Source organism: Streptomyces sp. NPDC107522 (assembly GCF_055657525.1).
Genome location: NZ_JBVKAU010000005.1, coordinates 621,289 through 664,555 on the forward strand (window position 1 = coordinate 621,289; position 43,267 = coordinate 664,555).

The 43,267-nt window shown below is 71.2% G+C and carries 36 protein-coding genes and 1 pseudogene; 16 read left to right on the plus strand and 21 right to left on the minus strand.

What is annotated here, in order from left to right; all coding sequences use genetic code 11:
* Positions 1–317: 317 nt before the first annotated feature.
* The gene (locus tag ACZ7L6_RS19995) at positions 318–1,118 is read left to right on the plus strand and encodes a peptidoglycan recognition protein family protein (RefSeq protein ID WP_471925589.1); all 801 of its coding nucleotides are present in this window, start codon (positions 318–320) and stop codon (positions 1,116–1,118) included.
* Between the two features lie 37 nt (positions 1,119–1,155).
* Here the strand turns inward: ACZ7L6_RS19995 and ACZ7L6_RS20000 are convergent, their stop codons facing one another.
* The gene (locus ACZ7L6_RS20000; protein ID WP_471925591.1) at positions 1,156–2,283 is read right to left on the minus strand and encodes a lipid II:glycine glycyltransferase FemX; all 1,128 of its coding nucleotides are present in this window, start codon (positions 2,281–2,283) and stop codon (positions 1,156–1,158) included.
* 203 nt (positions 2,284–2,486) lie between these two features.
* Here ACZ7L6_RS20000 and ACZ7L6_RS20005 point away from each other — a divergent pair, with 203 nt between their 5' ends.
* Entirely contained in the window at positions 2,487–2,717 is a 231-nt protein-coding gene (locus ACZ7L6_RS20005) for a hypothetical protein (protein WP_471925593.1), read from the plus strand.
* Positions 2,718–2,759: 42 nt separating this feature from the next.
* Here the strand turns inward: ACZ7L6_RS20005 and ACZ7L6_RS20010 are convergent, their stop codons facing one another.
* From ACZ7L6_RS20010 to ACZ7L6_RS20050, 9 genes are all read right to left on the minus strand, one after another.
* Positions 2,760–3,278, minus strand: a complete 519-nt coding sequence (locus ACZ7L6_RS20010; RefSeq protein WP_471925721.1) for a DUF4240 domain-containing protein — start codon at positions 3,276–3,278, stop codon at positions 2,760–2,762.
* Between the two features lie 145 nt (positions 3,279–3,423).
* Positions 3,424–4,398: a helix-turn-helix transcriptional regulator gene (locus tag ACZ7L6_RS20015; protein WP_471925595.1), complete on the minus strand. Its 975-nt coding sequence runs from the start codon at positions 4,396–4,398 to the stop codon at positions 3,424–3,426.
* Positions 4,399–4,487: 89 nt separating this feature from the next.
* Positions 4,488–7,190 (minus strand): pyruvate dehydrogenase (acetyl-transferring), homodimeric type, encoded by a 2,703-nt coding sequence (gene aceE / locus ACZ7L6_RS20020; RefSeq protein WP_471925597.1) that lies wholly within the window; start codon positions 7,188–7,190, stop codon positions 4,488–4,490.
* Positions 7,191–7,538: 348 nt separating this feature from the next.
* On the minus strand, positions 7,539–8,039 hold the full coding sequence (locus ACZ7L6_RS20025) for a hypothetical protein (protein ID WP_471925599.1): 501 nt from the start codon (positions 8,037–8,039) through the stop codon (positions 7,539–7,541).
* Between the two features lie 89 nt (positions 8,040–8,128).
* Positions 8,129–8,260: a hypothetical protein gene (locus tag ACZ7L6_RS20030; RefSeq protein WP_471925601.1), complete on the minus strand. Its 132-nt coding sequence runs from the start codon at positions 8,258–8,260 to the stop codon at positions 8,129–8,131.
* 129 nt (positions 8,261–8,389) lie between these two features.
* Positions 8,390–9,022, minus strand: coding sequence for a GntR family transcriptional regulator (locus ACZ7L6_RS20035; protein WP_471925603.1), 633 nt, complete (start codon positions 9,020–9,022; stop codon positions 8,390–8,392).
* A gap of 288 nt (positions 9,023–9,310) precedes the next feature.
* On the minus strand, positions 9,311–11,095 hold the full coding sequence (sucB, locus tag ACZ7L6_RS20040) for a 2-oxoglutarate dehydrogenase, E2 component, dihydrolipoamide succinyltransferase (RefSeq protein WP_471925605.1): 1,785 nt from the start codon (positions 11,093–11,095) through the stop codon (positions 9,311–9,313).
* 59 nt (positions 11,096–11,154) lie between these two features.
* Complete coding sequence (lpdA, locus tag ACZ7L6_RS20045) at positions 11,155–12,543, minus strand: dihydrolipoyl dehydrogenase (protein WP_471925607.1); 1,389 nt, start codon at positions 12,541–12,543, stop codon at positions 11,155–11,157.
* A 288-nt stretch (positions 12,544–12,831) separates the two neighbouring features.
* Positions 12,832–14,379, minus strand: a complete 1,548-nt coding sequence (locus ACZ7L6_RS20050) for a leucyl aminopeptidase (RefSeq protein WP_471925609.1) — start codon at positions 14,377–14,379, stop codon at positions 12,832–12,834.
* 313 nt (positions 14,380–14,692) lie between these two features.
* On the opposite strand from ACZ7L6_RS20050, the gene ACZ7L6_RS20055 reads away from it, so the two are divergent.
* Positions 14,693–16,423, plus strand: a complete 1,731-nt coding sequence (locus ACZ7L6_RS20055) for an endo alpha-1,4 polygalactosaminidase (protein WP_471925611.1) — start codon at positions 14,693–14,695, stop codon at positions 16,421–16,423.
* Positions 16,424–16,459: 36 nt separating this feature from the next.
* On the opposite strand, the gene ACZ7L6_RS20060 is transcribed toward ACZ7L6_RS20055, so the two are convergent.
* Positions 16,460–17,239, minus strand: coding sequence for an adenosylcobinamide-GDP ribazoletransferase (locus ACZ7L6_RS20060; protein ID WP_471925723.1), 780 nt, complete (start codon positions 17,237–17,239; stop codon positions 16,460–16,462).
* Between the two features lie 73 nt (positions 17,240–17,312).
* On the opposite strand from ACZ7L6_RS20060, the gene ACZ7L6_RS20065 reads away from it, so the two are divergent.
* Positions 17,313–18,098 carry a hypothetical protein gene (locus ACZ7L6_RS20065; protein ID WP_471925613.1) on the plus strand — a complete coding sequence of 262 codons (786 nt, stop codon included), beginning with the start codon at positions 17,313–17,315 and terminating at the stop codon, positions 18,096–18,098.
* Here the strand turns inward: ACZ7L6_RS20065 and ACZ7L6_RS20070 are convergent.
* Positions 18,020–18,748 (minus strand): annotated as a pseudogene (locus ACZ7L6_RS20070) (hypothetical protein); the annotation flags it as partial. The gene ACZ7L6_RS20065 and the pseudogene ACZ7L6_RS20070 sit on opposite strands and share 79 nt — an antisense overlap.
* Before the next feature lie 105 nt (positions 18,749–18,853).
* Positions 18,854–19,966, minus strand: a complete 1,113-nt coding sequence (gene cobT, locus ACZ7L6_RS20075; protein WP_471925615.1) for a nicotinate-nucleotide--dimethylbenzimidazole phosphoribosyltransferase — start codon at positions 19,964–19,966, stop codon at positions 18,854–18,856.
* Between the two features lie 403 nt (positions 19,967–20,369).
* Between cobT and ACZ7L6_RS20080 the strand changes: the two genes are divergently transcribed.
* Positions 20,370–21,188, plus strand: a complete 819-nt coding sequence (locus ACZ7L6_RS20080; protein ID WP_471925617.1) for a class I SAM-dependent methyltransferase — start codon at positions 20,370–20,372, stop codon at positions 21,186–21,188.
* A 127-nt stretch (positions 21,189–21,315) separates the two neighbouring features.
* Here the strand turns inward: ACZ7L6_RS20080 and ACZ7L6_RS20085 are convergent, their stop codons facing one another.
* On the minus strand, positions 21,316–22,518 hold the full coding sequence (locus ACZ7L6_RS20085) for a bifunctional adenosylcobinamide kinase/adenosylcobinamide-phosphate guanylyltransferase (protein ID WP_471925619.1): 1,203 nt from the start codon (positions 22,516–22,518) through the stop codon (positions 21,316–21,318).
* Positions 22,519–22,728: 210 nt separating this feature from the next.
* On the opposite strand from ACZ7L6_RS20085, the gene ACZ7L6_RS20090 reads away from it, so the two are divergent.
* Positions 22,729–22,941: a hypothetical protein gene (locus tag ACZ7L6_RS20090; protein WP_433039216.1), complete on the plus strand. Its 213-nt coding sequence runs from the start codon at positions 22,729–22,731 to the stop codon at positions 22,939–22,941.
* A 59-nt stretch (positions 22,942–23,000) separates the two neighbouring features.
* On the opposite strand, the gene ACZ7L6_RS20095 is transcribed toward ACZ7L6_RS20090, so the two are convergent.
* The 3 genes from ACZ7L6_RS20095 to ACZ7L6_RS20105 all read right to left on the minus strand — a co-directional run bounded on the left by ACZ7L6_RS20095 (position 23,001) and on the right by ACZ7L6_RS20105 (position 25,786).
* Positions 23,001–24,086, minus strand: coding sequence for a S1C family serine protease (locus ACZ7L6_RS20095; protein ID WP_471925621.1), 1,086 nt, complete (start codon positions 24,084–24,086; stop codon positions 23,001–23,003).
* A gap of 270 nt (positions 24,087–24,356) precedes the next feature.
* Positions 24,357–25,058, minus strand: a complete 702-nt coding sequence (locus ACZ7L6_RS20100) for a class I SAM-dependent methyltransferase (protein ID WP_471925623.1) — start codon at positions 25,056–25,058, stop codon at positions 24,357–24,359.
* An 83-nt stretch (positions 25,059–25,141) separates the two neighbouring features.
* Positions 25,142–25,786: a DUF3043 domain-containing protein gene (locus tag ACZ7L6_RS20105; protein ID WP_471925625.1), complete on the minus strand. Its 645-nt coding sequence runs from the start codon at positions 25,784–25,786 to the stop codon at positions 25,142–25,144.
* Positions 25,787–26,028: 242 nt separating this feature from the next.
* Between ACZ7L6_RS20105 and ACZ7L6_RS20110 the strand changes: the two genes are divergently transcribed.
* The 6 genes from ACZ7L6_RS20110 (at position 26,029) to ACZ7L6_RS20135 (ending at position 34,921) form a co-directional block, all read left to right on the plus strand.
* Entirely contained in the window at positions 26,029–26,796 is a 768-nt protein-coding gene (locus tag ACZ7L6_RS20110; protein WP_471925725.1) for a PspA/IM30 family protein, read from the plus strand.
* A gap of 50 nt (positions 26,797–26,846) precedes the next feature.
* Positions 26,847–27,125, plus strand: coding sequence for a PspA-associated protein PspAA (pspAA, locus tag ACZ7L6_RS20115; protein ID WP_302003820.1), 279 nt, complete (start codon positions 26,847–26,849; stop codon positions 27,123–27,125).
* Between the two features lie 123 nt (positions 27,126–27,248).
* Positions 27,249–28,493, plus strand: coding sequence for a sensor histidine kinase (locus ACZ7L6_RS20120; protein WP_471925627.1), 1,245 nt, complete (start codon positions 27,249–27,251; stop codon positions 28,491–28,493).
* 127 nt (positions 28,494–28,620) lie between these two features.
* Positions 28,621–29,304 carry a response regulator gene (locus ACZ7L6_RS20125; protein WP_471925629.1) on the plus strand — a complete coding sequence of 228 codons (684 nt, stop codon included), beginning with the start codon at positions 28,621–28,623 and terminating at the stop codon, positions 29,302–29,304.
* Positions 29,305–29,471: 167 nt separating this feature from the next.
* Positions 29,472–32,600 (plus strand): efflux RND transporter permease subunit, encoded by a 3,129-nt coding sequence (locus ACZ7L6_RS20130; RefSeq protein ID WP_471925631.1) that lies wholly within the window; start codon positions 29,472–29,474, stop codon positions 32,598–32,600.
* Between the two features lie 119 nt (positions 32,601–32,719).
* The gene (locus ACZ7L6_RS20135) at positions 32,720–34,921 is read left to right on the plus strand and encodes a protein kinase domain-containing protein (RefSeq protein WP_471925633.1); all 2,202 of its coding nucleotides are present in this window, start codon (positions 32,720–32,722) and stop codon (positions 34,919–34,921) included.
* A gap of 15 nt (positions 34,922–34,936) precedes the next feature.
* On the opposite strand, the gene nadA is transcribed toward ACZ7L6_RS20135, so the two are convergent.
* Complete coding sequence (nadA, locus tag ACZ7L6_RS20140) at positions 34,937–36,121, minus strand: quinolinate synthase NadA (protein ID WP_471925635.1); 1,185 nt, start codon at positions 36,119–36,121, stop codon at positions 34,937–34,939.
* Between the two features lie 328 nt (positions 36,122–36,449).
* Between nadA and ACZ7L6_RS20145 the strand changes: the two genes are divergently transcribed.
* Positions 36,450–36,806, plus strand: a complete 357-nt coding sequence (locus tag ACZ7L6_RS20145; RefSeq protein WP_451729813.1) for a HesB/IscA family protein — start codon at positions 36,450–36,452, stop codon at positions 36,804–36,806.
* A gap of 96 nt (positions 36,807–36,902) precedes the next feature.
* Here ACZ7L6_RS20145 and ACZ7L6_RS20150 read toward each other — a convergent pair whose 3' ends face one another.
* Positions 36,903–38,633, minus strand: a complete 1,731-nt coding sequence (locus tag ACZ7L6_RS20150; protein WP_471925637.1) for a hypothetical protein — start codon at positions 38,631–38,633, stop codon at positions 36,903–36,905.
* A 151-nt stretch (positions 38,634–38,784) separates the two neighbouring features.
* Positions 38,785–38,994 carry a hypothetical protein gene (locus tag ACZ7L6_RS20155; protein WP_471925639.1) on the minus strand — a complete coding sequence of 70 codons (210 nt, stop codon included), beginning with the start codon at positions 38,992–38,994 and terminating at the stop codon, positions 38,785–38,787.
* 131 nt (positions 38,995–39,125) lie between these two features.
* Here ACZ7L6_RS20155 and ACZ7L6_RS20160 point away from each other — a divergent pair, with 131 nt between their 5' ends.
* Positions 39,126–40,100: a carbohydrate kinase family protein gene (locus ACZ7L6_RS20160; protein ID WP_471925641.1), complete on the plus strand. Its 975-nt coding sequence runs from the start codon at positions 39,126–39,128 to the stop codon at positions 40,098–40,100.
* 123 nt (positions 40,101–40,223) lie between these two features.
* Here ACZ7L6_RS20160 and ACZ7L6_RS20165 read toward each other — a convergent pair whose 3' ends face one another.
* The gene (locus tag ACZ7L6_RS20165; protein WP_471925643.1) at positions 40,224–41,603 is read right to left on the minus strand and encodes an aminotransferase class V-fold PLP-dependent enzyme; all 1,380 of its coding nucleotides are present in this window, start codon (positions 41,601–41,603) and stop codon (positions 40,224–40,226) included.
* Between the two features lie 289 nt (positions 41,604–41,892).
* Here ACZ7L6_RS20165 and ctaC point away from each other — a divergent pair, with 289 nt between their 5' ends.
* Both ctaC and ACZ7L6_RS20175 read left to right on the plus strand, forming a co-directional pair.
* Positions 41,893–42,858, plus strand: coding sequence for an aa3-type cytochrome oxidase subunit II (ctaC, locus tag ACZ7L6_RS20170; RefSeq protein WP_471925645.1), 966 nt, complete (start codon positions 41,893–41,895; stop codon positions 42,856–42,858).
* Positions 42,855–43,267: cbb3-type cytochrome c oxidase subunit I (locus ACZ7L6_RS20175; protein ID WP_471925647.1), on the plus strand; the 413-nt coding region annotated here is incomplete at its 3' end. The genes ctaC and ACZ7L6_RS20175, both read left to right, overlap by 4 nt.

The window sequence follows — 43,267 nt, forward strand, 5'->3', positions numbered from 1 at the left end:
CGCCGCACAGCGCGTCGCAGTCCGGGGCGGGTGGCCCTTCCGGTTCCGGCGCGGAGCCCAGCGCCGCCTCGCTGTCAGGCACGGGTGGGCCATCCAACACACGTGCACAGCACAGCGCAGCGCAGCCCCGCACAGGTGGGCCCTTCGGCACCGGATCACAGTCCCGCACCGTTCGCGCGGTCCGTCTCCGCCCGCGGCTCCGAACTCGCCCCCAGCCCTCGACCGGACGCCCCATCCGACCTGCTGGGCACTTCATCCGGCCCGCCGGACGCCCAATCCGACCCGCCGGGCGCCTCATCCCGCCTGTCGGGCGCCTCATGCGGCCCGCCGGACGCGTCTTCCCGCCTGCCGGGCGCCCCGTCCCGCCCGCCGTTCTCCCCCTCCTCGCCTGTCTCCCCGGCCTCGCCGCAGTTCTCGCGTTGGTGCTGTGCGCGAGTGGTGTGGAGCGGGCGGGACCGGTCGAGGGGCGGGCTGTCGGGGCGCGGCCCGTTGCTGTGCATCAGGCGCCGCGGCCGTACATCGTGCCGAGGGCGGTCTGGCTGGACGGCGGCACGCGGCAGGGGCAGCCGCCCCCGCGGTACGACGACCGGGTCGTCGCCGTCTTCGTCCATCACACCGACTCGCCCAACGGGTACGACTGCGCGGACGTGCCCCGCATCATCCGCTACCTGCACGCGGGCCAGACCGGCTCCCGGGACTGGGACGACATCGGCTACAACTTCCTCGTCGACCGCTGCGGCACGATCTACGAGGGCCGCGCGGGCGGTGTCGACCGTGCCGTCACCGGCGCCCACACCCAGGGCTTCAACCACCGCACGACCGGCATCGCCGCCATCGGCACCTTCACGGCCGGCGCCGACGTGCCGAAGGCGATGAGCGAGGCGATCGCCGCGCTGGCCGCCTGGAAGCTCGGGCTCTCCGACACCGACCCGCGCGCGAAGGTCCGCCTGACCTCCAGCAACAGCCGCAGCCGCTACGCCTCCGGCACCACGGCCCTGCTCCCCGCCCTCGCCGGCCACAACGAGGCCTACATGACCAGCTGCCCCGGCGCCGCCCTCACCGCCCGACTGCCCGAGATCCGGCAGCTGGCGGCACGCCTGCAGGGCAGGGGCCCGTAGCAGAACGCCACAGCCGCCACAGCCGTCGCAGCCGGCGTCACCTGCGGCCGAGATAGACCCCCAACGCCCGCTGCAGCACCTTGCCCTGGGCGCCCACCGGCAGTTCCCACTCCCCGAGGTACTCCACGGCCCGGCCACCCGTCCCCGTCTTGAACCGGAGCCGTCCGAGCAGCCGGTCCCCGGTGAGGGAGGGGGTGATGGAGCGCAGGTCGTACGTCTCGGCGCCCGCCGCCCGCGCATCGCACAGCATGCGCCACAGCAGCGCACTGCTGGGCCGCAGCCCGCGCCCCCGGCGGCCGGACGCGGCGTACGAGTGCCAGACGCGGGAACCGACGTTGATCATGAGGGCCGCGGAGAGCACCTCGCCGTCGTACTCGGCGAGATAGAGGCGCAGCCGGTCGTCGTCCTCGGCGTTGAGGGCCTGCCACATGCGCCGGAAGTAGTCGAGTGGCCGGGCCTTGAAGCCGTCGTGGGCGGCGGTCGCGGTGTACAGGCGGTAGAACTCGGGCAGGTCGGCGGCCGAGCCCCAGGCGACACGGACGCCCGCGGCCTCGGCCGTGCGCAACGCCTGTTCCCAGTGCGGGGCGAGGGCACCGCGCAGCTCGTCCACCGAGCGCCCCGCCAACGGGATCTCACAGCCGTAGCGCGGCTGGCCGAGGCCGAAACCGCTCCCGTCGTCCTCCGCGCACGGCCGCCATCCGAGCCGCCGCAGCCGCTCCGCGACATCGAGGGCGTATCCGTCGATGCCGGACGGCGGTAGATCGTGCAGATGCCGTACGTCGGGGTCGGTGATGCCCGCTGCCACAGTGGCCGCGTCCCAGTGCCGTACGACGAGGGGCGGGCCGATCCGGACCGAGAACGCCCCGATCCGCTTCAGGTGGGCGACGAGCGGGTCCAGCCACCGCTCCAGGCGCGGCGTACGCCAGTCGATCGCGGGCCCGTCGGGGACGTAGGCGAGATAGCGCCGGGTCCCGGGTAGCGGCCGGTACAGGACCAGCGCCGTCGCGATCATCTCCTCGCCGTCGAACCAGCCGACGCTCTCCGGCAGCCAGTCGGGCTTCACATCGCCCCACTCGGGGATCTGGAGATGGCTCGCGTCGGGATTCCGCCGCAAGTGGGCGAGGTGTTCCGTGCGCGGTATCTCCCGCACGAACAGGCTGGTCATGGGCAGGGTGCTCCGGGTCGGGGGGCGCCACCGTAAGCCGGGGATCACCGGGCTGGTCAAGAGGTCACGGGCGAACGGTCGTCGACGGAGATCCGAACAGCTTGCGCGGAGGCTCACAGGGTTCTCGTAGCCGACTCACCGATCACCCCGAGACAGCCTTCCTACCGTCATGCCCACGCACTGACCGGAGGTGGGGATCGATCATGAGCAGCAACAACAGCGGCAGGAACAACAGCAGCCACAGCGGCGGCAAGGGCAGCAAGCGCGTCTGGACGGTCGTCTGCGCGGTCGCGACCGTCGTCCTGGGGCCGGCCGCCGTCACGGCGTCCGCGCTCGACCAGGCCAACAAGGCCCCGATGTACCACGCGGTGAAGGCCGACCACACGCAGGCGTACATCCCCTCGGAACCGAGCCGCAGGCGGGCCGTGGCCTGAGACCTACTCCTTGGACTCACTCCCTGGAGCCACTCCTCGGGCTCACTCCTTGAACCGCTCCCACAGCCTCGGCATCCGCTCCGCCAGCGCCCGTTCGTTCTCGAGGTCGACCGGTGTGCCCGCCGGTTCCGGGGGCGCGGCCGCGATGCCGAGATCGGGGGCGACGGTGCCGGTGAGCTGTTCGTAGGCCTCGTCGGCCGCGTAGCCGAGCTCCTCGCCGTCGCCGTCGAACTCCTCGTCGAAGTCGTCCAGCAGGTCGGCCAGCGAGTCGGGGTCGTGCACGCCGCCCTCGTACACCTCGCGGCCCTGGCCGATCAGCCAGCACCGGAAGAAGTCGAACGCGTCGTCGCTTGCCCCGTCCAGCAGGATCCAGGCCGCCGCCCACAGGTCCCAGCTGTACGCGCGGTTGTAGCGGGCCTCGAAGTGACGGGCGAAGTCCAGGACCATGTCCGGGTCCAGCGCCAGGAGCCGGTCCACCAGCAGGTCGGCCTGCTCCTCCGGGTCGCCCTCGGCAGCCTCCCGGGTTGCGTCGATCAGCTCCCAGAACTCCGTCTCGTCCATCACGGGTCAAGCATCGGCCCTGGAGGGGTGGGGCGCACGTGGAGTGGAGCGGATTGTTATAGGGGGCTCACGGCGTCGGACGGCGCAGTCGTACGGCGGATGAGCGACGGGACGACCCGACACGCTCATGACGCACGCGTACGTCTCACGAGCCGTACAACCCCGCCAGCCGTATCGCATCGCTCGCGAAACGGGCCCTCAGCGCTTCCGGCGCCAGCACCTCGACCTCCGGCCCGAGCGCCGCGAGCTGGCTGTGGGCGACCTCCTCGGACTCCACCGGCAGGGTCAGCGTCACCCACCCGTCCCCGTCCGGGGCGCCGGCCGCCTCCAGCGCCTCCCGCGCGGACTGCGGATCGACGGTGTACGGCAGCCGGCGCACCCCGTCCGGGGACACCCGCACCACGACCTCGGCCCGCAGGATGGACCGCGCGAACTGCTCCGCCCGCTCGTCCCAGAAGGCCGGCAGATCGAACTCCTCGTCCCGCTCGAACCGCTCGTCAGCGGGGTCCACTGCGGTGAACCGGTCGATCCGGTACACCCGGTACGACCCGTGCCCCGCCACGCGGGCGCACAGATACCAGACCCCCGCCTTCAGCACGAGCCCGTACGGCTCCAGCTCGCGCTCGACCTCGCTTTCCCGGCTCCGGTAGCGCGCGGTGATCCGTCGGTCGTCCCACACCGCGTCCGCGACGGCCGGCAGCAGCTCGGGTGTCTTCGGCTCCTTGAACCAGTTCGGGGCGTCGAGATGGAACCGCTGGGCGGCGGTACGGGAGGCGTCGCGCACGGAGGGCATGAGCGCCGCCGACACCTTCAGCCGGGCGGCGGACGCGGCGTCCTCCAGCCCCATCTCCCGCAGCGCGCCCGGCACGCCGGACAGGAACAGCGCCTCGGCCTCGCTGCGGCCCAGCCCCGTCAGCCGGGTCCGGTACCCCCCGATGAGCCGATAACCGCCGGCCCGCCCCCGGTCGGCGTACACGGGAACCCCGGCCTCGGACAGCGCCTGCGCGTCCCGGGTGACGGTCCGCTCGGACACCTCCAGCTCGCGTGCGAGCTCGGCGGCGGTCATGGAGGACCGGGACTGAAGAAGCAGCACCATCTTGATGAGCCGGGCAGCACGCATACGGCCATGATGCCGGGGCCCACTGACAACGAAGGGGTACGGCAGCCGCCGTACCCCTTCACTGACCGTCAGCTGTCACAGCCCAGCTGTCACAGCCCGTACTTCTCGCGCGCTTCCTTCACCGCCGTCGCCTTGACCTCGCCCCGCTTCGCGAGCTGGGCCAGGGCCGCGACGACGATCGACTCGGCGTCGACGCCGAAGTGGCGGCGGGCCGCCTCACGGGTGTCCGACAGACCGAAGCCGTCGGCGCCCAGTGACGAGTAGTCCTGCTCGACCCACTGCGCGATCTGGTCGGGAACCTGGCGCATGTAGTCGGAGACCGCCAGCACCGGGCCCTCGGCACCCTGGAGCGCCTGACGGACGTACGGCGCCCGCTCCTCGCCGCGCAGCAGCGCCGCGTCGGCCTCCAGCGCGTCACGCCGCAGCTCGGTCCACGAGGTGGCCGACCAGACGTCCGCCGCCACACCCCACTCCTCGGCGAGCAGCTTCTGCGCCTGAAGCACCCAGTGGATCGCCGTACCGGAGCCGAGCAGCTGGATGCGCGGGGCGTTGGCCACCGGGGACAGCCCCGCCGACTCGGCCGTGTTGAAGCGGTACAGGCCCTTGACGATGCCCTCGTCGATGCCGAGGCCGGACGGCTTGGCCGGCTGCGGCAGCGGCTCGTTGTAGACGGTGAGGTAGTAGAAGACGTTCGGGTCCTCGCCCGGCGCCGCCTCGCCGTACATGCGGCGCAGACCGTCCTTGACGATCGTCGCGACCTCGTACGCGAACGCCGGGTCGTACGTCAGCGCGGCCGGGTTCGTCGCCGCGATGACGGGGGAGTGGCCGTCGGCGTGCTGCAGGCCCTCGCCCGTCAGCGTCGTACGGCCCGCCGTCGCGCCGACCAGGAAGCCGCGGCCCAGCTGGTCGCCGAGCTGCCACATCTGGTCGGCCGTGCGCTGCCAGCCGAACATCGAGTAGAAGATGTAGAACGGGATCATCGCCTCGCCGTGCGTGGAGTACGCGGTGCTGGCGGCGATGAAGTCGGCCATCGAACCGGCCTCGGTGATCCCCTCGTTGAGGATCTGGCCGTTCTTGGCCTCCTTGTAGTACATCAGCTGGTCGCGGTCGACCGGCTCGTACGTCTGGCCCTTGGGGGAGTAGATCCCGAGGGAGGGGAACAGGCTCTCCATGCCGAAGGTGCGCGCCTCGTCGGGGACGATCGGCACCCAGCGCCTGCCCGTCTCCTTGTCGCGGACCAGGTCCTTGATGAGGCGGACGAAGGCCATGGTGGTGGCCACGTTCTGGGAGCCGGAGCCCTTGTCGAAGGAGGCGAACGCCTTCTCGGCGGGGGCGGGCAGCGGGGCCACCGGGTGGACGCGGCGGGCCGGGGCCGGGCCGCCGAGGGCCGCGCGGCGCTCCTGGAGGTAGCGGACCTCGGGGGAGTCGGCGCCGGGGTGGCCGTAGGGGACGACCCCGTCGACGAAGTCGCTGTCCTTGATCGGCAGCTCGAGCAGGTCGCGCATCGCCTTGAACTCGTCCACCGAGAGCTTCTTCATCTGGTGGTTGGCGTTCTTCGACGCGAAGCCCTCGCCGAGGGTGTGGCCCTTGACCGTCTGGGCCAGGATCACGGTCGGCGCGCCCTTGAACTCGACGGCGGCCTTGTAGGCGGCGTAGACCTTGCGCGCCTCGTGACCACCGCGGGAGAGGTGGAAGCACTCCAGGATCTTGTCGTCGCTCAGCAGCTTCGCCATCTCGGCGAGCGCCGGGTCCTTGCCGAAGAAGTCCTGGCGGATGTAGGCGGCGTCGCGGGTCTGGTACGTCTGCACCTGCGCGTCGGGTACCTCGCGCAGGCGGCGTACGAGCGCGCCCGTGGTGTCGAGCTGGAACAGCTCGTCCCAGGCCGTGCCCCACAGCGTCTTGATGACGTTCCAGCCGGCGCCGCGGAACTGGGCCTCCAGCTCCTGCACGATCTTGAAGTTGGCGCGGACCGGGCCGTCGAGGCGCTGCAGGTTGCAGTTGATGACGAAGGTCAGGTTGTCCAGGCCCTCGCGGGAGGCCAGGGCGAGTGCCGCCGTGGACTCCGGCTCGTCCATCTCGCCGTCGCCGAGGAAGGCCCACACGTGGGACGCGGAGACGTCCTTGATGCCGCGGTTGGTGAGGTAGCGGTTGAAGCGGGCCTGGTAGATGGCCGACAGCGGGCCGAGGCCCATGGACACCGTCGGGAACTCCCACAGCCAGGGCAGGCGGCGGGGGTGCGGGTACGACGGCAGGCCGTTGCCGCCGGCCTCCTGACGGAAGTTGTCGAGGTGCGTCTCGTTGAGACGGCCGTCGAGGAACGCGCGGGCGTAGATGCCGGGGGAGGCGTGGCCCTGGATGTAGAGCTGGTCGCCGGAGCCGTCGGCTTCCTTGCCCTTGAAGAAGTGGTTGAAGCCGGTCTCGTAGAGCCAGGCCGCGGAGGCGAAGGTGGCGATGTGGCCGCCGACGCCGTATTTGGAGCCGCGGGTCACCATCGCGGCCGCGTTCCAGCGGTTCCAGGCGGTGATACGGCGCTCCATCTCCTCGTCACCGGGCGCGCTCGGCTCGGCGGCGGTGGGGATGGTGTTGACGTAGTCGGTCTCGAGGAGCTTGGGCAGCGCGATGCCGTTGCCCTCCGCGCGCTCCAGCGTGCGGCGCATCAGGTACGCGGCACGGTGCGGGCCGGCCGCCTTGGCGACCGCGTCCAGCGAGGCCTGCCACTCGGCAGTCTCCTCCGGGTCCCGGTCGGGGAGCTGGTCGAGCTCGCTCGGCTGGATGGCGTTGGGGTCGGTCATGTCGCCGCCTTCCTCAGTCGAAGGGGGTTCCCTCATCGGTAAGGGTTCAGGGGGTGCCCTTGGTCTTTGGCAGGACAGGGCTGAGGGCTTCGGTGGAAGCCCGTCGGCGACTGTAACCCCCTGATCGATGATCGATCAAAGGTTGGAGGCCGAAAAAGTCCCCGGAGCGAGAAATTGGCATCCCGTGCCGGGTCGGCAGGCACGCGGTGCCGCATTTTGCCTGCTCACCTGAGTTGTGACCGGCTAGCTTGGGCGGCTCGCGGTCGCCTGAGAACCGCTGAACGCCGATGGGGCCCGGACGCTGTCTCCGGCCTCCGGGCCCCATCGGCGTTCAGGGAACGCGCTTGTTCACCCCATCGCCGTCTGCCGGGGCGTCCCGGTCTCCGACCAGTCGGCGGTGGTCTGCCGGTCCTGCTCACGCTCGGTGCGTTCGCGCTCCATGCGTGCGTGTTCCTGCTGGTGCCGTGCGGACTGCTCGCGGGTGATCACCTCGGTGGCGGCGCCGACGGCGACCGCGACCGGCCAGGCCATGGCTCCGGCGACGGTCATGCCGCCGAGGAGGCCGTAGAAGGCCAGCCTGCGGGGCGAGGGCAGCAGGGACGTGGCCGTCGCCGTGGCCGTGCGGGCGTTGGAGAACATATCGCCCGGCGTCACGTAGGGGATCGGAACCCGGGGGTGCGCGGTGTGCAGGTGGACGACCCTGCCGCCGTGGTGCTCCTCCGTCGGTGCCTGCGGGGCCTCCGGTGCCTGCAGGGTCTCGGGAGCGCTGACGGCCTCCTCGGCCTGGGGTGTGGCCGGAGGTGGGGTTGGCTGCTGTAGGTGCTGGGTCTGCGATTCTGGGGAAGTCATCTCCGTCCTCCCCTGCTGGAAAGCGTGGGTGGGGTCTCCCAGCCGCCTTCCATCGCCGTGCGCGACTAAACCCGACCTGAACGGGCAATTCAGGCGCGGGCGGCTGACGGGCTCCCGCTCGCGGCGAACGCCTTCCAGAGCTGGATGGCGAGGCGCATCAGGAGGGCCTCGAGCAGGGCGATCGCCACGTTGGCCAGGACCGCGGTGAGGATGTGCGGCATGATCCGCCGCCTTTCGTGTGCGTTGTGCTGCGTACGGTTCCTTTGTCCGCGCCGATGTCATCCGGCAGGCCGCACCCGGGTGTCCTGGGGGTGAACTTTCCCTGAGGCCACGTCACGTGGCGGCGCGGGCTATTCGCCTTCGTGCCGCGGCGCGCACCCGAGCACATGGGCCTTGACGATCTCGGCGATCCGGGGATCCCGGCGCTGGAACGCGGCCACCAGCTCCTCGTGCTCCTCCGCGTACGACTGCTGCACGGTGCCCAGCCAGCGGATCGACAGGGCCGTGAACACCTCGATGCCGAGGCCCTCCCAGGTGTGCAGCAGCACGGAGTTGCCCGCCGCGCGGACCAGTTCACGGTGGAAGGCGACCGTGTGCCGCACCTGGGCGGTGCCGTCGGCGTTGCGGTCGGCCTCGTACAGGGCGGTGACGTGCGGCTCCAGGGCGGAGCAGTCCTCTGCGAGGTGGTCGGCGGCGAGTTCCGCTGCGATGGCCTCCAGGCCGGCCCGGACCGGGTAGCTCTCCTCCAGGTCGGCCGCGGTCAGACTGCGTACGCGCACGCCCTTGTTGGGCGCGGACTCGATCAGCCGCAGCGACTCCAGTTCGCGCAGGGCCTCGCGTACGGGTGTCTGGCTGACCTCCAGCTCGGTGGCGATGCGGCGCTCCACGATCCGCTCGCCCGGCTGCCAGCGACCGCTGATGATCCCCTCCAGGATGTGCTCGCGGATCTGTTCGCGCAGCGAGTGGATGACGGGGGCGGTCATGAGGGCTCCTTAGGGGCGCGTTTGACGTTTAGACAATAAGGCCGGTGCGCTCCGCTGGGAGGGCCGACGGGGGTGCTTTTGTGCAGGTGAGACGAGACTTACACGGCGTGACGTGTGGGTCGGGCGCCCAGAAGCTCGGTGCGGACCATGGTCGGGCGGCTGCGGGTTGTGTGGTTGTTCGCGCCCACGCGGCGGAGCCGCACAGCGACACAGGCCCGCGCCCCCAAGGGCGATGCCCTCGCCCGGAGATTCCGGGCGAGGGCATCGGTGTGCGCAGTTGGGCAGTGTTTACAGGCCGAGCTCGACCTCGAACTCGCCCGCCTCCAGGATCGCCTTGACCGCCGTCAGGTAACGGGCCGCGTCGGCGCCGTCGACCAGGCGGTGGTCGTAGGAGAGGGTCAGGTAGGTCATGTCGCGGACGCCGATGACCGTGCCCTCCTCCGTCTCGATGACGGCCGGGCGCTTGACCGTGGCGCCGATGCCGAGGATCGCGACCTGGCCCGGCGGCACGATGATCGTGTCGAACAGCGCACCACGCGAACCGGTGTTGGAGATGGTGAAGGTCGCGCCGGACAGCTCGTCGGGCGTGATCTTGTTGGCGCGGACCTTGCCGGCCAGCTCCGCCGTGGCCTTCGCGATGCCGGCGATGTTGAGGTCGCCCGCGTGCTTGATGACCGGGGTCATCAGGCCCTTCTCGGAGTCCACCGCGATTCCGACGTTCTCGGAGTCGAAGTAGGTGATCGTGCCCTCGGCCTCGTTGATCTTGGCGTTGATGACCGGGTGGGCCTTCAGCGCCTGGGCCGCCGCCTTCACGAAGAACGGCATCGGGGAGAGCTTGACGCCCTCGCGCGCGGCGAAGGAGTCCTTGGCCTGGGCGCGCAGACGCATCAGCTTGGTGACGTCGACCTCGACGACCGAGGACAGCTGCGCCTGCTCGTGCAGCGCCTTGACCATGTTGTCGCCGATGACCTTGCGGATGCGCGGCATCTTGACGGTCTGGCCACGCAGGGGCGAGACCTCCAGCGCCGGGGCCTTCTTGGCGGCGGCCGGAGCCGCGGCGGCGGGGGCCGGGGCAGCGGCGGCGGCCTTCGCGGCCTCGGCAGCGGCGACGACGTCCTGCTTGCGGATACGGCCGCCGACGCCGGTGCCCTTGACGGCGGCCAGGTCGACGCCGTGCTCGGCGGCGAGCTTGCGTACCAGCGGGGTGACGTAGGCGCCCTCGTCGGTCGGCTTGGCGGCGGCCGGGGCCGGGGTGACCGGAGCGGGGGCGGGCGTCGGCGCGGGGGCCGGAGCCGCGGGGGCGACCGGAGCCGCCGGAGCCGGGGCGGCAGCGGCGGGCGCGGCCGGAGCGGCGGGGGCGGGAGCCGGAGCGGCCGGGGCAGCCGGAGCCGGGGCGGCGGGGGCGGGAGCCGGAGCCGCCGGGGCCGGGGCGGCCGCCGGAGCGGCACCCGCGACGCCGATGACGGCCAGCTTGGCGCCGACCTCGGCCGTCTCGTCCTCGCCGACCACGATCTCCAGCAGCGTGCCGGAGGTGGGGGCGGGAATCTCGGTGTCGACCTTGTCCGTGGAGACCTCGAGCAGCGGCTCGTCGGCCTCGACGCTGTCACCGACCGACTTCAGCCAGCGGGTGACGGTGCCCTCGGTGACGGACTCGCCGAGCGCGGGCAGGACCACGTCCGTGCCCTCGGCCGTACCGGCGCCGGCAGCGGCCTCGGCGGTCGGGGCCGGAGCGGGGGCGGCCTGCTCGGTGGACGGCTGGGCGGCCGGGGCCGGCTCGGGAGCCGGCGGGGCGACCTGCTCGGCGGCGGGGGCCGGGGCGGCAGCAGGGGCACCGGTGCCGTCGTCGATGAGGGCCAGCTCGGCGCCGACCTCGACCGTCTCGTCCTCGGCGACCTTGATGGAGGCCAGGATGCCGGCGGCGGGGGAGGGGATCTCGGTGTCGACCTTGTCGGTGGAGACCTCGAGCAGCGGCTCGTCGGCCTCGACGCGCTCACCCTCGGCCTTCAGCCAGCGGGTGACAGTGCCCTCGGTGACGCTCTCGCCGAGCGCCGGAAGGGTTACGGAAACCGCCATGGTTTCGGTTGCTCCTTACGAATTGCGGAAGTCTGAGTCGTCGCTTCGTCGACCGAGGGTCAGTCGTGCGCGTGCAGCGGCTTGCCCGCCAGGGCCAGGTGGGCCTCGCCGAGCGCCTCGTTCTGCGTCGGGTGGGCGTGGATGAGCTGGGCGACCTCGGCCGGCAGGGCCTCCCAGTTGTAGATCAGCTGGGCCTCGCCGACCTGCTCGCCCATGCGGTCGCCGACCATGTGGACGCCGACCACCGCACCGTCCTTGACCTGGACGAGCTTGATCTCGCCCGCGGTGTTCAGGATCTTGCTCTTGCCGTTTCCGGCCAGGTTGTACTTCAGGGCGACGACCTTGTCCGCGCCGTAGATCTCCTTGGCCTTGGCCTCGGTGATGCCGACGGAGGCGACCTCCGGGTGGCAGTAGGTCACGCGGGGGACACCGTCGTAGTCGATCGGAACGGTCTTCAGACCAGCCAGACGCTCCGCAACCAGGATGCCCTCGGCGAAGCCGACGTGCGCGAGCTGGAGGGTCGGGACGAGGTCACCGACGGCGGAGATGGTCGGGACGTTGGTGCGCATGTACTCGTCGACCAGGACGTAGCCGCGGTCCATCGCGACGCCCTGCTCCTCGTAGCCGAGACCGGCGGAGACGGGGCCACGGCCCACCGCCACCAGCAGCACCTCGGCCTCGAACTCCTTGCCGTCGGCGAGGGTGACCTTGACGCCGTCGGCGGTGTACTCGGCCTTCTGGAAGAAGGTGCCGAGGTTGAACTTGATGCCGCGCTTGCGGAAGGCGCGCTCAAGAAGCTTCGAAGAGTTCTCGTCCTCCACCGGGACGAGGTGCTTCAGACCCTCGATGACCGTGACGTCGGCGCCGAAGGACTTCCACGCCGAGGCGAACTCGACACCGATGACGCCGCCGCCCAGGATGATCGCGGACTTCGGCACGCGGTCCAGGACGAGGGCGTGGTCGGAGGAGATGATCCGGTTGCCGTCGATCTCCAGGCCCGGCAGCGACTTCGGCACGGAGCCGGTCGCCAGCAGGACGTGGCGGCCCTGGATGCGCTGACCGTTGACGTCGACGGAGGTCGGGGAGGACAGGCGGCCCTCACCCTCGATGTACGTCACCTTGCGGGAGGCGACGAGACCCTGCAGACCCTTGTACAGGCCGGCGATCACGCCGTCCTTGTACTTGTGGACCCCGGCGATGTCGATGCCGTCGAAGGTGGCCTTGACGCCGAACTGCGCGCTCTCGCGAGCCTGGTCGGCGATCTCGCCCGCGTGCAGCAGGGCCTTGGTGGGGATGCATCCCCGGTGCAGGCAGGTGCCGCCGACCTTGTCCTTCTCGATCAGGGCGACGTCCAGGCCCAGCTGCGCCCCGCGCAGGGCCGCGGCGTAACCACCGCTACCACCGCCGAGGATCACTAGGTCGAAAACGGTGCTGGCGTCGTTCGCCACGTCACGTCCTCCATGCATGTGCGCCGTACGCCGGTCTTCACTGACCGGCCTGGCGGCTGGTGTCCGGCCGCTCGTTCTTCGGCCCTTGGGTGGGCCCTGTCCTGCCGACGCCCATCTTCGCACTTGTCCACACCGAACGAGACGCCGGGCCGGTGTGTGAGACGCCCCACGTTCAGCTGAGCGGGCACGGAAGAGCCGGTCGAGCGGGCACGGAAGAGCCGGTTGGGCGGGCATGGAAGAGGGGGCTCCGCTCTACCCGCGCGCGGAGCCCCCTCACTCGGACCGACGTCAGCCCAGGTCACCCGCGGCGGTCAGCTCGGCGAGCCGAACCAGCGTCCGCACACCGGACCCCGTACCACCCTTGGGCGTGTATCCGAAGGGCCCGCCCTCGTTGAACGCGGGTCCCGCGATGTCGAGGTGCGCCCACGTGACGCCCTCGCCCACGAACTCGCGCAGGAAGAGACCGGCGACCAGGCCCCCACCCATCCGCTCACCCATGTTGGCGATGTCGGCGGTGGGAGAATCCATTCCCTTGCGCAGGTGCTCCGGCAGCGGCATCGGCCAGGACGCCTCGCCGACCTCCTCGGCGGCCTCCACGATCGCGGTACGGAACGCGTCGTCGTTGGCCATCACACCGAAGGTGCGGTTGCCCAGCGCCAGCACCATCGCACCCGTGAGCGTCGCGACGTCGACGATCGCGTCCGGCTTCTCCTGCGACGCGGCCCACAGGGCGTCGGCGAGCACGAGCCGCCCCTCGGCGTCGGTGTTGAGCACCTCGACCGTCTTGCCGCTGTACATCCGCAGCACGTCACCGGGACGCACGGCGGACCCCGACGGCATGTTCTCGGCCAGCGCCAGCCATCCGGTGACGTTCACCTGGAGGTCGAGCCGAGCGGCGGCGACCACCGCGGCGAAGACCGCCGCCGCCCCGCTCATGTCGCACTTCATCGTCTCGTTGTGCCCGGCCGGCTTCAGCGAGATGCCGCCCGAGTCGTAGGTGATGCCCTTGCCGACGAAGGCGAGGTGCTTGTCCGCCTTGGAACTCGTGTACGTCAGCTTCACCAGCCGCGGACCGGCCGCCGACCCGGAGCCGACGCCCAGGATTCCGCCGTAGCCGCCCTTGGTCAGCGCCTTCTCGTCGAGCACCTGCACCTTGATGCCGTGCTCCTTGGCCGCCGCCGAGGCGATCGCGGCGAAGGACTCGGGGGTGAGGTCGTTGGGCGGGGTGTTGATCAGGTCGCGGGCGCGGTTGAGCTCCTCGGAGACGGCGGTGGCGCGCTCGATCGCCGCCTTGTGCTCCTTGTCGCGCGGCTTGCCGCCGAGCAGAGCGGCCTCGGCGAGCGGGGCCTTGCCGTTCTTCTTGTTCTTCTCGTCCTTGCCGTTGCCCTTGTAGGCGTCGAAGGCATAGGCGCCGAGCAGCACGCCCTCGGCGACGGCGCCGACGTCACCGGCGTCGCCCAGCGGCAGCGCGAACGCGGCCTTCTTGGAGCCGGCGAGGCTGCGGGCGGCGACGCCGGCGGCCCTGCGCAGCGCCTCCGCGTCGTACGCCCCGTCCTTGGTGTCGTCGGGCTCGGCACCCAGGCCGACCGCCACCACGAGCGGGGCCTTGAAACCGGCGGGTGCGGGGAGCTTCGTCACCTCGCCCTCGGCACCGGAGGCACCGAGGGTCTCCAGGACGCCGGCCAGCTTGCCGTCGTACGCCTTGTCCACGGCCTCGGCGCCCGGTGCGACGACCAGGCTCCCGCCCTTGGAACCAGAGCCCTTGGCGACACCGATCACGATCGCGTCGGCCCGCAGGCCGGGCGCCGCGGCGGTGCTGAGAGTGAGAGCAGTCACGGTGGTGAAATCTCGCTTCCGATGTGAAGTTGCGATGGCCGAATAGGTGTGGGTCGACCGGGCCCGACGGCCGACCCTAATTCCGACCTACGGGTGCGGTGGCAGCGGGGCCTTCCCCGGTACGGCGAACACTCGGGACGAGCCTACGCTCGTGTGAGCGTTCGCTCATTCCTACGGGCGTTCACCTGTCGGTGGCGTCGGGGTCGTTTCTCCCCTGTGCGCGCAGCCGATCTCCTGGAATCGATCATTTACGCTGATGCCCTTGAACCCTCAATTGCTTTTCGAAGCGCGGCACATGGGAAGGTGACCGGCGATGTCGCTGAGCCCCGGCGATCCGGAGTCCATAGGCGGTTATGCGCTGGTCGACCGGCTCGGCAGTGGCGGCATGGGCATCGTCTACCTGGGGCGCTCGGCCTCGGGGCGGCAGGTCGCGGTCAAGGTCGTGCACGCGCAGTACGCGCAGGACGAGGAGTTCCGGGCGCGTTTCCGGCAGGAGGTCGCGGCGGTCCGCCGGGTGAGCGGGGCATTCACGGCCCCGGTCGTGGACGCCGACCCGGACGCCGAGCAGCCGTGGATGGCGACGCTGTATGTGCCGGGACGCACGCTGTCGGACATCGTGGCCAAGGACGGCCCGCTGCGCGGACGCGAGCTGCGCGCGCTGGCGCTGGGCCTTGTCGAGGCGCTGCGGGACATCCACCGGGCGGGTGTGGTGCACCGGGATCTGAAGCCGAGCAACGTTCTGATGGCCGAGGACGGCCCCCGCGTCATCGACTTCGGCATCTCGCGCGCCGTCGACAACGAGGCCCTGACGGTGACCGGCCGGTTGATCGGCACCCCGCCCTTCATGTCGCCGGAGCAGTTCGCCTCGCCGCGGGAGGTCACCGCGGCCTCGGACGTGTTCTCGCTGGGGTCACTGCTGGTGTACGCGGCCACCGGCAACCGTCCGTTCGACGGAAGCAGCCCTTATTTGACGGGCTATCAGGTGATGTACGAGTCACCAGTCCTGGACGGAGTCGCCGAACCGCTCCGAAGCATCGCCGAACGCTGCCTGGACAAGGACCCGGCCGCCCGGCCCGAACTCGCCGAACTGCACCGGATGCTCCGCACGCTGCCGGATTCCGCCGTGCCGGTAGCACCAGGAGTGCCCGACTCGGCGGGAACCGGCCGCCAGGATCCCCCTGCGCGGGTCGTCCGGCGAGGCCCTGGACGTCGAGGGCGGCTCGTCCTCGCCGGCCTGGCGGCAGCCCTGGCGGTCACCGGGCTGAGCATCACGGCGGTGAAAACCGGGTCGCACCAGAACGGCACTTCCCCGGAGTCCAGTCCGCCCGCGTCCACGGTGACGCCACCGCCGAAGCACGTGCGGTGGGACTACCAGATCGGCGGCGCGTACGCCCCGGCGGCCGGTGTGCAGGTGGTCAGTCGCAGCTACGAGGACTCGCCCGCGCCGGGTGTCTACAACATCTGCAATCTCAACGCCTTCCAGGCCCAGCAGGACGAGGAGGGTGACTGGGACTCCGACCTGCTGCTGCGCGACGCCAACGGGGATGTCGTCCACGACGAGGACTGGGACGAGGCGGTCCTGGACATCCGCACTCACGCCAAGCGGCAGCGCATCGCTGCCAAGCTGAACAGCTGGATCGACGAGTGCGCGGCCAAGGGGTACAAGGCCGTCGAGCCCGACAACTACGACACCTTCACCCGCTTCCCGAGATATCTCACGGCCGACCAGGCCAAGGCGCTGATGAAGCTGCTGTCCGTGCACGCCCACGAGAAGGGCCTGGCCATCGCCCAGAAGAACACCCTTGAGCTCATGCCCTACCGTGCGTCCGTGGGCCTGGACTTCGCCGTGGTGGAGGAGTGCGGCAAGTGGGATGAGTGCGGCGAGTTCGCCGAGGCGTTCGACAACAACGTGCTCGTGGTCGAGTACACGGCGAAGGGCCTGTCCGCAGCGTGCTCCGGCTGGGGCAGCTCACTGAGCATCGTCCGCCGCGACAAGGAAGTCGTACCCGAGGGCGGCAGCGGCTATCTCCGCCAGACCTGCTGACCGGAGCCCGGTCACGGCGGTCGGAGCCGGTGACGGTCAGCCCAGCGACAGCACGACGAGCGCGGTCGTCGCCGCCGTCTCCGCGAGCCCGCCGAAGACGTCGCCGGTGACGCCGCCGAAGCGGCGGGTGCAGTGCCGCAGGAGGAGTTCGGCGGCGGTGAGTGCGGCGAGGACCGCGAGGGCTGTGCGCGCGATGTCGTACGTCCCCAGCAGCGCTCCCGCCGCGGCGGCCGCGCCGGTCACGGCCAGGGCGACGGCCAGCGCGCCCCGTACGGGGACGACCCCGGCCACCGCGGCCCCCAGCCCCTCCGGCCGTGCGGCGGGCACCCCGGCGCGCGCGGCGAGGGTGAGCGCGAGGCGGGCGGCGACCGCCGAGACGACGGTGGCGAGGGCGCCCCGGGCCCACGAGCCGTCGTACAGCTGGGCGAGGGCGGCCACTTGTGCGAGCAGCACGAACACGAGCGTGATGACGCCGAACGGCCCGATGTCCGACTGCTTCATGATCCGCAGCGCGTCCTCGGCGGGCTTGCCGCTGCCGAGCCCGTCGGCGGTGTCGGCGAGCCCGTCGAGATGCAGCCCCCGGGTGAGCACGGCGGGAACGGCGACCGCGGCGACGGCGGCGAGGAGTGGACCGGCGCCGAGGAAGAGGAGCAGGAGCCCCAGCAGGGCGGCGCCCAGTCCGAGCACCACGCCCACCAGCGGAGCGCAGAGCATCCCGCCCCGCGCGGCCTCCCGGTCCCAGCGGCTCACCTTGACGGGCAGCACGCTGAGGGTGCCGAAGGCGAAACGGAGACCGTGCGGGGGCGGCGGGGTCATGGACACGCCCGCAGAGTAGCCCGGACGCCGCACCCGCCAGGCAGCGCACCCTGCTCGCGGACACACTGACCGCATGGGTCACTGGCTGGAGCGCAACGTCATCGAACCGGGCAAACTCCCCCTGCTCCTGGCCCTGACCGCCTTCGTCGTCACCTTCCTCGTCACGCGTCTCATCACCCGCCTCATCCGCGCGGGCAAGGGCCCCTTCCGCAACATCGAGACCGGCGCCGTCCACATCCACCACGTGGTCCCGGGTGTCGTCCTCACCGTCGCGGGCGGCTTCGGCGCGGTGTCCAGCAGCCGTTACGGCTTCGGCGCCGCCGTCTTCGCGGTGCTCTTCGGCATGGGCGCGGGGCTGGTCCTCGACGAGTTCGCGCTGATCCTGCACCTGGACGACGTGTACTGGACCGAGGAGGGACGCAAGAGCGTGGAGGTGGTCGTCCTCACGGCGGCCATGGGAGGCCTGCTGCTCGTGGGCTTCTCACCGCTGGGCGTCAACGATCTCAACCAGGACGAGACGCAGGGCCGCGGCACCGTCCTGCTCAACGTCGGCGTGAACTTCCTCTTCTCCCTGATCGCGCTCAGCAAGGGAAAGGCCCGTACCGCGATCTTCGGTGTGATCGTGCCGGTCATCGCCCTGGTCGGCGCCATCCGCCTGGCCCGCCCCAACTCCCCGTGGGCCCGCCGCTTCTACGGCCGCCGCCCGCGCGCCCGCGCCAAGGCCGGCCTGCGCGCCTACCGCCACGACCGCCGCTGGGCCCGCCCGCGCCGCGCCCTGGAGGAATGGCTGGGCGGCAAACCCGACGCGGAGCCCGGCAAACCCGACGCTGGATCCGGCAACTCCGCCGACCGCCGCTGACGCCGGCGCAGCGCCGCCACCCCGCACAGCACCAGCACCGCCGCGATCGCCGCCAAGTGCTCCTTCCCGGCGAGGTTCTCCTTCAGCGCCACCTCGGCCACCATCGCCGCGATCACGGCACCGGCCGTGACATACGCGCCGTAGCGCCACCCGAGGAACACCGCCAGCCCCACCACGGCCGCCGACGGTCCCGTGTCCACGACCCGGGCGTCCGAGGAGGGCAGCCCGAACGGGTGGTCCGGGCCGAGCGCGATGCCCACGCGCGCGTACAGGGTGCCGGCGAGGGTCGCGACGTACGCGATGACCAGGGTCCGCCACCAGCCCAGACAGATCTCGGCGATCCCGAACACGACCAGCATCTGCGCGAGCGCACCCCACACGGGCAGGTCGAGGGCGGGGACGAACAGGGACAACGGCGTACGCAGGATGGCCGGCCACAGCGGGTCCTCGGCCCGCACGGCCCCGAGGTCCTGCACGAGCTGACAGCCCCAGGACTGGTTCTGCACGACCTGCATGACGCCGGTCAGACAGACGGCTGCGAGGCTCATCGGAACGGCCCACCACCGCCGCTCCACCAACGGCCCCCGCACGGCGAGGTACAGCGGCCCCCACTCGGCGCGGGCCCAACGGGCGAGGGCGGCAAGTCTCACAAGTGGGGATGATATGGGCACAGCCCTCGGTTTTCCGCCGCAACGGCGCCCAGCCACGACGGCGCAGTCCGGCGCTGCCGAACTGCCCGTAACCCCCTGCCCGACCTACTCGGCCTCTGAAAGTTCCGCCGCCTCCGCCGCGTCCCCGGACTCCTCCGACTCCTCCGACTCCTTCGGCTTCTCCGGCAGCTCCGCGGCCAGCGCCGCCGCGGCCTGGACCATCGGCAGGGCCAGCAGACCCCCGGCCCCCTCGCCCACCTTCACGCCCTGGTCGAGGAGCGGCTCCAGGGCCATCCGGTCCAGCGCCTTCGCCTGCCCCGGCTCCCCGCTGTTGTGCGCGGCCAGCCACCAGTCCGGCGCCCGGAACGCGATCCGCTGCCCCACCAGCGCACAGGCGGCGACCACGACCCCGTCCAGCACGACCGGCATCTTCCGCACCGCACTCTGCAGCAGGAACCCCGTGATCGCGGCGAGGTCGGCCCCGCCCACCGTCGCGAGCAGCTGCAGCTGATCCCCGAGCACGGGCCGGGCCCGGCGCAGGGCGTCCCGGATCGCCGCGCACTTGCGCATCCACGCGAGGTCGTCGATGGCCAGCCCGCCACGCCCGGTCACCACGGAGGCATCCGTCCCGCACAGCGCCGCGACCAGCACCCCGGCCGCCGTCGTCCCGCCGACGCTCACATCGCCGAGCACCACCAGATCCGTACCGGAGTCGGCCTCCTCGTCGGCCACCGCCACCCCGGCCCGGAAGGCGGCCTCGGCCTCCTCGAGCGTCAACGCGTCCTCGACGTCGATACGACCGCTCCCGCGCCGTACCCGATGCCGTACGACGGCCTCCGGCAGCGAGGCCGGATCGCAGTCCAGCGCCATGTCGACGACCCGCACCGCAACCCCGAGCCGCCGCGCGAGCACGGACACCGGCCGGCCGCCCTCGAGGATCTCCCGCACCAACTCCCCGGCGCCGCCCGCGGGCCGCGCCGACACACCCAGCTCGGCGACCCCGTGGTCACCGGCGAACAGCACCACCCGCGGCTGCTCGATCGGCCGTACCGGTACCGCGGACTGCGCCGCCGCCAGCCACTCACCCAGTTCGTCGAGGCGGCCCAGCGCCCCGGGCGGCACGATCTGACGCTCACGGCGGGCTTCGGCGTCCCGGCGCACCCCACCGTCGGGGCGCTCGATCAGATCAGTGAAGTCGTCGAGATTAAGCGAGCTCATTCGCCGAACAGTACCGGCACCGGTCGAACAGAACGGCGCCACATGGCGTCCAGGGGCTCCGCCACGGCACCGGCATATCCGCGTGACGTCGTTGCACCCAAGATCGCCATCCCATACGTTCCGTTTTGCAGTGGATTGTCGGGGCATGCTCGCAGCACCATTCCGCCGTACCGCGCCGTACGCCCCCGCCGTACACCCCTAGGAGGTGCCTTCTGGATCATGCCGGCGTCGCGGGGTCTGGCACGCACATCTGCCGCGTTGTCGTCGGTTGCCGACGCTCCGCGTCGCCGCCCTCCTCCGCCTTGCAGCTGCACGCACCAGACCCCGCTCGGCTTGGCCGATCCGCGCCGTTCCTTACAGCCGGCCTGATCCAGAAGACACCCCCTAGCGCCCGGGAGCCGCCATGACCGCGACCGCACCCTCCGAACGACACCGCGCCGGCTGCGCGTTCACCCTCGCCGCATGCCGGGACCACACCTACGCGCCACGGTTCCTGAAAGCCGTACGACAGGCGTCGCCCCGTCATCTGAGAGCCGCGGCCCGCGCGGCGCTCCCCTTTCCCGAGCCGGAGAGCTGGCTGGACGTGGGCACGGGCGACGCCCGCTTCCCGGAAGCGGCGAAGGAGGTCTTCCCCTACACGGCGTTCGACGGCCTGGACCCGACCCACCGAGTCCTGCACGCGCGCGTGGCCGAGCGGATCGAGGAGGCCCACGTAGGGCAGCTGACGGACCCCCGGATCACGGCCCGGCTGCGCGCCCGCTACGACATCGTCAGCATGCTCCGCCACTTGGAGCACACCCCGGACCCCCGCGCGGAACTCCGAGCCGCCCTCTCGGTCCTCCGCCCTGGCGGCCATCTCATCGTCGAACTCCCCAATCCACGCAGCGCGTTCGCCCTGCTGCTCGGCACCGTGTGGGTCCCGCAGAGCCCGCACGGCCACCTGCACCTGCTGCCCGTGCGCACGCTCCACGAGGAACTGCGCTCCCTGGGCTGCACGATCGTCGCGACGGACCGCCGCACCGCGCACGTCCCGTACGACCTGGCGGCCACGATCGCCCTGGTCCTGAACCTCCTCCTGGGCCCGGTACTGGCGGTGCTGGGCGCGCCCTTGGTGGCCGCCGCGTGGGCGATCGACCTTGTCCTGGCCCCCTTCCTCCGGTGCACCCCCCTGTCGAACGGGTACAGGGTCATCGCCAGAAAGGAGCCGGTCGCACGGGCCTGAGGCTCGAACCGCCGGTCCCTGCCGCGCCCCTAGGGGCGCGGGGCTGTATCAATATGCGGCTCCGCCGCGTGGGCGCGACCAGCCACGACGCAGCCGCAGCCGCCCGACGAGACAAACCGCGGCACTCTCATCCGCGAAGGACGAGCGCCTGCCCCGCAACAACCAGAACCACCTGCTCACACTCACCCGCAAACGCAGCGTTCAGCCGCCCGAGCTCATCCCGATACCGCCGCCCCGACGCCGTGGCCGGTACAATCCCCGACCCCACCTCGTTGGACACGGCGACGACGGTCCGCCGAGTCGCCCGCACCGCCTCCGTCAACTCGCGCACACGATCCCGCAGCGCCCGCTCCCCGCCGTCCGCCCACACCGCGTCGTCCCACGCCCCGACGGCGTCCATCGCGTCCGTCAGCCACAGCGACAGGCAGTCGATGAGCAACGGCGCCCCGTCCTCGGCCAACAGCGGCACCAGGTCGCACGTCTCGGCCGTACGCCACGACCCCGGCCGCCGCTCCCGGTGCGCGGCGACCCGCGACGCCCACTCCGTGTCCCCGCCCCGGCTGCCGCCGGTCGCGACGTACAGCACGTCGGGGAAGGCCTCCAGCCGCCGCTCCGCCTCCACGGACTTCCCGGACCGCGCCCCGCCCAGCACCAGGGTCCGCCGGGGCACGTCCGGCACATCCTCGTACGCCCCCACCACCAGCGTCGCTCCGTCCGGCACGGCCCGCGCCCCCGCCGCAGCGAGTCGCCGCCGCAACTCGGCTCCCGGCGGCACGTCATGGTCCAGATGAACGGCGACCACATCCGTCGTCGGCCCGACCGCGCCCACCGCGCGCAGCTTGGCCAGGGCGTCCGGCCGCCCCACGACATCGGCGACCACCATGTCGTACATCCCGACGGACCCCTCCTCAAGGCCGGCCGGCGCACCACCCGGCGGCAGATACAGCAGCCGCTGCCCGTCCGGCCCGGTCACCGCGTACCCCGTGCCCGGCGAGTCCATCGCCACCGCCCGCACCCGATGCCCCGTCAGCAGCGCCAACTCCCGCCCGTCCGGCACCCGCCCGGGCTGCGGCACCCCCGCCGGCACCTCGACGGCGGGCCCGTCGTGCGGATGCGACAACAGCACCTGCCGTACGCCGCCCAGCGAATGCCCCGCCCGCGCCGCCGCGAACGCCGCCCCCGGCGTCAGATCCAGCAACAGCGCCCCGTCCACGAGCAACGCGGTGGCCGCCCGCGCATCATCGGCGAGCGCGCTCGCACAGGCCGCACAGGGACAGTCGGGGCGGGGGAGTCCCGCGGGGGCACCGGTACCGAGGAGAGTGAGTTCCACGCACCGATTTTCGCCGGTCGCCGCTGGTCTTGCGTGACGGAGACCCCCTAAGGGGCGCGGGGAACTGCGCGACCAGCCCAATACGACCCGCACTGTGACGATTACCGGGGGTCTTATAACGGCTCACCCAGCGGAGCGAATACGCTCGGAGCAGGAGCCGGACCAAGATCCGGCCTCTCCTGTGCACGTGCTGACACCTTGGAGGCGTACATGGCGGCATGGACGTGGCGGTTCGAGAAGGCCGACGGGGCGGAGGTCCAGCCCGCGGTGCAGCCCGAGGAGTTCACCACCCAGGGGGACGCCGAGTCCTGGATCGGTGAGCACTGGAAGGCGCTGCTGGAGGGCGGTGCGGACCAGGTGCGGCTGTTCGAGGACTCCACGGAGATCTACGGGCCGATGAGCCTGCACGCCGAGGAGTCGTGAGCGCAGGGGCGAGGGTCAGGTACGGCAGGCCCTCGCCCTTCCTCACCCCACCACCCCCCTCACTGCTCACCCAGCGTCACATCCACCGTCTTCTCCTGGCCGTTGCGCGTGTACGTCACGGTCGTCCGCTCGCCCGGCCGGTCGGAGGCCAGCTCCTCGGCGAGTGAGGTGATGGTGGTGATCTCCGTGTCACCGAGCCGGGTGATGACGTCCCCGGGCTCGATTCCGGCCTTGTCGGCGGCCCCGCCCGCCATCACGTCGACGACGGCGACGCCCGCGACCTCGTAGTCGTCGTTCACGACCGTACGGCCCGTGATGCCGAGCGCCGCCCGGCCCGAGTCGGTGACCCGGCCGTCCTGCACGATCTGGTCGGCGATCGTCCGCACCGTCGACGCCGGGATCGCGAACCCGATGCCGGGTGCCGCGCCCTGGCCCGCGCCGGGGTCGGTCGCCGCGAGGGTCGGGATGCCGATGACCCGGCCGTCGAGGTTGACCAGGGCGCCGCCGCTGTTGCCGGGGTTGATGGCGGCCGACGTCTGCACCATGTTGGCGATCGTCGCGCCCGTACCGCCGTCGCTGCGGCCCTCGGTGACGGTCCGTCCGGTCGCCGAGACGATGCCCTGCGTCACGCTGGACGCCAGCCCCAGCGGCGAGCCCATCGCCAGCACGATCTGCCCGACCTCGACCTTCGCCGAGTCCCCGAACTGCGCCGCCCTCAGCCCCTTCGGCGCCCTGTCCAGCTTGATGACCGCGAGGTCCTGCTGCGGGTAGGAGAAGACGAGCCGTGCGGTGAACGTGTCCTCGCTGTTGGCCGTCGTCACCCGGAAGCTGTCCTCGTTCCCCACGACGTGCGCGTTGGTGACGATGTGTCCCTGGCCGTCGTAGACCACGCCAGATCCCAGATCGTTCCTGGCCTGGATCTGTACGACCGACGGCAGGACGTCCCTGATCACCTTCAGGTAGCCCTCCTGCAGATCGTCGACCGCCCTGGGCGCGGCGGCCTGCGCGGCCTGCGTGGTCGAGTCCTCCTTCTCGCGCGAGCGCGAGGACGGGGAGCCGGAGCACGCGGAGAGGAGCCCGAGGCAGCACAGCAGGGCGAGGGCCACGACGACCGGCCGCAGGGCACGGAAACGGCGAGCATCCATGCCCCGAGTCTCACCGCGGACCTCGCGTCCGGCCTGCGCTGCTCACCCGAACGGGGCCCTGGTGAAGGCGGCTGCGGCTCGACACCGCCGCAAGGGGCGCGGGGTGCTGTATCGAGAGAGCGCGGGGCTGTACTGAGAGGTGGGGGAGCGACCAGCCACGACGGGCACGCAGAAGACCGACGGCCTGTCGTGGCCCCGCGGCGGAGCCGCAGGTCGACACCGCCCGCGCAGCGCTCAGCCGCATACTCCGCACCACCGCCCGCGGAGCGGTCAGCCGCGTACTCCGCACAGATGCAGCAGCGCCGCCACGCTCCGATAGGGGTCCGTCTTGCCGGCCCGTTCCTCGACAGCCACCAGCGTCTCCACGTCCGCCGGGATCTGAGCCCCGTCGGCCGCCGTGTCGGTGAACACCCGCACCCCGTACCAGGCGTGCAGCGGTGCCCCGATGCCCGCGAGCGTCGCCGTCAGCTCGGCGAGGCGGTCGGCCCGTACGTCGAGCCCCAGCCGGTTCCGGTACGCGGTGGTGTCGAAGGCGGCCAGCGCCCCGGCCCAGTCCCCGGCCAGCCCCGGCCGCATGGCCAGCGCGTCGCCGTTGCGCACGAGCAGCGACAGCAGGCCGCCCGGGGCGAGCATCCGGGCCAACCCGGCCAGCAGCGGATCGGGCTCCTCGATGTACATCAGCACGCCGTGGCACAGCACCACGTCGAAGCTGCCCGGCAGAAAGTGGACGCCCGTGTCCCGTCCGTCCCCCTGGACGATACGGACCCGCTCCCGGATCCCCTCGGGCTCCCCGGCGAGCTCCTCGCGAGCGGTCGCGATCATCTTCGGGTCCTGCTCGACACCGGTCACCTGGTGCCCGGCCCTGGCCAGCCGCAGCGCCTGCGTGCCCTGGCCCATGCCCACGTCGAGCACCCGCAGCCGCTGCCCCACCGGGAACCGCCCGGCTATCTGCTCGTCGAGCTGCCGGGCCACCAGCTCCTGTCGTACGACATCACGCAGCCCGCCCAGCTTGCTCAGCCAGGCGTCGGCCGCACCCCCGGAGAACGCAGTTGTGCTCAGGGCCGCTCTCCGCGCTTGACCTGCGGCTTCGGCAGCCGGAGTCGGCGCATCTGCAGGGAACGCATCAGCGCGTAGGCCACGGCACCACGCCGGTTGTCGTCGGGGAAGCGCTCGGCCAGCCGCTTCTTCAGCCGGAAGCCGGTGACGAACGAGTCCAGCACGATCAGCACGATCACGACCAGCCACAGCAGCAGCGCGATGTTCTGCAGCGCCGCCACCTGGACCATGCTCAGCACGAGGATGACCACGGCCATCGGCAGGAAGAACTCCGCGATGTTGAAGCGGGAGTCGATGAAGTCACGCGCGAACCTGCGGACCGGACCCTTGTCACGGGCCGGCAGATACCGCTCGTCGCCCCCGGCCAGCGCCTGGCGCTGCCTCTCCAGGGCGGCCCGGCGCTCCTCGCGCTGGCGCTTGGCGGCGTCCTTGCGCGTCATCGACGTGTTGGCCACGCTGCGACGCTGCGACTGGGCCGCACTGCGCTTGGGCGTGGGGCGGCCCTTCGGGGCCTCGGGGTGACGGGTCTGATTGGAGTCGGTCACCGGCGCCTTGTCGGCGGCCTGGGCCTTCTCTTCCTTGGCACGGCTACGGAACACAAAACCCAAGGGTACGGGGTGCCAGGGGTTGGACCCCAGCCCCATGGGGAACGATCCGGCAACACCAGTCGTCGTAGGGGGACAGAGGGGACGTTGCACCCGGGAGCCACCTACTCCTTACGCCGGAGCGGGACCGTACGCAGTCGTCCTTGGGGATGAGCGCATCCGTCCCCGAACAGTGCGTCAATGGATGCAGGGCCCGTACTGTGGGTTCTGTCGCAGAGCTGGAGCTGGACGTCAGAAGGGGGCGCGCGAAGCCCATGAGCGGTGTCATGAAGCGTATGGGGATGATCTTCCGCGCGAAGGCGAACAAGGCCCTTGACCGGGCCGAGGACCCGCGCGAGACCCTCGATTACTCGTACCAGAAGCAGCTGGAGCTGCTCCAGAAGGTCCGCCGCGGCGTCGCCGACGTGGCCACGTCGCGCAAGCGCCTGGAACTCCAGCTCAACCAACTCCAGCAGCAGTCGACGAAGCTGGAGGACCAGGGCCGCAAGGCGCTCGCGCTCGGCCGCGAGGACCTGGCCCGCGAGGCGCTGTCCCGCCGCGCCGCCCTCCAGCAGCAGGTGACGGACCTGGAGACCCAGCACGCGACCCTGCAGGGCGAGGAGGAGAAGCTCACCCTCGCGGCCCAGCGCCTGCAGGCCAAGGTCGACGCCTTCCGCACCAAGAAGGAGACGATCAAGGCCACGTACACCGCGGCCCAGGCCCAGACCCGGATCGGCGAGGCGTTCTCCGGTATCTCGGAGGAGATGGGCGACGTCGGCCTGGCGATCCAGCGGGCCGAGGACAAGACGGCCCAGCTCCAGGCGAGGGCCGGAGCCATCGACGAGCTGCTCGCCTCCGGCGCCCTGGACGACCAGTCCGGCATGCACAAGGACGACATCCAGGCCGAGCTGGACCGGCTCTCCGGTGGTACGGATGTAGAGCTGGAGCTGCAGCGCATGAAGGCGGAGCTGGCGGGCGGATCGTCCGGCGGTCAGCAGGCCATCGAGGGCGGCAACCAGTCGCAGTCCCAGCAACAGCCGCAGGACACCCCGCGCTTCGACAAGCAGTAGAGCAGCAGCCGACGGCCGGGGCCCACGCCGAGGAGGCCGAGATGGGCGACATGATCGTCCGGATCATGGGTGAGGGGCAGGTGAAGCTGTCCGACAGCCATCTGCCCGAGCTGAACAAGCTCGACGACGAACTCCTGGTGGAAATGGAGAACGGCGACGGCCCCGGCTTCCGCCGCACCCTCGACGCACTCCTCTCCAAGGTCCGCGAACTGGGCGAGCCCCTGCCGGACGACTCCCTAGAACCGTCCGAACTGATCCTGCCGTCGCCGGACGCGACGCTGGAGGAGGTCCGGGAGCTGCTGAGCGACGACGGCTTGATCCCGGGCTAGCCAGCGGCCGTGGGCCGACGGTGGCTTCTTTGCGCCGGTCCGTATCATCCAGCCCGTCCGGGGGCGGCAGCCCCCGGACGACACGCACCGCAACGCCGGGCACACACCACAAGGAACCTCCAGTTGGCCCCCGCTCCAAGCCCCGCAGGTAATCGCATACGGCGGCACCTCAAGGCGCACCCCATGGCGCTGGACGCGGCACTGGCGGTCGGCGTGCTGGCCTGCATGGTCGCCGGCTCGTTCGTGGACCCGCACGGCAAGAGCGGGGTGACCTGGACCCTGCGCACCCCGGACGTGCTCAGCCTCCTGCTCATCACCCTCGGCGCCGCGGCCCTGGTCTTCCGCCGCCGCGCCCCCATGACGGTCCTCGCCCTCACCGGCGCCGCCTCCGTCGTCGAGTCCGTCACCGGCGACCCCCGCGCGCCCGTCGCCATGTCCGCGGTCATCGCCCTCTACACCGTCGCCTCGACCACGGACCGCCCCACCACCTGGCGCGTCGGCCTGCTCACCATGACCGTCCTGACCGGCTCCGCGATGCTCGCCGGCCCCCTGCCCTGGTACGCCCAGGAGAACCTCGCCATCTTCGCCTGGACCGGCATCGGCGCCACCGCCGGCGACGCCGTCCGCAGCCGCCGCGCCGTCGTCGACGCCATCCGCGAGCGCGCCGAGCGGGCCGAGCGCACCCGGGAGGAGGAGGCCCGCCGCCGCGTCGCCGAGGAGCGCCTGCGGATCGCCCGGGACCTGCACGACGTCGTCGCCCACCACATCGCCCTCGTCAACGTCCAGGCCGGTGTCGCCGCCCACGTCATGGACAAGCGCCCCGACCAGGCCAAGGAGGCCCTGGGCCACGTGCGCGAGGCCAGCCGCTCCGCGCTCAACGAACTCCGCGCAACCGTCGGCCTGCTGAGACAGTCCGGCGATCCCGAGGCACCCACCGAACCCGCTCCCGGTCTCGACCGCCTCGACGAACTCGCGGGCACTTTCCGCAGCGCGGGACTCCAGGTGGAGGTCGCCCGCGCCGACCAGGGCACCACGCTCCCCGCCGCCGTCGACCTGGCCGCCTACCGGGTCATCCAGGAGGCACTCACCAACGTGCAGAAGCACGCGGGCCCGGACGCCAAGGCCGAGGTCAGCGTGGTCCGCGTGGGCCCGAACGTCGAGATCACCGTCCTCGACGACGGCGCCGGCGAGGACGACACCCAGGACGGCGGCGGCCACGGCCTGCTCGGTATGCGCGAGCGCGTCACCGCCCTGCGCGGCACCCTCACCACCGGCCCCCGCTACGGAGGCGGTTTCCGCGTCCATGCGATCCTGCCGGTCAAGAGCCGCACCCGCCCCGCGGAAGACGCGGCGGACACCAGCCGCTGAAGACGCCGTACCGCCGCACGCCCCCTGCGTGACCGCCGTACGACGACGCCGCGGAACTCACACGCACCCCGCGGGAGTTGTCGTATGGCCAAGCCGACCGCCTCCTCCCCCCCTCAGAGGACCCCGCATGACCATCCGCGTCCTGCTCGCCGACGACCAGGCCCTCCTCCGCAGCGCCTTCCGGGTGCTCGTCGACTCCGAGCCCGACATGGAGGTCGTCGCCGAGGCGTCCGACGGGGCTCAGGCGGTGCGGCTGGCCAAGGAGGCCCGGGCGGACGTGGTCCTGATGGACATCCGGATGCCCGGCACCGACGGCCTCGCCGCCACCCGCATGATCAGCGCCGACCCGGGCCTCGCCCATGTCCGCGTGGTCATCCTGACCACCTTCGAGGTCGACGACTACGTCGTGCAGTCGCTGCGCGCCGGGGCCTCCGGATTCCTCGGCAAGGGATCCGAACCCGACGAACTCCTCAGCGCCATCCGCGTCGCGGCCGGCGGCGAGGCCCTGCTCTCCCCGGCCGCCACCAAGGGCCTGATCGCCCGCTTCCTCGCCCAGGGCGGCAGCGCGGACGACGACCGCGACCCCGCCCGCTCCGAGCGGCTCGACGCCCTCACCGTCCGGGAGCGCGAGGTCCTGGTGCAGGTCGCGGGCGGGCACTCCAACGACGAGATCGCCGAGCGGCTCGAGGTCAGCCCGCTGACCGTGAAGACGCACGTCAACCGGGCCATGTCCAAGCTCGGTGCCCGCGACCGGGCCCAGCTCGTGGTGATCGCGTACGAGTCCGGGCTGGTACGTCCAAGGGTGGAGTGACCTCCATCCCGCGTACTGCGCCCGGAGTATGCGACGTATAAGGAAATGGACCTGGGGTCTAGGAATCCGCGCTCCCCGATGGCTCAGGGTGTAGGGGCGGGCGCTCATCTGTCATGCACAGGCGTCTGCTGCCACTTCTGCCGCTCACAGAAGAGAGACCCTGACCCATGTCCTGGCTGTCCAGATTCAGCCTCGCCCAACGTGCCCTGATCGGCCTGGTGTCGATCATCGCGCTCGCCTTCGGGGCGATCGCGATACCCCAGCTCAAGCAGCAGCTGCTGCCCTCCATCGAACTGCCCATGGTGTCCGTCCTCGCGCCGTACCAGGGCGCGTCGCCGGACGTGGTCGAGAAGCAGGTCGTCGAGCCGATCGAGGGCAGCCTCGAAGCCGTCGACGGCATCACCGGCGTCACCTCCACGGCGAGCGAGGGCAACGCCGTGATCATGGCGTCCTTCGAGTACGGCCCCGACAACAAGCAGCTCGTCGCCGACGTCCAGCAGGCCGTCAACCGGGCCCGCGTCCAGCTGCCGGACGATGTGGACCCGCAGGTCATCGCCGGTTCCACGGACGACATCCCGACCGTCGTGCTGGCCGTGACCTCCGAGGAGGACCAGCAGGCCCTGGCCGACCGGATCGACCGGACCGTCGTGCCGGACCTGAAGGACATCGACGGCGTCGGCCAGGTCACCGTCGACGGCGTACGCGACCTCCAGGTCACCGTCACCCCGGACGACGCGAAGCTGGCGAAGGCGGGCCTGACCCCGGCGGCCCTCACCCAGGCACTCCAGGCGGGCGGCGCCACCGTCCCGGCGGGCTCCTTCGACGAGAACGGCGACAACCGCACGGTCCAGGTGGGCGGCGGCTTCACCTCGATCCGGCAGATCGAAAACCTGATGGTCACCGGCGAGGGCACCTCCGGGAAGAAGCCGGTCCGCCTCGGTGACGTCGCCACCGTCAAGCAGGAGCAGGCCCCGGCCGACTCCATCACCCGCACCGACGGCAAGCCCTCCCTCGCGGTCGCGGTCACCATGGACCGCGACGGCAGCGCGGTCGCGATCTCGGACGCGGTGCGGGACAAGCTGCCGGAGCTGCGGGGGGACCTCGGCTCGGGCGCCACCGTCACCGTGGTCAGCGACCAGGGCCCGGCGGTGAAGAAGTCCATCGACGGCCTGACGACGGAGGGCGCGCTCGGCCTGCTCTTCGCGGTCCTCGTCATCCTGGTCTTCCTCGCGTCGATCCGCTCGACGCTGGTCACCGCGGTCTCCATCCCGCTCTCGGTCGTGCTGGCCCTGATCGTCCTGTGGACCCGCGACCTGTCGCTGAACGTCCTGACGCTCGGCGCGCTGACCATCGCCATCGGCCGGGTCGTCGACGACTCGATCGTGGTCCTGGAGAACATCAAGCGGCACCTCGGCTACGGCGAGGAGCGCCAGGCGGCGATCCTGACCGCCGTGCGCGAGGTGGCCGGCGCGGTGACGTCCTCGACGCTCACCACGGTCGCGGTGTTCCTGCCGATCGGCCTGGTCGGCGGCATGGTGGGTGAGCTGTTCGGCCCGTTCAGCCTGACCGTCACCGCCGCGCTGCTGGCCTCGCTGCTCGTCTCCCTGACGGTCGTACCGGTCCTGTCGTTCTGGTTCCTGCGCGCCCCGAAGGGCACGCCCGAGGACGCCGAGGAAGCGCGCCGGGTGGCGGAGGAGAAGGAGGCGAAGAGCCGCCTGCAGCGGTTCTACGTCCCCGTCCTGCGGTTCGCGACGCGCCGCCGTCTGACCAGCGTGCTGCTCGCGATCGTCATCCTGGTCGGCACGTTCGGCATGGCGCCGCTGCTGAAGACGAACTTCTTCGACCAGGGCGAGCAGGAAGTCCTCACCGTCAAGCAGGAGTTGAAGCCGGGCACCAGCCTGGCGGCGACGGACGAGCAGGCCCGGCGTGTCGAGAAGCTGCTCGCCGGCACGAAGGGCGTCAAGGACTACCAGGTCACGGTCGGCTCGTCCGGCTTCATGGCGGCCTTCGGCGGCGGCACGGACACCAACCAGGCGTCGTACCAGGTGATGCTGGAGGACTCGGCGTCGTACGACGAGGTGCAAGGCCGTATCGAGGCGGGCCTGAAGAAGCTCGACGGCATCGGTACGACCACCATCGCGGCCGGTGACGGCTTCGGAGCCCAGGACCTGAGCGTCGTCGTGAAGGCGGCCGACGCGGACGTCCTGCGCAAGGCGGCCGAGCAGGTACGGGAAGCCGTGGCCGGCCTGGACGACGTCACGGACGTGACCAGCGACCTGTCGCAGAGCGTGCCGCGTATCTCGGTGAAGGCCAACGACAAGGCGGCCGCGGCCGGGTTCAACGACCAGACCCTCGGGATGGCGGTGGCCCAGGCGGTCCGCGGCAACGCGGCGGCTCAGGCGACCCTCGACGACACCGAGCGGGACATCGTCATCAGGTCGGCGAAGCCCGCGAAGACCCTGAAGCAGCTTCAGGACCTGCGTCTGGGCCCGGTGAAGCTGGGTGACATCGCGGACGTCAAGCTGGTGGACGGCCCGGTCTCGATGACCCGGATCGACGGTCAGCGTGCCGCCACGATCAGCGCGAAGCCGACCGGCGACAACACGGGCGCGGTGAGCGCGGACCTCCAGTCCGAGATCAACGGACTGACGCTCCCGGCGGGCGCGACGGCCGAGATCGGCGGTGTCTCGCAGGACCAGGACGAGGCGTTCGCCAACCTGGGCCTGGCGATGCTCGCGGCGATCGCGATCGTCTTCATGCTGCTGGTGGCGACCTTCCGCTCGCTGGCCCAGCCGCTGATCCTGCTCGTCTCCATCCCGTTCGCGGCGACGGGCGCCATCGGTCTGCTGATCGCGACGGGCACCCCGATGGGCGTCCCCGCGATGATCGGCATGCTGATGCTGATCGGCATCGTCGTGACGAACGCGATCGTGCTGATCGACCTGATCAACCAGTACCGGAAGCAGGGCTACGGCGTCGTGGAGGCGGTGATCGAGGGCGGCCGTCATCGTCTGCGGCCCATCCTGATGACCGCACTGGCGACGATCTTCGCGCTGCTGCCCATGGCCTTGGGCGTCACCGGCGAGGGCGGCTTCATCGCCCAGCCGCTGGCGGTGGTGGTGATCGGCGGCCTGATCACCTCGACCATGCTGACCCTGCTGCTCGTCCCGACGCTCTACACGATGCTGGAGCTCCGCAAGGAGCGCCGGGCGAAGAAGCGGGCGGCGAAGCGGGCGAAGAAGGCGGGGGCGCCTTCCGAGCCGGCCTCGGACGAGCCGGAGCCCGCGTCCGTGTGACCGACCCACCCGGAAGAGGCCGGGTACCGAACCGCCGACGGTTCGGTACCCGGCCTCCGCCGTTCCACCGTTCCGTATCCTGAGGCCTCGAAGTGCTGTACGGGGGAGGGAACTCGGGCGTGCCACTGCACAAGGACGACCCGAAGTCGGTCGGCGGGTACAGACTGCTCGACCGGCTCGGCGCCGGTGGCATGGGCGCCGTCTACCGGGGCAGGTCGCGCTCCGGCCGTGAGGTCGCCGTCAAGGTGGTGCACGCCCGGTACGCCGAGGACCCGGTCTTCCGCACCCGCTTCCGCCAGGAGATCGAGGCCGTCCGCAAGGTGAGCGGCGCCTTCACCGCACCGGTCGTGGACGCCGATCCGGAGGCGGTACGGCCCTGGATGGCGACCCAGTACGTGCCCGGGCCCTCGCTCGCCGACCGGGTCCGCGAGGGCGGACCGCTGAAGGGCACCGAACTGCGCCGGCTGGCGCTCGGGTTGGTGGAGGCGCTGCGGGACGTCCACCGTGCGGGGGTCGTGCACCGCGATCTCAAGCCCGCCAACGTCCTGATGGCCGACGACGGCCCCCGCGTCATCGACTTCGGCATCTCGCGCGCGGCAGAGAACCACAACACCCTGACCGAGACCGGCCAGATGATCGGCACCCCGCCGTTCATGTCCCCGGAACAGCTCACCGACGCCCGCTCGGTGGGCCCGGCCTCCGACGTCTTCTCCCTCGGCGCGCTGCTGGTCTTCGCGGCCACGGGCCGGGGCCCCTTCGACGCGGACAGCCCCTACCTCACGGCCTACCGGGTGGTCCACGACGCCCCCGTCCTGGACGGCGTCGCCGAGCCCCTGCGTACGGTCCTGGAACGCTGCTTGGCCAAGGACCCCGCGGACCGGCCCGAACTGGGCGCACTGGCAGGGGAGTTCGTGACCGCGCTGCCGGAGTCGGGTGCGGAGGACCAGGCCACCGTGACGCTGCGCGCGGACGAGATGGCCGTGGTCCGTACCCGCCCCGCCGCGCCCCCTGTCCGACGGCGCGGTCGCATACGCCCCCTGTGGGCCACGGCCGGCACCGTCGGTGCCCTCGTTCTGGGACTCACGGGGTACCTGCTGCTCGGGCCCGGACTCGCGGACGACGACTCCCGGACGGGGGCGACCACCGCCAAGTCCCGGCCCTCCCGCTGGACGGCCGTGCCGCCCGGCTGGAGACCCTGGCAGACGACGGTGGACGCCACCGCCGCGAGCGGCGTGAAGCAGCAGACCGACGTCGCCGGCTACGGCATGGAGCACACACCCGACTGTGTGGTGTACGAGGGCGCCGTCCACTGCGCGGGCGACGGGATCCTGCCCATGCGGATCGACGCGCTCAGCGGACGGACCGTCTGGCGGGCCGACGGGGTGCCGTCCGCTGTCGGCCACGGGTGGTACTCCTTCTCGGTCCTCGGTGTCGTGGACGATGCCATGGTGGTGCGGCAGGAGTACCGCGCGGAGAGGGAGGGCGACATCGAGTTCTCGGTCACCGCCCTCGACACGGACACCGGAAAGAGGCTCTGGCACCACAAGCTGGACACGCGCCAGGTCGGCCCGTACCTCTCCGGCGACCTCGTGATCCTGCCGGACGGCAGCGGCCGTTCGGTGGTCGCCCGCTCACCGCGCACCGGCACCGAACGCTGGACGGCGCCGCTCCCGGCGGGGCAGTACTGCGACTGGGCGGACACCGGCGCGGACCCCTACCTCACATGCACCCCGGACCAGACGTCGAAGGACATGCTGCTCCTGGGGCTGGACCGGGCCGACGGCTCGACGCGGCGCCTGACCGTGCCCCGCCGCGGAACTCTCCTCGGGATCTTCGACGGACGCCTGCTCTTCCTCGACCGGGTCGAGGACAAGGAGGCGTTCTCCCGGATCCGGCTGGTGGATCCGGACACCGGTAGGGGCGCCTCCACGAAGCTGGCCGAGGAATTCGAGGGCGACGTGACGCTGGCGGACGGCACCCTGTGGTTCGCCGCGTCCTCCGGTCAGGTCACCGGCGTGTCGGTCCGGACGGGAGAGCGACTGTGGCAGTCCCCGACGAGCCTGGAGCAGCCGAGCGGCCTCACCCACGACCGGGGTACCCGCACGCTCTATCTGTCCACCGCCGGCGGCCGGATCGCCGCCCTCGACGCGAAGAAGGGCACGCTGCTGTGGGAGACCCCGCCGCGTGCCCGGCGGGCGACGAACCCGGGCTGGTCGTCGGGGGTGCTGCTCCACCACGGCGCCCTGGTCGTCGCCACCCAGGACGGGGACATCTTCACCCTCGACCCCGCCCACCCCGACCGGAAACCCGTGTCGGGGTGAGCGCCTGAAACAGCCCTACGGCAGCGCCAGCATCCGCTCCAGCGCCAGCTTCGCGAACGCCTCGGTCTCCTTGTCGACCTCGATGCGGTTGACGAGGTTGCCCTCGGCCAGGGATTCCAGGGCCCAGACCAGGTGGGGCAGGTCGATGCGGTTCATCGTCGAGCAGAAGCAGACCGTCTTGTCGAGGAAGACGATCTCCTTGCCCTCGGGCGCGAAACGGTTCGCCAGACGGCGGACCAGGTTCAGCTCCGTCCCGATGGCCCACTTGGAGCCGGCCGGGGCGGCCTCCAGGGCCTTGATGATGTACTCGGTCGAACCGACGTAGTCCGCCGCGGCCACGACCTCGTGCTTGCACTCGGGGTGGACCAGGACGTTCACGCCCGGGATCCGCTCGCGCACGTCGTTCACCGAGTCCAGCGAGAAGCGGCCGTGCACCGAGCAGTGGCCGCGCCACAGGATCATCTTGGCGGCGCGCAGCTCGTCGGCGGTCAGCCCGCCGTTCGGCTTGTGCGGGTTGTAGACGACGCAGTCCTCCAGGGACATGCCCATGTCGCGGACCGCCGTGTTGCGCCCGAGGTGCTGGTCGGGCAGGAACAGCACCTTCTCACCCTGCTCGAAGGCCCAGTCCAGGGCCCGCTTGGCGTTCGACGAGGTGCAGATCGTGCCGCCGTGCTTGCCCGTGAACGCCTTGATGTCGGCGGAGGAGTTCATGTACGACACCGGCACGACCTGCTCGGCTATTCCGGCCTCGGTCAGCACGTCCCAGCACTCGGCGACCTGCTCGGCCGTCGCCATGTCGGCCATCGAGCAGCCGGCGGCGAGGTCGGGGAGGACGACCTTCTGGTCGTCGGACGTCAGGATGTCCGCCGACTCGGCCATGAAGTGCACGCCGCAGAACACGATGTACTCGGCCTCCGGGCGCGCGGCCGCGTCCCGGGCCAGCTTGAAGGAGTCGCCGGTCACGTCCGCGAACTGGATGACCTCGTCGCGCTGGTAGTGGTGGCCGAGCACGAAGACCTTGTCACCGAGCTTCTCCTTGGCGGCACGGGCGCGCTCGACCAGGTCCGGGTCGGACGGCGAGGGCAGATCACCGGGACACTCGACGCCACGTTCGCTCCTCGGGTCGGCCTCACGGCCGAGGAGCAGCAGGGCGAGGGGCGTCGGCTGTACGTCGAGCTCCTGGGTCTGGGCGGTGGTCACGACACGCACCCTTTCTGTTCTGCGGCTCGCCGGGACCGGAAGATCCGGACCCGGCGGGTCATGCGGGACACCTTCATCGACTTCTCGTCGAATTGACGCTATCTATCATAACCGGTTCACGTCAGTTTGACGATGGGCATCGCGTCGATGTGACGTGAATCCCGGTGAGGCCCCCGCGTATTCCCGAATGAGGCGTTTTCCGCTTCGTGCGCCGTGTGCGAGCATGAAGAAGGACCGAAAGACAAGCGCCCGGCCCCGGAATGAATCCGCGGCCTTGCCGGTTGCACTCGTCGGCAAGCAGTCTCCGTACAACCCGGGAGAGATGTAGATGTCCGTATCGGACGAGACCAGCACCGTCACCGACGGCATCGTCCTGACCGACGCCGCCGCGTCCAAGGTCAAGGCCCTGCTCGACCAGGAAGGCCGTGACGACCTCGCCCTGCGTGTGGCCGTCCAGCCGGGTGGCTGCTCCGGCCTGCGCTACCAGCTCTTCTTCGACGAGCGCTCCCTCGACGGCGACGTGGAGAAGGACTTCGGCGGTGTGAAGGTCGTCACCGACCGCATGAGCGCCCCGTACCTGGGCGGCGCCACCATCGACTTCGTGGACACGATCGAGAAGCAGGGCTTCACGATCGACAACCCGAACGCGACGGGCTCCTGCGCCTGCGGCGACTCCTTCAACTGAGCCCAGCCGCGACTCCTCCGGCTGAGACCGGCTGAGACGCAGGAAAGGCGGCGGCCCCCTCCGACGGGGCCGCCGCCTTCCCGTATCCGCAGGCCCTTACCGGGCCCCGGACGTCTCCGGAGCGTCCGGGAGCCGTGCCCCGGGCTTCTCCAGCGGGATCGCCTGCCCGTCCGTGCCGACGACCTTCCGGTCGCCGAGCGGCTCGTCGAGCTGCACGGTCTTGTGGAACACCTTGGCGATCAGGATGCAGACCTTCTCCGGCTGCGAGGTCTCGGTCACCCGGACCGTCACCTCACCGCCGCTCTCGCTCGCCGTCACCTTGTAGTCGGCGCACACCCCGCCCGTGAAGGCGACGGTCAGCTCCGAACCCTCGGCCGTGTAGCCGTCCACCGTCACGTTCCGCGTGACCGGCGCCGAGGTCGGCTCGTCGTCCTTCGGCCCGGTCGGCCGCGGGCTCGGCTGCGCGGGCGGCTCCTGCGAGGGCGTGGACGAGGCCAGGTACTTCGGGTCGATCGCCGGATGCGTCACCGTGAAGCTGTCCTGCGCCCCCGGCGTCCGCACCTGGAACAGCCACGACGGCACCAGCGCCTGCCGGGCGTCCACATAGTGCGAGGCCAGCCCGAACACCGCCTTCTCGACCGTGACGGTGTCCTTCGACGGCGTCCCCGTGGACGCCTGAGCACCGCAGGGCGCCTCAAGGCGGTCCTTCAGCGGTACGGGGCTGGCGCAGCCGCCGATGCCCATGCGGCCGCCGGACGCCGGTGACGCGTTCATCAGGCCGAGCGCCTTCTCGGCATCCAGCACGGGGTACGTGTCCCCCTTCACCGGCGCCTTCAACTGGCCGCTTCCGCCGACCACCTCGCCCTGGGCGCTCACGGTCACCCCGGTCGTCCAGCCGTACGTCGGCAGCCCGCCGACCACCGGATCGGCGTTCACCACCCGCTGGGCGCCCATGAGCTGGCTCGCGTCGAGTTTCGCGTCATCCTGACCCACCGCCTTGAGGACCGGTGCGGCGGCCTTCTTCGCGGCCTCCTCGCTCACCGGGTCGCCGGCCCGGCCGTCGGGCTTGTTCGCGCAGACGGTGGTGCTCCGACAGTCATCGGTGCCGGGCGTGTACCGGTAGAACGTCCAGGTCCCCGGGGCCTGCTTGTTCACCTGCAGACTGGGCCCCGCCCCGTCCTTCGCCCCGACCCGCCAGGTCTGCCCCTGCGCCACCGGCGTCCCGTCCACGCCGAGCGCCTCGGCCAGCCGGGCCACCTCGGCCGCGCCGACCTCGCCCCCCGCCCGGTACACCGGCGCCGAGCCGGGCCCGTCCGGCAGGTCCCCGTCGGCCTTGTAGGTGACGCCGTACGGGTTGGGCTCCCCGGGCGCGATGCCGTGGCCGTCGCCCTCGGAGTAGCCGTCGAGATGGAGCGGCGGCGGAGTGTCGTCGCCGGGCGCCGCCGACGTCGTACCGTCGTCCGACCCGCCGGACGCGTTCGCGGCGAGGTAGGCCCCGCCGCCCCCGACGAGCAGGACGGCGGCGGCGACGGAGGCGATGATCGCGGGGGAGCGGCGCCGTGCGGAATCGCCGCCTCCGGGCTCGTCGTGACGGGGCTCTTCATGAGGGGCCTCCGCATAAGAGGCCTCTTCACGAGCGCGCTCGCCCTCGGTTTCCGTGGCCTCGGCCTCGGTTTCCGTGGCCTCGCCCTCGGGCTCCGCCTCGTCCCCGGCCCCGTGCTCGCCCTCGGCGTCGGGAACGGCGGCGCCCTTCTCCTCCCGGACGCCCTGCTCCTCGGCGGAGCCGTCGGCGCCCGTGTCGTCGTTCTCGGGTCGCTCGGTGTTCACCGCATCGCTCCTTCGGCTGCGCACATGTCCCATGACCCTGACCGGACCCTGCCAAAAAGGTCGGCCCACGGGGTCGTATCCCGCATCCCCTTTACTGGGGACAGCGATGGGACGCAGCGGGGGAGCGCACGGTTCCCTGAAAGGCGCCGATTCAGTCGCCGTAGTCCGACATCGCGTCCAACAGCCGTGCCGACGTCGGCGGCACGATCACTCCATGGATGAGTGACGGGGAGACCGGACGGGAAAGAACGCGGTCGGGAACGGTCCAGTGGGGAGCCATCCGCGCGCAGTCACCGAGCAGCGACGCCAGGTCGACCTCCAGGTCGGCCGGGACGGGGGCATGGACCTCGAATTTCGTCATAGCGGCACCGTATGCACGCCGGAGGCCGCGAAGAAAGATCTACTATCGGGTATTTTTGGCCGCTTCAGAGTCCCGGTCACGAACGGTAGCGTGGACTGTCAACCCAACCTCCCCGCAGGAGACTCCACGCCGTGCGCATCGCAGTCACCGGCTCCATCGCCACCGACCACCTCATGACCTTCCCCGGCCGTTTCGCCGACCAGTTCGTCGCGGACCAGCTGCACACGGTCTCGCTGTCCTTCCTGGTCGACAACCTGGACGTACGCCGGGGCGGCGTAGGCGCGAACATCGCCTTCGGCATGGGTCAGCTGGGCACGCAGCCGATCCTGGTCGGCGCCGCGGGCTCCGACTTCGACGAGTACCGGGCCTGGCTGGACCGGCACGGCGTCGACACCGGCTCGGTCCGCATCTCCGAGACCCTGCACACCGCCCGCTTCGTCTGCACCACCGACGCCGACCACAACCAGATCGGCTCCTTCTACACGGGCGCGATGAGCGAGGCCCGCCTGATCGAGCTGAAGACGGTCGCGGACCGCGTGGGCGGCCTCGACCTGGTCCTCATCGGCGCCGACGACCCCGAGGCGATGCTCCGCCACACCGAGGAGTGCCGCTCCCGCGCGATCCCGTTCGCCGCCGACTTCTCCCAGCAGATCGCCCGGATGGACGGCGACGAGATCCGGATACTGCTGGACGGCGCGACCTATCTCTTCTCCAACGAGTACGAGAAGGGACTCATCGAGTCCAAGACCGGCTGGACCGACGAGGAGATCCTCTCCAAGGTCGGCCACCGTGTCACGACCCTCGGCTCGCGGGGCGTACGGATCGAGCGCGTGGGGGAGGACCCGATCGAGGTCGGCTGCCCCGAGGAGGAGCGCAAGGCCGACCCCACGGGTGTCGGCGACGCCTTCCGCGCGGGGTTCCTGTCGGGGCTGGCGTGGGGTGTCTCGCTGGAGCGGGCCGCGCAGGTCGGGTGCATGCTGGCGACTCTCGTCATCGAGACCGTGGGGACGCAGGAGTATCAGCTGAGGCGGGGGCACTTCATGGAGCGGTTCACCAAGGCATACGGCGATGAGGCGGCCCAGCAGGTTCGGGCTCACCTCGGCTGAGGCCGGGTGCGACTACGCGTCTGCCGTGGCAGGTGCGTAGTCGTGTGCGGGTGCGTGGGGGCTGGTCGCGCACACGCGGCGGCAGCCGCATATCGACACAGCCCCGCGCCCCTGAAAGGGTGGTCAGATCACCCGGCGGACCATGTACGCCGTTCCTCGCTCCGCCGGCTCCTCGCCCAGGTACTCCTGCCCCCGCATCTCGCACCACGCCGGGATGTCCAGGCGGGCCGCCTCGTCGTCCGACAGGACGCGGACGGTGCCGCCCACGGGCACGTTCCCGATGACCTTCGCCAGCTCGATGACCGGGATCGGGCACCGCTTGCCCAGGGAGTCCACGACCAGGACGTCCTCCTCCTGCACGACCGCCTCGCCGGCCGGCGCCCCCAGCTTCTCCCGCACCCCCGCCACCGCCCCCGGCAGCACCTCCAGGAACCGCTCGACGTCCCCTTCCGCCGTCCCGAACGGCAGGGACACCCGCACGTTCCCCTCGCTCAGCACGCCCATCGCCTTTAGCACATGGCTGGGTGTCAGCGTGCTGCTCGTGCAGGACGAGCCGGACGACACCGAGAACCCGGCACGGTCCAGCTCGTGCAGCAATGTCTCCCCGTCGACATAGAGACAGGAGAAGGTGACGATGCCGGGCAGGCGCCGCGCCGGATCGCCGACCACCTCCACATCCGGCACCAGCCGCGGCACCCGCGCCCGGATCCGCTCCGTCAGCTCCCGCAGCCGTACCGCCTCTTGGGCCGCCTCCGCCCGCACGGCACGCAGCGAGGCCGCCGCGGCGACGATCGCAGGGATGTTCTCGAACCCGGCCGCCCGCCCCGACTCCCGCTCGTCCACGGGCCCTTGCGCGGCGAACCGCACCCCTTTCCGCACGACAAGCAGCCCGACCCCCGAGGGCCCGCCCCACTTGTGAGCACTGGCCGTCAGCAGCGACCAGTCCCCCTCGACCCGCCCCCACCCCAACGACTGCGCCGCATCCACCAGCAACGGCACCCCGGCCTCCCGGCACACGGCAGCCACTTCGGCGACGGGCTGCTCGGTTCCCACCTCGTGGTTGGCCGACTGAAGACAGGCCAGCGCGGTGTCCGGCCGCAGCGCCTGCGCGTACGCCCCCACACTCACCGCCCCCGCCCGGTCCACCGCCACCTGCGTGACCGCCCCACCCGCAGCCTCGTGCGCATCAGCCGCATGGAGCACAGAGGAGTGTTCGACAGCAGACACGATCAGGTGGCGTCCGACCCGACGGCGGCCGGCCAACGCCCCGGCGAGACCGGTGTGGACGGCCTTCGTGCCCGACGAGGTGAACACCAGCTCGTCGGCTCGACACCCGACAGCCTCGGCGGCCGCCTCCCGAGCCGCATCCAGAAGCATCCGGGCCCGCCGTCCCTCCCTGTAGAGACGGGCGGGATCGGCCCACCCCTCATCGAGGGAGGCCTGCAGAGCCTGCCGAGCAACAGGATGAAGAGGAGCGCTGGAAGCAGCGTCAAAGTAGCCCACACAGCAACGCTAGAACGTCCGGGAGGACAGCGAACCTCAGGGGCGCGGGGCCGTGACTTTTGCGGCTCCGCCGCGGGGCGCGACCAGCCCCCACGCACCCGCAGCCGCCAATCAAGCGAACCCCCCACCCCAGTAGGCACCCCTCCCCGCGAACCCTCGGAGAGCGTCGGCTAGGGTTTGGTCCGCATAAACATCCAAACCCCTGCCCGACGCAGGGCGGCGACCGACCAGCGAGAAGAAGGCAGGCCGCAGCCAATCCGCGCGGGCGAGACTCTCGGGAAGGCGCTACGTGAGTCCCAACGGCTCCGACCGCTCGCCGCGGCGCCCGATGCGGCGGAAGCTGCTGCAGGCAATGACTGCGGGCCTGGTCCTGGCGACAGCCACCGGTTGCTCGTACAACTGGGAAGACTTCCCCCGTCTTGGTATGCCCACCCCGACCACGGAAGAGGCTCCGCGGATCCTCTCCCTGTGGCAGGGTTCCTGGGCGGCGGCGCTCGCCGTCGGCGTGCTGGTGTGGGGCCTCATCATCTGGAGCGCCATCTTCCACCGGCGTAGCCGCACCAAGGTCGAGGTCCCTCCGCAGACCCGGTACAACATGCCCATCGAGGCGCTGTACACCGTGGTCCCGCTCATCATCGTCTCGGTCCTCTTCTACTTCACGGCCCGCGACGAGTCGAAGCTCCTCGAGCTCAAGGACAAGCCCGACGTCACCGTCAACGTCGTCGGCTTCCAGTGGAGCTGGTGCTTCAACATGGTCGCGGACGTCGAAGGTTCCACCGGCGACGCCAAGACCGCCAAGGAACTGGACGCGATCCCGGACCGGTTCAAGGAAGACTTCCCGGCGAACGCCGGCGGCGTCTACGACTGCGGCACCCCCGGCACCCGGAACCCGCAGACGGGCAACCCGGGCCCGACCCTGTGGCTGCCCAAGGGCAAGACGGTCCGCTTCGTCCTCACCTCGCGTGACGTCATCCACTCCTTCTGGGTGGTGCCGTTCCTGATGAAGCAGGACGTCATCCCGGGCCACACCAACGCCTTCGAGGTGACCCCCAACAAGGAGGGCACCTTCCTGGGCAAGTGCGCCGAACTCTGCGGCGTCGACCACTCCCGGATGCTGTTCAACGTGAAGGTCGTCTCCCCCGAGCGCTACGAGCAGCACCTCAAGGACCTCGCCAAGAAGGGGCAGACCGGTTACGTTCCCGCCGGCATCGCGCAGACGAGCCACGAGAAGAACCGGGAGACGAACAACCTGTGAGCATCCTCAACGAACCCCAGGGTGCCGCGGCAGCTGAGGACTCGTACGAGAACGAGCTGCCGGTCCGGCGCAGGCAACCCGGCAACGTCGTGGTCAAGTGGCTCACCACCACCGACCACAAGACGATCGGGACGCTGTACCTCGTCACGTCGTTCGCGTTCTTCGTGATCGGTGGCGTGATGGCGCTGCTGATGCGTGCCGAGCTGGCCCGTCCGGGCCTGCAGATCATGTCGAACGAGCAGTTCAACCAGGCGTTCACGATGCACGGCACGATCATGCTGCTGATGTTCGCGACGCCGCTGTTCGCCGGCTTCGCGAACTGGATCATGCCGCTGCAGATCGGCGCGCCGGACGTGGCCTTCCCCCGGCTGAACATGTTCGCCTACTGGCTGTACCTGTTCGGCTCGCT

Coding starts and splice junctions, on each gene's coding strand:
- ACZ7L6_RS20125 (WP_471925629.1), top strand. CDS start 28,621: ATGACCATCCGCGTCCTGCTCGCCGACGACCAGGCCCTCCTCCGCAGC.
- pspAA (WP_302003820.1), top strand. CDS start 26,847: ATGATCGTCCGGATCATGGGTGAGGGGCAGGTGAAGCTGTCCGACAGC.
- ACZ7L6_RS20080 (WP_471925617.1), top strand. CDS start 20,370: ATGACCGCGACCGCACCCTCCGAACGACACCGCGCCGGCTGCGCGTTC.
- cobT (WP_471925615.1), bottom strand. CDS start 19,966: ATGAGCTCGCTTAATCTCGACGACTTCACTGATCTGATCGAGCGCCCC.
- ACZ7L6_RS19995 (WP_471925589.1), top strand. CDS start 318: ATGCGGCCCGCCGGACGCGTCTTCCCGCCTGCCGGGCGCCCCGTCCCG.
- ACZ7L6_RS20065 (WP_471925613.1), top strand. CDS start 17,313: ATGGGTCACTGGCTGGAGCGCAACGTCATCGAACCGGGCAAACTCCCC.
- ACZ7L6_RS20110 (WP_471925725.1), top strand. CDS start 26,029: ATGATCTTCCGCGCGAAGGCGAACAAGGCCCTTGACCGGGCCGAGGAC.
- ACZ7L6_RS20035 (WP_471925603.1), bottom strand. CDS start 9,022: ATGACCGCCCCCGTCATCCACTCGCTGCGCGAACAGATCCGCGAGCAC.
- ACZ7L6_RS20155 (WP_471925639.1), bottom strand. CDS start 38,994: ATGACGAAATTCGAGGTCCATGCCCCCGTCCCGGCCGACCTGGAGGTC.
- ACZ7L6_RS20000 (WP_471925591.1), bottom strand. CDS start 2,283: ATGACCAGCCTGTTCGTGCGGGAGATACCGCGCACGGAACACCTCGCC.
- sucB (WP_471925605.1), bottom strand. CDS start 11,095: ATGGCGGTTTCCGTAACCCTTCCGGCGCTCGGCGAGAGCGTCACCGAG.
- ACZ7L6_RS20015 (WP_471925595.1), bottom strand. CDS start 4,398: ATGCGTGCTGCCCGGCTCATCAAGATGGTGCTGCTTCTTCAGTCCCGG.
- ACZ7L6_RS20025 (WP_471925599.1), bottom strand. CDS start 8,039: ATGACTTCCCCAGAATCGCAGACCCAGCACCTACAGCAGCCAACCCCA.
- aceE (WP_471925597.1), bottom strand. CDS start 7,190: ATGACCGACCCCAACGCCATCCAGCCGAGCGAGCTCGACCAGCTCCCC.
- ACZ7L6_RS20060 (WP_471925723.1), bottom strand. CDS start 17,239: ATGACCCCGCCGCCCCCGCACGGTCTCCGTTTCGCCTTCGGCACCCTC.
- ACZ7L6_RS20055 (WP_471925611.1), top strand. CDS start 14,693: ATGTCGCTGAGCCCCGGCGATCCGGAGTCCATAGGCGGTTATGCGCTG.
- ACZ7L6_RS20010 (WP_471925721.1), bottom strand. CDS start 3,278: ATGGACGAGACGGAGTTCTGGGAGCTGATCGACGCAACCCGGGAGGCT.
- ACZ7L6_RS20090 (WP_433039216.1), top strand. CDS start 22,729: ATGGCGGCATGGACGTGGCGGTTCGAGAAGGCCGACGGGGCGGAGGTC.
- ACZ7L6_RS20095 (WP_471925621.1), bottom strand. CDS start 24,086: ATGGATGCTCGCCGTTTCCGTGCCCTGCGGCCGGTCGTCGTGGCCCTC.
- ACZ7L6_RS20145 (WP_451729813.1), top strand. CDS start 36,450: ATGTCCGTATCGGACGAGACCAGCACCGTCACCGACGGCATCGTCCTG.
- ACZ7L6_RS20130 (WP_471925631.1), top strand. CDS start 29,472: ATGTCCTGGCTGTCCAGATTCAGCCTCGCCCAACGTGCCCTGATCGGC.
- ACZ7L6_RS20005 (WP_471925593.1), top strand. CDS start 2,487: ATGAGCAGCAACAACAGCGGCAGGAACAACAGCAGCCACAGCGGCGGC.
- ACZ7L6_RS20030 (WP_471925601.1), bottom strand. CDS start 8,260: ATGCCGCACATCCTCACCGCGGTCCTGGCCAACGTGGCGATCGCCCTG.
- ACZ7L6_RS20105 (WP_471925625.1), bottom strand. CDS start 25,786: ATGGGGCTGGGGTCCAACCCCTGGCACCCCGTACCCTTGGGTTTTGTG.